The organism is Streptosporangium sp. NPDC000563 (assembly GCF_040299985.1).
Classification (GTDB): domain Bacteria; phylum Actinomycetota; class Actinomycetes; order Streptosporangiales; family Streptosporangiaceae; genus Streptosporangium.
Genome location: NZ_JBEPDA010000028.1, coordinates 1 through 56,681, shown reverse-complemented (window position 1 = coordinate 56,681; position 56,681 = coordinate 1). Strand labels below are relative to the sequence as shown.

Below are 56,681 nucleotides of genomic sequence, written 5' to 3'. Positions count from 1 at the left end.
CTCCTGGGCGCAGCCCCAGGAAAAACTGAATCCGGCCCCGCCGTGCGCGAAGTTGTAGACGACCTTTTCCTCGTCGTCCCACTCAAGGCAGACGTTCTCGGCCCGGAACGGCCGCAGTCCCGCCCGTACCGGCTCGTCGGGATCCAGCCTGGCGTGTCGCAGCGCGGGCATGAAGGCGAGGCATCGCTCGTACATCTCCCGTACCGGAGCGTGGTTCTCCAGATTGATTCCGGTGTCCCACTCGTCCTTTTCCGCCAGCCCGCCGAGAACGAGGAGTCTCGGATTGCGCGGCACGATGAAGACGATGTCCTGCTCGTCCTTGTTCTCCTCGTCGTGGGAGACGCAGTGGGCCTCGCGGACCCGGCGTCCGCGAAGCCCGTCGTTGCGTACCCGCACCAGCGCGCCGCGCAGCGGATACATGCCGATGCCGCGGAGTGCGGCGGTGCCCAGGCCCGCGCAGCAGACGATCACCTCGGCGTCGAAGCGGTCGAGGAGTTCCTCCCTCCGCTCGGCCAGCAGGCCCTCGACCCGGTACCGTTCGACCCGCACACCGTGGATCTTGACCTGCCGCATCAGCCACGCCATGTACTGATCGGTGTCGATCATGGGCGCCAGGTGCGAGTACGCGTCGACCACGCCGTAGTCGGGGCTGACGCCGTTGCGTTCGGCGAGGGTCCGGTCGCGGACGAAGCCGCGCACCTTCCCCGCGAGTTCCCGCATCTTGTGGAGGTCGTGCGGGTTCTCCTCGACGGGGTGCTTGAAATAGAAGTTGGACCTTCGCATCGCCACCCCGGGAACCTTCGCCCTGGCCAGCCTCTCGAACATCTCGTACGAGGTGACGCACCAGTCCTTGGAGCGGGCGAGCGAGATCTGGTCGTGGTGGTAGCCGCACACCGCGGGTGGCCACTCCCACAGCGCGCCCGCGACGACCGAGACGATGTCGGGGGCGAATCGCTCCGCGACGACGGTGACGCGGAACCCCTCCCTGGCCAGGCACAGCGCGCTGGTCAACCCGCTTACCCCGGCCCCGACGACAAGTATTCTCTCTGAATTCGCGCGCACCTGGGAACGCCTTCTTTCCTGATCCATCCAGCTCGATCACTTTTCGGCGCGACCGACGTGGGGGGCCGTCACGACGAACGCCGAAACCCCTCCACAGTAATTCGAGCACCGGCGAATCCCCGAATGGCGGCGAACCCGGCATCGGAGAACACCGGTCTCGGGCGATGGGAAAGCATGACCGCTTGAAGAAAGAATCTGGATCGAGCGGCGAAAAGCCACACTCGGCCCGAATGATCCGATGACAAACCTTTGGCCGCGTGCCGGATTTTCATCACCGATCCACCGGTCGACCCGGGCGAATATTGACACTTCTTGATCCGGTCCCGGCTGTCGCGAAGGGTCGATCGAAGCGATCGCAGGGCGAATTGCCGACTTTACTCGTGGACTCGCCTATATGCCCTCGGTGGGATTGTTAAGGGGCAGGTAGCGGGCCAAGTCTCACTTGTTGGAGAACATGATGACTAAACACATATACCGAGAGGCGCGCCCCCCGTCCGCTCACCTCCGACGCCGCCCGGCGGGAGCCTACGCGACCAGGAGGCCGCACAGGCCCCGCGAAGACACCGGACCCGAGAGGGTGCGGTTCAGCCCGGGGCGGAGGTCTCCGCGAGGGTCTCGGCGATCAGCCGGTCGAGGTTGGCCAGGTTCGCCGGACGGGCCACGGCGGCCTCGGCGAAACGGCCGAGCAGCCGGGCGAACGCCTCGCGGTCCGGCTCGTCCCAGTCGGCCATCAGGCCGTCCAGGTAGGTGCGCCGGTGACGGACCACCACCTCCAGCACGCGGCGGCCCCGCTCGCTCAGCACGAGCCTGGCCCGCCTGGCGTCCACGGCCGACTCCTCACGCTCCACGAACCCCGCGCCGACCGCGTCGTTGACCAACCTGCTGGCGGTCGACGGATCGACGCCCAGTTGCTCGGCGACGGCGCCCACGGTCACCTCGGGCACGTCCAGGCTCAGCTTGTGCACGGCGTGCACGACCATCACGTTCGACATGTGCACCGGCCGCTGCGGCTCCCCGGCGTTGCGCGGCCGCAACGGCCGCGACCAGATTCGACGCAGCCGGAACAGGGCCACGTCGATCACCGCTCCAGGCGTCCCCTCGTTCACGGCGCCACCCTAGCCGCTAAGGACGGATGTGCCGCGTGTTCCGGCCCTGCGGCGACGGCGCGCACGACGCCGCCTCGGGCCGGGACCGGGAAGATCGGCGCGCACGGGACGCCTGGGCGGGAGACGCTCAGCCGGACAGGCGGACCGGATTGACCAGGTCGGCGTACATCAGCAGGCCCGCCATGATGATCATCAGGAAGGCGATCGCGTAGGTGAGGGGAAGCGCCTTGGCGATGTCGACGTGGCCGGGCGCGGGGCGGCGCGTCACACGGGCGAAACCGCGCTTGAGCCCCTCCCACAGGCCGCCCGCGATGTGGCCGCCGTCCAGGGGAAGCAGCGGGATCAGGTTGAACAGGCCGATCGCCAGATTGAAGCCCGCCAGCAGGTTGATGAAGACGACGACCTTGTTCTCCAGCGGGATCGCGGCCGCGGCGATCTCACCGCCGATACGGCTCACGCCGATGACACCGATCGGGCCGTTCTTGTCGCGTTCGTCGCCGGAGAAGGCGGCGTGCCAGACGCCGACCATCTTCTCGGGGAACCTGAGCAGCGCGGCGGCGGTGGCCGAGGTGAGGTCCCCCATGTGCTCGGCGACGGCGCCGAAGCTCTGCTGCTCGATGACGATCTTCGGGCTCACCCCGAGATAGCCGACACCCTTTTCGATCTTGCCGGGCTCGTCCAGCGACTCACGGTCCTGCGCGATGAGGCCGGCGGTCACGGTCAGCTCCTGACCGGCCCGCCTGATACCGATCTCGACCGGACCCGCGCCGTGGTCGCGGATGGCCCGCGTCGCGACGTCCCAGCTCGTGGCGGGCATACCCGCCACGGACACGATGACGTCCCCCGGCCGCAACCCCGCCACGCTGGCCGGGCTGGGCATGTCGGCCGCGGTGCACTCGGGGTTCTTGGCGTAGTCGGCGGCGGTCTTCACGCACTGCGGGATCGAGGCGATCTCGGTCTTCTGCGTGGGAATGCCGAACCCCATGAGCACGACGCCGAACAGGATGAACGCCAGCACGAAGTTCATCGCCGGGCCGCCGGACATGATGATGACCTTCTGCCACCAGGGCTTGCGGTAGAACACCCGGTCCTCGTCGCCCGGTCGTACGTCCTCGAGGGCGACGTCGCGGGCGTTCTCGATCAGGCCCTGCCAGGGACCCGTGGAGACCGAGCGCACCTTGCCAGGGGCGTCGTTGGGCCGGGGCGGCAGCATGCCGATCATGCGGATGTATCCGCCGAGCGGGAGCCATTTGATGCCGTACTCGGTCTCGCCCTTGTGACGTGACCACATGGTCGGACCGAACCCGACCATGTACTGGGTGACCCTGACACCGAACAGCTTGGCCGGCACCAGGTGACCGATTTCGTGCAGCCCGATGGACACCATCAGCCCCACGAGAAAGACAATGACCCCGACCACGGAGAGCCAGCTCACAGGTTCGTACTCCCATCGCGGTTTCACCGACAATGCCCCATAAGAGGTTAGCCCAAGTATCCGTCCCCCACGCCGACGCGGAGCGCGGCGTCACCGGCTGTTCCTGGCCGGTCCGGGCCATTGCCCATCCTTCGCCGATCGGACACACTCCGTTGACATTCAGCGATCGCACGAACACTCTTTGATGAGGGTGAGGGCGGGAGAGAGGGGCGTTTTGATCGGGATCCTGGTGGCCGAGCATCTTCCCCTGGTCCGGCGCGGACTGGTGGCGACGCTGGAGAACGAGAACGACATGAAAGTGGTGGCCGACGTCTCCACCGGGGAGGACGTGCTTCCCGCCGTCCTGCGGCACACCCCGGAGACGGCGGTCATCGATCTCGAACTGCCGGACGTCTGCGGTTTCACCGTCGCGCTCCGGCTGCACGAGAGGGCTCCCGGCTGCCGGGTCCTCCTGTTGTCGCGCACTCCCCGTCCGGTCCAGGTCCGCCGGGCCTTCGCCGTCCACGCGCTCGGGTTCATGAGCCTGGAGGTCGGCCCCGAGCAGCTGGCCGACGGCGTCCGCCAGGTCGCGGCCGGCCGCCGCGCGGTCGACTCCGAGCTCGCGGTGGCCGCCCTCAGATCGGCGGAGAACCCCCTGACCCGCCGGGAGCTCGACGTGCTCAGGCTGGTCGCGCAGGGGGCCAGGTCCGGCGAGATCGCCGACCAGCTGTTCCTCTCCGTGGGAACGGTCCGCAACCACCTGTCGCGGATCATGTGCAAGACACAGGCGCGCAACCGCCTCGACGCCGTACGCATCGCCGGCGACTCGGGGTGGCTCTGACCTTCCCCCGACGGCCTTCCCCCGGCGACGCCGGATTCAGGGGCGCCAGATGAGGATGAGGGCGCAGTCGTCGTTGTGGCCCGACGACATGGAGGCGACCAGGTTGCGGGCACCGTCGCGGAACCCCGAGGGCATCAGGCGCTCGGCCTCTCCGAGCAGGCGGTCGAGACCGGCGTCGATGTCGCGCCCCGGCTGCTCGATCAGGCCGTCGGTGTAGAGCATGAGCGCGTCGCCCTTGCGCAGCATCCCCCGGTCGACCTCGCAGTGCAGGTCGGGCACGACACCGAGGACGACCCCCTTGGCCGTGGAGACCCGCCACGTCCCGGTCCCCGACTCGAACTTGACCACCGGAGGATGGCCGGCCGAGGTGATGACGTACTCGCCCGTCACGAGGTTGAGCCGGAGGTGGACCGCGGTGACGAAGCCCTCGGCCTCGCGCTGGCGGTGCAGATAGGTGTTGCAGGCGGGCAGGAAGTCGGTGGCCGAGCCGAGCAGCCCGCCGAAGGTGCCCGACAGCAGCAGTGCCCGGGTGCCCGCGTCGACGCCCTTGCCCGACACGTCGACCAGGGCGAGATCCATCATGTCGCCCTCGCGCATGGAGACCAGGAAGTCGCCTCCGAAGGAGGAGCCTCCGGCCTGCTTGAGAACGACCTTGGAACCCCACTCCTTGGGCAGCGGGGGCAGGTCGCTCTGGCTCTTGAGACGGTCGCGCAACTCCAGCAGCATCGCGTCGCCGCGCAGGCCCTGCACACCGAGCTTGCCGCGGGTGCGGGCCATCAGCGCGGCCAGCACCGCGGTGAAGCCGAAGGTGACCAGCAGGCCGGGGCCGATGTGTCCCACTCCCCGCACCACGGCCACGTAGATCAGGGAGACCGCGACCGCGCACAGCAGCTTGACGAGACTGTTCAGCCGGAGCTGGAGCCCCGCCACGAGGGTGATCGGGATCATCAACGCCGGCGAGAACCACTCCATGGAGACCCTGGCGGCCAGCCCGCCGATCAGCAGGGTGAGCAGAATCAGGGTGATGAGCAGGTTCCGGTCACGTGCCAGAGGGCCGCGCCGCAGGAATCGCACGATGGGGACGAGAAGCGGGATGCGGACCAGGAACGCGCGGAGCGCCGGAGGGAGCAGCGGCACCGGACGGGAACTCATGATGCGCTCGACTGTATCGGGCTATCCCCCCTTTGGGCAGCCCACTTGACCAACGCCTTGATCATTAAGCAGGGATATTAGATGGCCAGACCCGTTTGTCCCCTACTACCGTTTGACAGATGACTCTCAGCATGCGCCCGATCAGCAAAGCCGAATGGTCCTCCTGGAACACCCTGGACGAGGAGGCGTTCGGCATCGCCGTCCCCGAACACCGGCAGGAGCTCTTCAGGCGCATCGCCGAGTTCGACCGCTCGCTCGGCGTGTTCGACGGCGACCTGCTCGTGGGCACCGCTGCGGCGCTCAGCTTCAGCATGAACGTGCCCGGCGGCCCGATCCCCGTCGGCGGCGTCACCGCGGTCGGCGTGCTGCCCTCGCACCGGCGCCGGGGCATCCTCTCCTCGCTGATGACCCGCCAGCTGTCGGATCTCCACGAGCGAGGTGAGGCCGTCGCCGCGCTCTACGCGGCCGAGGCCGCGATCTACGGTCGTTACGGCTACGGCAGGGCCGCCGACAACCTGCTCTTCCGTATCCCCACGGCGAAAGCGGCCTTCACCCGGAACGCCCCGGTCGATCCCACCCTGCGGTTGCGCATCGTCAAACCGGCGGACGCCAGGTCCGTCTTCGAGAAGATCTACGAGTCCGCGTTCGAGGAGCGCCCCGGGCTGTACGACCGCCCGGCCGCGCGTTGGGACGCGGTGCTGAGCGACCACGAGTCCGACCAGGGCGGCGCCGGTCCGCTGCGTGCCGTGGTCGCCGAGGACGACGGCGGCCCGCGCGGCTACGCGCTCTTCCGGATCAAGGCATCCTTCGACGACCACGACCTTCCCGCGGGCGAGTTGCGGCTCAAGGAGCTGTTCGGCCTCGATCCCGCCGCCTACGCGTTGCTCTGGCGCCACGTCCTGGACCGCGACCTGGTCTCTCACGTCTTCGCCCCGAGCCGGCCCGCGGACGACCCGCTGATCCACCTGCTCGCCGAGCCGCGCGCACTTCACGCGCTCTGGCTGGACGACCTGTGGATCCGCGTCGTGGACGTCGAGCGTGCCCTTCCCGCCCGCCGATACAGCGCGCCGGTGGATGTGGTGATCGAGGTCGAGGACACGGTGTGCCCGTGGAACGCGCGCCGCTGGCGGCTCACGGCCGACACCTCCGGCGCCCGCTGCGCCCCCTCGGAGGACCCCGCCGACCTGACCCTGCCCGTCTCCGTACTGGGCGCCGCCTACCTGGGCGGGCGCCCGCTGGCGGCGCTGCTCGCGGCGGGCGTGGTGCGGGAGTCGCGTGCGGGTGCCCTGCGAGAGCTGTCCACCGCCATGTCGTGGGGCCCCGCTCCCTGGGCCGGCCTGGTCTTCTGACGGCTCTTCCGAGGACCCTTCCGGGGGCTCTTCTGAGGGTGGGCCCGAGCGGGTTATGGTGACCGGCATGGCACTGCAGAGCTTGCAGATCACCGCGATCACCGCGATGCGGGCGCGAGACGTCTCACGCCCGTCGCGCGAGCAGCAGGAGGCCGCGGATCGCCGCCCCCTGCGCGACGAGACGCCACCCCGCAAGGAGCCCGCGCGGAGCGGGCCGCGCCGGGAGGCGCCGCGCGGGGAGTCACCGCCCCGCGAGCGCCACCGGTGAGGACTACGGCAGCGGCGGGAGCTGGCCGATGGTCTCGTACGAGTCGAGCTGCGCGATCCTCCGGTTGTGCCGCTCGGCCCCTGAGTAGGCGGTGCCGAGGAAGGTCTCGACGAACCGGATCGCCTCCTCCGGCTCGTGCATCCGCGCGCCGACGCTGACGACGTTGGCGTTGTTGTGTTCGCGGGCGAGCCTCGCGGTCTCCTCGCTCCAGGCCAGGGCGGCCCGGACGCCGCGCACCTTGTTGGCCGCGATCTGCTCGCCGTTCCCCGAGCCACCGATGACGACACCCAGGCTGCCCGGGTCGCCCACGACGCCCTCGGCCGCGCGCAGCACGAACGGCGGGTAGTCGTCCTCCGCGTCGTAGACGAAGGGACCGCAGTCCTCGACCTCGTGGCCGTTCTCCTTCAGCCAGGAGACGACGTGGTTCTTGAGCTCATAGCCGGCATGGTCGGCACCGATGTAGACGCGCACCCGCACAGTTTCGCAGGTGTGCGCGGGCGACTCCACCCGGCCCCCGACTAGAGTAATGGCCGCAGCACTTCCCCGCCCCTTACAAGAGAGAGTTCCCACATGCGTGACATCCGAGTGGTCGGTGACCCTGTCCTGCGCACACCCGCCGAACCGATCACCGAATTCGACCGCGACCTGCGGCGCATGATCGACGAGATGTTCGCCGTGATGTACGCCGCTCAGGGTGTCGGCCTGGCCGGTCCGCAGATCGGCGTGTCGAAGCGGATCTTCGTCTACGACTGCAGCAACCGCAAGGGCCATGTGATCAACCCGGAACTGACCGTGGACGACGACGCCGAGGTCCTCGACGAGGAGGGCTGCCTGTCCGTTCCCGGCCGCGAGACCGGCACCCCGATCTACGCCAGGACGCCCCGGGCCGCGGGAGTCACCGTGAGCGGCCTGGACCGGCTGGGGCGGCCGATCCGGATCAGGGCCCGCGGCATGCTGGCGCGCTGCTTCCAGCACGAGACCGACCACCTCGACGGCAGGCTGTATGTGGACAGGCTCGCCAGGGACGCCGCCAGGAAGGTCCTGCTCCAGGCCCCCTGACCTCCGTGGTCGCCGGGCGGCCGTCACGTGAGGGCGACCTCGGGCCGATCCCCGGTGGTCGCCGGGCGGCCGTCAGAGCTGGACGGCCTTGATCTCCAGATACTCCTCGAGCCCGAACTCGCCCAGCTCGCGGCCGATACCCGACTGCTTGTAGCCGCCGAAGGGCGCCCGCGGGTTGAACCGGCCGCCGTTGACCGCCACCTGGCCGGTGCGCAGCCGCCTGGCGACCTCGACCGCACGCTGCTCACTGCCCGCCCACACCGCGCCCGCCAGGCCGTACGGCGTGCCGTTCGCGATCGCGACCGCCTCGTCCTCCCCCCGGGTGTAGGGGATGATCGTGAGGACCGGGCCGAAGATCTCCTCCTGCTCGATCACCATCCCCGGCTCCACCCCGGCGAACACCGTCGGCTCGACGTAGAAGCCGCGCTCCAGGGGCCGGTCGGTGCCTCCCGCGACCAGCCGGGCACCTTCCTCCTCGCCCCTGTTGATGTAACGGACGACCCGGTCACGCTGGGCCGCCGACACCAGGGGGCCGAGCCTGGTCGCCTCGTCGAAGGGGTCGCCGACGGTGTATCTCCCCGCGGCCTCGACGGCGAGACCGACGGCCTCGTCGTACCGGTCGCGATGGACGATCATGCGGGTCCATGCCGAACAGGTCTGGCCGGAGTTGACGAAGGCGTTGGCCACCGTCGCCTTCGCCGCCGCCGCCAGGTCGGCGTCCGGCAGGATCAGGCTGGCGGACTTGCCGCCGAGTTCCAGGGCCACCCGCTTGATCGTCTCGGCCGCGAGCGCGGCGACCCGGCGTCCGGCCCGGGTGGAGCCGGTGAACGACACCATGTCCACCTCGGGATGCGCGGCCAGCGCCTCACCCACCACCGGGCCGTGACCGCTGACCATGTTGAAGACCCCGGCGGGCAGTCCGACCTCGTCGAGGATCCCGGCGAGCGCGAAGGCCGCCAGCGGTGCCACCTCGCTGGGCTTCAGCACGATCGTGCAGCCCGCGGCGAGCGCGGCGCCCACCTTGCAGACGACCTGGTGGAGCGGGTAGTTCCAGGGGGTGATCGCGGCGACCACCCCGACCGGCTCCCTGAAGACGCGGGAGTTGCCGACCTGCCCGCCCTCGAAGTCGTAGGTCTCGGCCAGCTGGGCGTACGAGGCCAGCACACCGGCCGGCATCAGCGTGTGCACCCTCATCGCCACGCCGTACGGCGCGCCCATGTCCGTGGCGATGATCCTGGCTATCTGGTCGGAGCGTTCGCGTATCAGGTCGGCGGCCGAGGCGAGGATCCTGCCCCGCTCGGCGGGAGGCGTCGCGGACCAGGAGGGGAAGGCGGCGCGGGCGGCGGCCACCGCGGCCTCGACGTCGGCGGGCGCCCCTGCGGGAACCCTGTCGATCCGCTCCTCGGTGGCGGGGTTGATCACGTCGATGCTCTCGCCCGACGCGGACGCCTGCCAGGCTCCATTCAGATAAAGGTGACGCATGCCCTCATCCTGGCGTGCGTCCCGTTGTTACGCGAGGGCACCCGAAACGCGCCCTCACACAAAGACGACCTTGGTATGGGAGCAGGGCGTCCCACGCGGGCGAGTCCGCCCGCCGCGGTCGCGCACGGCGGGCGGAAACATCGGAGAGGCGGATCAGTCGAAGATCGGTTCCCGGGTCCTGGAGCGCTTGAGCTCGAAGAAGCCGTCGGTGCCCGCCACCAGGCGCACGCCGTCCCAGAGCCTGCCCGCCTCCTCGCCCTTGGGAGCGGGCGAGATGACCGGGCCGAAGAAGGCGACGCCCTCGACGGAGATCACCGGAGTGCCGACCTCCTGGCCGACCCGGTCGATGCCGTCGTTGTGCGAGGCGCGCAGTGCCTCGTCGAACTCCGTCGAGTCCATCGCGTCGGCGAAGGCGCGGTCGAGCCCCGCGGCCTCCAGCGCCTCCTCGACCGTCTCACGGAGCGTGTCGAGCTCCCTGGCCCTGCCCTGGTTGTGCAGACGGGTGCCGAGCTCGGTGTAGAGGCGGCCGACCGTCTCGGAGTCGTACTTCTCCTGCACGGCGGTGACCACCCGGACCGGGCCGATGGCCTTGGCGATCAACTCACGGTAGCTGTCCGGGACGTCCTTGTCCTCGTTCAGCACGTTGAGGCTCATGATGTGCCAGCGCGGCTCGATCGGCCGTACCTTCTCAACCTCCAGCAACCAGCGGGAGGTCATCCACGCGAACGGGCAGAAGGGATCGAACCAGAGATCGACAGGGGTTCGCTCAGTCATCTTTTCCGGCTTCCTGGTCGTGAGGCTTCTTCGGTAGCGACAACCCGGAGAGCGGAGTCCCCTATTCCACAGGTGGATTAATACCTTGACATGCCTCTTTATTCTCGGATCTGGGGTACCAGTCCGCAGTCCGAGGTGAAGCGGCGGCCCGCGGCCTTACGTGGCAGGATTCAGTCACCCCTTAGCAATGGAGCGGGGGAAGTTGTGAAGAGGGAGCGGTAGTGGCAGGCAATCTGACCCGTGACGAGGCGCGCGAGCGCGCACGGCTGCTCAGTGTGCAGTCCTATGCGGTGGAGCTCGACCTGACCGAGGGTGAGGAGCGCTTCGAGAGCGTCACCACGGTTCGCTTCACCAGCACCCGGCCGGGTGCGGAGACGTTCGTCGACCTGGCCGGCGCCAAGGTGCGCACGGCGGTGTTGAACGGCGTCGAGCTGGACGTGAGCGGCTACGACCTGGAGACCGGACGGCTGCCGCTGCCTGGCCTGGCCGAGACCAACGAGCTGCGGGTGGACGCCGACTGTTCCTACAGCCGCACCGGCGAGGGCCTGCACCGCTTCGTCGACCCGGTGGACAAGAGCGTCTATCTGTACAGCCAGTTCGAGACGGCCGACGCGCACCGGATGTACGCATGCTTCGACCAGCCCGACCTCAAGGCCTCCTTCGAGCTGACCGTGCTCGCGCCCTCCCACTGGGAGGTCATCTCCAACACGGCGCCCGACGCGGCCGACGAGCTGCCGGAGCACCACGGCAGGCACGGCGCGCTCCAGGCCGCCAAGCGCTGGCACTTCCCGCCCTCACCGGTGATGTCGACCTACATCACCGCGCTGTGCGCCGGGCCCTACCACAAGGTGACCTCCGAGCACGACGGCATCCCGCTGGGCCTGTACTGCCGGGCCTCGCTCGCCGAGCACCTCGACCCGGAGAACATCTTCGAGGTCACCAGGCAGGGCTTCGACTTCTTCCACCGGATCTTCGGCGTCCGCTACCCGTTCGGGAAGTACGACCAGCTCTTCGTCCCCGAGTTCAACGCCGGGGCGATGGAGAACGCGGGCTGCGTGACCTTCCTGGAGGACTACGTCTTCCGCTCGCGCGTCACGGACGCGGTGATCGAGCGCCGCGCGGAGACGATCCTGCACGAGATGGCGCACATGTGGTTCGGTGACCTGGTCACCATGCGCTGGTGGGACGACCTGTGGCTGAACGAGTCGTTCGCCACCTACGCCTCGGTGCTCTGCCAGGCCGAGGCCACCCGCTGGGGCCAGGGTGCCTGGACGACCTTCGCCAACGTCGAGAAGGCCTGGGCCTACCGTCAGGACCAGCTGCCCTCGACCCACCCGATCGCCGCCGACATCGTCGACATGCACGCGGTCGAGGTCAACTTCGACGGGATCACGTACGCCAAGGGCGCCTCGGTCCTCAAGCAGCTCGTCGCCTACGTGGGCCTGGACAACTTCCTCGCCGGGGTCCGCGACTACTTCAACGAGCACGCCTGGGAGAACACCACGCTCGCGGACCTGCTCGGCGCGCTGGAGCGCACCTCGGGACGCGACCTGTCCTCCTGGTCGAAGGAGTGGCTGGAGACCTCCTGGGTCAACACGCTGCGCCCCTCGTTCACCGTCGACCCCGAGGGCCGTTTCCTGGAGTTCGACGTCCTCCAGGAGGCCCCGGCCGACTACCCGACGCTGCGCTCGCACCGCGTCGCCATCGGCCTGTACTCCCTGCGAGACGGCGAGCTGGTCCGTGTCAGGCGGGTCGAGCTGGACGTCGTCGGCGCGCGCACGGCCGTGGCCGAACTGGTCGGCGAGGTCCAGCCGGACCTGATCCTGATCAACGACGACGACCTGACGTACGCCAAGGTCAGGCTCGACGAGCGGTCGCTGCGGACCCTGACGGAGGGCGGCATCGCCAGGTTCACCGAGTCGCTGCCCCGCGCGCTGTGCTGGTCGGCCGCCTGGGACATGACCCGCGACGCCGAGATGGCCACCCGCGACTACCTCACCCTGGTCGTCTCCAACATCGAGTCGGTCACCGACATCACCGTCGCCCAGACCCTGCTCCGCCAGGCCCGCCTCGCCGTCCAGCAGTACGGCGACCCCGCCTGGCGCCCCGAGGGCCTGGCCAGGCTCGCCTCCGCGCTGCGCCGCCTGGTCGGCGAGGCCGCGCCCGGCTCCGACCACCAGCTCGCCTACCTGAACGCGCTGTCGGCCGTGGCCACCTCCACCGAGGACCTGGCGTTCCTGAAGGGGCTGCTGGACGGGGAGACGGTGCTCGACGGCCTCACCGTCGACGCCGACCTGCGCTGGACGCTGACCGGCGCCCTGGTCTCCGGCGGCCTGCTCGGCGAGGAGGACATCGCCCAGGAGCTGCTGCGCGACGCCACCGCGACGGGCGAGCGTTCCGCCGCGCTCTGCGGCGCCGCGATCCCGACCGCCGAGGGCAAGGCGAACGCCTGGACCGCGATCACCGAGGGCAAGCTGAGCGGGGCGCTGCTCCGTTCGACGATCGCCGGTTTCATGGACCCGCGCCACCCGGAGCTGCTGGAGCCGTACGGGGCGAAGTACTTCGAGGAGATCGGCGGGATCTGGGCGTCCTGGAGTTCCGACAGCGCCCAGAACTTCGCGAACGGCTGCTACCCGGCGCTGAGCATCTCTCCCGAGACGGTCGCCAGGACCCAGGACCTCATCTCGTCCACCCAGCCGCCGCACGCCCTCAAGCGCCTGCTGCTCGAGGGCGCCGACGGCATCGGCCGCGCCCTGCGCGCCCAGGCCAAGGACGCCTCGGCAGCCTGACCCGGCCGCGAGACCCGGGCGGAGCCATCACACACCGCCCGGGACAACCCGCGCCAAGGACGCCTCGGCAGCCTGACCCGGCCGCGAGACCCGGGCGGAGCCGTCCCGCACCGCCCGGGTCGACCCCCGGTGAAGTTTTAAGTGGTTCCTGACGGACACTGGAAGGAATGCCGGTAAGCGCGGGAGGTACCCCGCATCTCGCCGTGTGTGGACACCTGTCCCGTCGTCCCTGGGGCATGAGAGGGTAAATCACGTGGAATCAGCGCGTGACCTGCTCATCTCCCTGGCCCGGAGATACGCCTTCGGTGACATCGGAGCCCTCGCCTCGGGTGTCGTACGCGACGCGGACGAGATCGAGGCGGTCTGCGAGTTCGGCCAGCGGCTGCTCTCCCTCGACGCGGAGGACTTCGCCGTCGAGGCACGGTCCGTGCCGAACGACCTTCGGCGGCGAGCGCGGGCCTGCACGATGCCGCAGACGCCCCGCGAGCAGCCGCGCGGCGCGCTGGAGTCGCTGCGGCCCGCGTACGGGCTGCTGCTGGAGGTCATCGCGGTCAGGTGGCACCGCCGCGAGCTGAGCCCCATGGTCGCCGCCCTCCACATCGCCAGCGAGTATCTCCCGCTGCTCGCCTTCGAACCGGTGCTCGGCAACGCCGGAGACCCGGCGCGCTGGCCGGAGGGGCTCACCGCGCCGGACAGCAGGTTCGGGGTGATCGGCGACCGCGACTGCGACCACACCAGGGCCGAGCAGTCGGCCGCGAACCGGACCCTGCGCGTGGCCGGGGAGCCGCCCGAGGGATGGCGCGCCTACTTCGACCGCCAGCACAGCCAGGTGGCCGGGGCTCTGGCCACCTGCGTGGCCGACTGCCGCAACCCCTGCACCGCGATGGACTGGGTCGATCCGGACCTCCGTGAGGACCTCGCGCTGCGCTCCCAGGTGGCTCTCGCCTTCGCCGAGACCCCGCTGGTGCGGTTGCGCCACGCCGCCCCGGTGGGCCACGGATTCGGCGTGCCCTCCCCCGAGGAGGTCATCGAGGCATGGGAGCGCAGCAGGACCACCCTGGCCAAGAACGGTGTGGGCGGGGAGGCCTCCAGCGACGACGGCTTCCCGCTGCCGGGGTTGCCCTCCCTGTTCTCCGCCGTCGCGGGCGCGGCGCTTAAGCCCTCGACACTGCTGGAGGACACCAGCGCGCACCTGGTGAGGCTTCTGCGGCACTGATCGTGCGGCCCGAGGAGCTCAGAGCCCGCCGTCGACGAACACCGCCAGCGCGCAGCAGGCGATGGAGACCATCATGAGCAGGACGCCGCGGCGGATGAAGCGCCGCTTGGCGTCCCCGACGGCGTTGAGTCTCCTGATCTCCAGGACGAGCAGGTCGACCCTGACCTCGGCGCCACGGCCCTGCCGCCCCACCCCGTACCCCAGCCGGGGGTCCGGCTCCGGCGGCGCGTCCCGGGCGAAGGTGCCGGGGTAGAAACGGCGCCGCTCCAGGACCCTGCCCGCGAGCCCGGAGGTACGGCCGCAGAGGGCTCCGGTGAGCACGAGGATCCCCAACAGCCAGAAGAACACGCTCGTCCACCAGAGCCACTCGACCTTGCCGGACAGCTCGCCGGGCCTCCAGTGGCCGTTCAGCAGCCCGACGACGACGGCACCGGCGGCGGCGCCCGTCGTGAGCAGCAGGGTGGCCGCCGTCTCGTCCTCCCCCCTGACCTTCCTGCGGGCGTCCGCGAGCGTCGCCTGGACGTAGTCGAGGATCCCGTCCGGCTCCCGTTCCGCCGTGGGGCGCCTGCGAAAGTGACCCGGCGACGCGTCCCGCGTGATCCTCAGCACGAAGTGACCCGGCGGCGCGTCCCTCGTGATCCTCAGCACGAGCCGATTATCCGGGAAAACCGACCTCGTTCCGCCCGGACGGACCTTCGGGAAGATCACTTCCACCCCGGTGTGACCGGCCGGCGGGATCACCTGCGCCGCGACGCCTGGTCCGCGAGCAGCAGGACCCCGGTGACCAGCCCGCCCACCAGGTCGCCCAGGCCGAGCACCGCGGCCATCGACGTCGCGACCGCGCGGCATTCCGCGTCGGGCAGCCGCTCCCTGGCCAGGGAGCCCGTGACGATCTCCAGAGCCCTGCCCCGCTGGTCCACGAAGACGAGCACGGCCCTGTCGGCGTCGGCTCCCAGCGCGGCGTGCAGCCGCTCGGAGAAGTGGCGGCGCGGTCCGATCGCCGGACCGAGGTAGGCGGCGAAACGCAGCCCGGTGCGCCGTTCCGCGGTGCGCAGTGCCCCGCGGACGTCGTCGCCCTGTGTCGAGGTCAGGGTGAGCATCCTTCGTCACCTCGCCTTTGTCGGTTTGGCGGTGGTCCGGCGATCCGCCGGACCACCGGGTTCACCAGGCCGCCGACGCCCCGCCGGTGTGCCGTCCCGGCTCGGAGGTCACCGCGAGCGATACCCAGTCGATCTCTGGCGCCGGAGCCCTCGCCGGACGCCGTTCGGTGAGCACGAGGACCGAGTCGGTGATCCCCCGTTCACTGCCGTGCGGGCCTCCCAGCCAGACCGCGCCCGCCGAGGTGCTCCTCGCGGCCCTGTCGCGCATCCTGCCCGGCATCGTCACGAGCAGGGCGATGAGCAGGAACAGACCGCCGGAGACTGCGACGAGAAAGCCGAAGACCTCGATCGCACTGTCCACACCTCAAAAGTAACCCGGCGCGGAATCACCCGTCGAGGGCCACCGGGTGGCGGGGCGCGCCGGCCGGGGAGACCCCCGTGGCGGCCTCGATCCGCGACCGCCGGCCGCCCGGGACGTTAAGATCGTGAACGTGATCCACACCCCGCGCGGCACCCGGTGATCCAGAGCGAAAAGTCCCTAAGGTACCCGGTTCATAGCAGTGCCAAGCGGGTGACGGCGGTCACAAAAGTATGAGATACGCAATACTAGGCACCCCCGAGGACGTCAGCTACCGTGAGTTACGTGGATTCCGGTCAGGTACCAGAAGACGGTAACACTACGTCACCGATTTGGGTCAGTGACCGACAGGCCGAAGATCGGCCGACGTCTCGACCCGCCGCGCCAGCGTCTACGTACGCACCTGTTGAGCGCGCCTCGCTACGCGACCTGCTCGACGACCCCAAATACCGCCACCTGCGCCGCCGCGCCATCATCGCGGTCGGCGTCGGCGTGCTCGCGGGCGTCCTGCTGGCCAGCTGGCCGCTGGGCTTCACCGCCGCCGTGGTGGCCGCGATCGTCGACACGGTGCTCCGCGCCCGCTCCAACTCCTCCGTGCCCGCCTGGCGGCGCGCCTCGGTCGCGGAGCGGCGCACGGAGATGCAGCTCAAACGGCTGGAGCGCGGGGGTTACCGCACCCTGCACGCCCGCGCGATCCCCGGCAGCGAGGCGCAGATCGACCACCTGGTCGTGGGCCCCACCGGCGTCTACGCGGTCGACTCCGAGAAGTGGGACAAGCGCCTGCCGGTCCGCGTCCAGTCGCACCGCAAGCTGTTCCACGGCCCGTTCAACCAGAAACCCCGCCTCGACGAGGCCCGCTGGGAGGCATCCCAGGCCGGCGAGCTGATCGGTGCCGAGCTGGGCCACGAGGTCGCGATCGTGCCGTCCCTCGCGATCTACGGCCCCGCCATCCCCTGGAAGGTCCTCAACGTCCGCGAGGTGGACGTATTCGACGGCAGTCGTGTCCGTAAATGGATCACCAAGCGGGAACGCTCACTCACCGACGCCGAGATCGACAGGATCTTCGAGGCCGCCGAGCGGGTCCTGCCCGCACGCTACCCGGAGAACTGATTTCGGGTTGTCCCGCGAGCCCTTTCCGGCACGCCCGTACCTCCGCCGTATCTCTCCCTTCGGGGACCGACGGGAGCCCGCCCCGCCACGACGCCCCGGCCAGGCGGCTCCCGTCCTCCTCCCCTCCCGGTTCCCGCGAGTGCGGGCCCGGTCGCGCTCCAGCGCGCGTTCCCTTTCGTGTGGACGTCTTCGTGTGGACGTCGCGGCAGGTGATCGAGGGCTCTCCGCGGCTGCCGTTCGCCCCGGGTTCGCCGGGCGCGGAGACCTTCGGTAGTGTCGAAGAACACCCTGGGCCCGTATCGGGCCCGCCGGCCGTCGCCCCGGTGCCCACCCCGTACCCCGTCGTCGTCCCGGAACCCTCCCGGCGACCGGCGCGCCCGCCTCGCCGCCCCGGCCCCGTACGTCGATCACGCTCGTACGGTGTTCGCGGAACATGTGGCGAGAAGCCGGATGTCTCGTGGCCTGGACAGGCGTCTCACGCACCGGGCGGTAGCCGTACCATTTGTAGACACGGTTTCGATGATGGGAGAAGCCTCATGCCCGCCCTCAGGTCTCGTACGGTCACGCACGGCAGGAACATGGCCGGGGCCCGGGCCCTTCTCCGGGCGACGGGCGTAGCCGGCGAGGACTTCGGGAAACCGATCATCGCCGTGGCCAACAGCTTCACCCAGTTCGTCCCCGGGCACGTCCACCTCCGCGAGGTCGGCGACGTCGTCGCCGGCGCGATCCGCGAGGCGGGCGCGATCCCGCGCGAGTTCAACACGATCGCGGTCGACGACGGCATCGCGATGGGCCACGGCGGCATGCTCTACTCGCTGCCCAGCCGGGAGCTGATCGCGGACGCGGTCGAGTACATGGTCAACGCGCACTGCGCCGACGCGCTGATCTGCGTCTCCAACTGCGACAAGATCACCCCGGGCATGCTGCTCGCCGCCTTCAGGCTCAACATCCCCACCGTCTTCGTCTCGGGCGGGCCGATGGAGGCGGGCAAGACCCCCAACGGCAAGCTCGACCTGATCGACCCGATGATCGCCGCCGCCGACGACTCCGTCTCCGACGCCGAGCTGCTGGAGATGGAGGAGAACGCCTGCCCCACCTGCGGTTCGTGCAGCGGGATGTTCACCGCCAACTCGATGAACTGCCTCGCCGAGGCCATCGGACTCGCGCTCCCCGGCAACGGCACGATCCTCGCCACCCACAAGGCGCGCAGGAAGCTGTTCGAGGACGCCGGGCGCCGGCTGGTGGAGATCACCCGCCGCTACTACGAGCAGGACGACGAGACGGTCCTGCCGCGCGCCGTCGCGACCAAGAACGCGTTCGAGAACGCCATGGCGCTGGACGTGGCGATGGGCGGCTCGACCAACACGATCCTGCACATCCTCGCCGCGGCCCGCGAGGCCCAGGTCGACTTCGGGCTGAAGGAGATCAACGAGATCTCGCTGCGGGTGCCCTGCCTGTGCAAGGTCGCGCCCGCCACGGCGAAGTACCACGTCGAGGACGTCCACCGCGCGGGGGGCATCCCGGCGATCCTGGGCGAGCTCGACCGGGCCGGACTGCTCCACCGCGACGCCTACACCGTCAACGGCGGCACCCTGGGCGACTACCTCGACCGCTGGGACCCGAAGTCACCGCAGGTGCTGCCCGAGGCGCTGGAGCTGTGGCACGCGGCCCCCGGCAACGCCCGCACCGTCAAGCCCTTCTCCCAGGGCGCCCGCTGGGAGGAGCTGGACCTCGACCGCTCCGAGGGCTGCGTCCGCGACGCCGAGCACGCCTACACCCGCGACGGCGGCCTCGCCGTCCTGTACGGCAACATCGCCACCGAGGGCTGCATCGTCAAGACCGCCGGGGTCGACGAGTCGATCTGGCGGTTCGAGGGTCCGGCCGTCGTCTTCGAGTCGCAGGACGACGCGGTCGAGGGCATCCTCAACAACAAGGTCAAGGCCGGCGACGTCGTGGTGATCCGCTACGAGGGCCCCAAGGGCGGGCCCGGCATGCAGGAGATGCTCTACCCCACCTCGTTCCTCAAGGGCAAGGGGCTGGGCAAGGACTGCGCGCTGGTCACCGACGGCCGCTTCTCCGGCGGCACGAGCGGGCTGTCCATCGGCCACGCCTCCCCCGAGGCCGCCGAGGGCGGCACCATCGCCCTCGTCGAGGACGGCGATCTCGTCGCGATCGACATCCCCGCCCGTTCGATCGACCTGAAGGTCCCGGAGGAGGAGCTGGCCGCCCGCCGCGAGAAGCTCCTCGCCGACCTGGGCGGTTACCGGCCGCGCGACCGCCGGCGCCAGGTGAGCGCCGCCCTGCAGGCGTACGCCGCGCTCACCACCTCGGCCTCCACCGGTGCCTCGCGCGACCTGTCACAGCTGTCCCGCTGACCTGGGCTTCCTGTCGGGTAGAGATGCCTTACCCGACAGGAAGTTCGAAAAAATGTCAGTGCTCGGACGTATTATCTGGGTATGACTAACGTCATGAAGCTCACCGCCCCGCTCACGACTGCCGAGATCGCCGCCCTCGCCCTGTCGATGGCGCATCTGGGGTCGGGTCCGCAGGCCAACGCCGCCCGCAGCGGCCTGCGTCACGCCTTCGAGCAGATGGAGCTCGACGACGACATCGTCGCCACCACCCTGGCGACCCTCACCGAGCCGATGCCCGCCGAGACCGCCGACCGCGCCCGGACGATCGCCAACGCCATCACCTCAAACCTCGTCATCCGTCTCCACTACCAGGACGTCTCCGGGCGGGTCACCGTCCGCGACGTCGACCCGGTGACCTGCATGGTTCACCGCGAACACTGGTATCTCGTCGGGATGTGCCGCCTGCGCGGCGCGATCCGGGCGTTCAGGTTCGACCGGATCATCGCCACCGAGCCCACCTTCGTGCCGGCCCGCCCGCACCGGGCCGAGGCGTTCCTGCCCTTCCAGGGCAAGCGCGCCGCCGCATAGCCCACGGTCGCACGCTGTCGGCTGCGGACCGGCCGTTTCGATTCGAGCTGTCACCCGGAGGCGCGAGCCGATCCGGGTGACAGTCCGCGACGGGAGCCCTGCCGCCGTGACGGCTCCGGCTCCCCACCGCGCGGACCTCGGCTCCTAACCGCAGCAGCCGCCTCCGCAACACCCGCCGCCGCCTCCGGAAGGGCGGGGCGCGGCGGCGGAACCCGCGGAGCTCGCGGAGCCCCCGGTCACGGCGACCGTGGAGAGCAGCTTGACGGTGTCGTCATGTCCCTCGGGGCAGGGCGCCGGATCGTCGGAGCGGGCCATCGGGCGGGAGATCTCGAAGGTGGACCCGCAGGCGCGGCAGCGGAAGTCGTATCTGGGCATGGCACCCAGGTTACCCAGCTCGCCGCGCTCGCTCACGTGAAGGTGATGGAGACGTGGTCGCTCACCGGCCGATAACCGATCGCCTGATAGATCGAGTTGGACGTGGGGTTGGACAGGTCGGTGAAGAGCAACACCTCCGTGGCGCCCTCGGCCCGCACCTTGGCACTCGCCGCGTGGGAGACCGCGGTGCCGTAGCCCTTTCCGCGAGACTCGGGAGGCGTGTAGACCGGGCCGACCCGGCTCATCCCGCCGATGGGCGCGGAGACCCCGGCGAACGCGACGGGCCGCCCGCCCGCCTCCCACACGACCAGTTCCCGTCTCGCGATCCTGCTCGCCACCAGCGCGGTCAGGTCGATGTCGCCGACACCTTTCGCCTCGGCCTGAAACTCCTCGCTCCACCGGACCAGGAGGCGGAGATCGGCCGCGACGGCGACCCGGGAGGCCCCTGCCACGTGGGATTTCGGGGGGACGAGCGCGTCGAGCCGGTAGAGGCGCTCGGCACGGCGACTCGCCTCGGGCCGCCACCAGGAGGCGGCGAACGTCTCGGCCGGTGAGAGCGGACCGCTCACACCGGAGATCGCCCTCTCGGTCTCGATCAGGCGGGTGGCGAGCTCGGGCACCGTGTCGGCGGGCATCGCGGGGAGCATGAGGGCGTGGGGCGACGTCTGGATCGCCGTGGCCACGACCCGGCCGTCACGCTCCAGCCGTCCCAGCAGCGGGTCGTCACCCCACAGGCCGTTGCGTATGGCACGCAGGACCGTGAGGAGGAGGGTGTTGCGAACCGGATCCTGTAGCAGCCACGGCTCCGCCACGCCCGTATACGCCTCGACATCGGAGGTGAAGATCCACGTCATGAGGTGATTGTGCCCATCGGGGATCTTCCGTGCCAGCGGATAAGGTCCGGCTCACCGGGCATGACGGGGCCGCCGCGCTCCACCGGGTGGCGCGGCGACCTCGTCATCGGGTGCCGGACCTCAGGCCGCACTCTCCGCGAGATAGGGCGCCCACTGGGGATCGCCGACGATGTGCGCGCCGATCAACCGCCAGTGGACGCCGCGTGGCACCACCGGGGCGACGTTGAGCGTCCACCCCAGTTCCTCCAGCATGCGGTCGGCCTTGCGGTGGTTGCACGTCGTGCACGAGGCGACACAGTTCTCCCAGGTGTGGGGGCCGCCTCGCGAGCGCGGGATGACATGGTCGATGGTCTCGGCCCGCTGGCCGCAGTAGGCGCACCGGTAGTCGTCCCGGCGCATCAGCGCGGTCCGGGTCAGCGGGATCCGTGACCGATATGGGATCCGGACATATCTCCGAAGCCTGATCACCGAGGGGACGTCGAGCGTACGGCTCGCCGAGCGGAACACGGCGCCCCGCCCGTCACGGTGCACGACATCGGCCTTCTCCCTGAGCACGAGCACGACGGCCCGGTGCAGGGAGAGGGTGGTCAGGGGTTCGTAGGTGGCGTTCAAGAGCAGGACCTGGCGCATCAGCGGGCCTCTCCCGCCGCACGACGTGTCACATGAGGGGGCACGCCACTGCGTGCCCCGGCTGGCGGCCCCTCCTGGGGCCCGGGCGCTTCCGTCACGAGGACCTCCGCCGGACGGCCCAGCGGATGCTCACCACGGCACCGTCCTTCACCAAGTTTGGCTGCTGCTACCTGGTTCTCGCCACCCATAAATGACTGGAGAGACACCTGATACGTTTTATGCCCGCATTACCAGTTCTTAACTCCTCCTGCCGCAGATCGGATACGCCGCCCGCGCAATGGCCGCGTCTCGCGGCCTTTAGGTCGTAGGGTTCCAGCCATGACGAGACAGCCGTATCCTCCAGCCAGCCGTCTTGAGCTCGTCGACGAGCTCCACGGTGTTCCTGTTCCCGACCCCTACCGGTGGCTTGAGGACCCGGACGATCCGGCGACGAAGGACTGGCTGGTGGGGCAGGAGAGACTGCTGGAGACCGAGCTGGACGCCCTTCCCGGACGTGAGGGCTTCAAGACCCGGATCGCCGAGTTGCTCGGCTCCGGGTCGATCGGCGCACCGACGTGGCGCGGGGAGCGGCGGTTCTTCATGCGGCGCGCTCCCGGGCAGGAGCACGCCGTCCTCTACACCGTGGACCCCGATGGCTCCGAGCGGGCGCTGCTCGATCCGATGGCGCTCGACCCGACCGGGCTGACGACCCTCGACTCCTGGCAGCCCGACAAGGAGGGCCGCCTGCTCGCCTACCAGGTCTCGGTGGGCGGTGACGAGGAATCGAGCCTCTACCTGATGGACATCGCGTACGGCGACCGGATCGAGGGGCCGATCGACCGGTGCCGCTACTCCCCCGTGGCGTGGCTGCCGGGCGGCGAGGCCTTCTACTACGTGCGCAGACTGCCCTCCACCGAGGTACCCGAGGGCGAGGAGCAGTTCCACCGCCGGGTCTACCTGCACAGGGTCGGCACCTCCACCGAGAAGGACGTCCTGATCTTCGGTGAGGGCCTGGAGAAGACCAACTACTACGGGGTGGCGGTCTCCCGCGACGGCCGCTGGCTGCAGATCTCCGCCTCCAGGGGCACGGCGCCGCGCAACGACCTGTGGGTGGCCGACCTCCAGGCGTCCTCGCCCTCCTCACCCGAGCTGGTCGTCGTCCAGGAGGGGGTCGACGCCCAGAGCGCCCTGCACTTCGGCCGCGACGGCCGCCTGTACGTCTTCACCGACCGGGAGGCCCCGCGCGCCCGCGTCTGCGTGACCGATCCGTCCGATCCCCGGTTCGAGAACTGGCGTGACCTGATCCCGCAGGATCCCGAGGCCGTGCTCACCGACTTCGCGATCCTCGACGATCTCGACCGGCCGGTGATGCTCGTGGGCTGGACCCGTCACGCGATCAGCGAGATCTCGGTCCACGACCTGGTCACCGGCGAGCGCGTCGGCGAGGTGCCGACCCCGGGTCTCGGCACCATCGGCGGCATCAGCGAGCGCCCCGAGGGTGGCCACGAGGCCTGGTTCGGCTACACCGACAACACCACGCCGCCGAGCATCCAGCGTTACGACGCCCGCACCGGTGAGACGACGCTCTGGGCGTCCTCCCCCGGCGCGATCGAGGTGCCCGCCATCACCACCGAGCAGGTGACCTACCTCTCGGCGGACGGCAGCGAGGTCCACATGCTGGTGATCTCCCCTCCCGGTGTCGAGGGGCCGCGCCCCACCGTCCTGTACGGCTACGGCGGCTTCGGCATCTCGATGACCCCCGGCTACTCGGCGTCCGTCCTGAGCTGGGTCGAGGCGGGGGGTACGTACGCCATCGCCCAGTTGCGCGGCGGCGGCGAGCAGGGCGAGGAGTGGCACAGGGCCGGGATGCTCGCCAACAAGCAGAACGTGTTCGACGACCTGCACGCGGCGGCCGAGCACCTCATCGACACCGGAGTGACCACGTCCTCGCAGCTGGCCATCTCCGGTGGTTCGAACGGCGGCCTGCTGGTCGGCGCGGCCCTGACCCAGCGCCCGGAGCTTTACGCCGCGGTGGTCTGCTCGGCGCCGCTGCTCGACATGATCCGCTACGAGCTGTTCGGCCTGGGCGCGACGTGGAACGTCGAGTACGGCTCCGCCGAGAAGCCCGACGAGTTCGCCTGGCTGCACTCCTACTCCCCCTATCACCACGTTCGGGAGGGCGTGTCCTACCCTGCGACGCTGTTCACCGTCTTCCAGTCCGACACCCGGGTCCATCCGCTGCACGCCTGGAAGATGTGCGCCGCCCTGCAGCACGCACAGGCCTCGGAGCGGCCGATCCTGCTCCGCAACGAGGCGGAGGCCGGTCACGGGGCCCGCGCGGTGAGCAAGACCGTCGAGCTCGCCTCCGACCAGCTCAGCTTCCTCGCCTACCACACCGGCCTGACCTCCTCAAGGGTGCGGGCCTGAGAGCCATCGGCGGAAAAGGGCGCGTCCGGGGTCCGGGCGCGCCCTCTCCACGTCCGCGGGGGCCGGACCGTCGAGGGCTGTGGCCGTGGTCGGGGCACGGTCAGGGCCGCACGGCCGAGGACCGCGCAGTCAGGGCCGTGCGGTCAGGGTCGCGCGGATGGGGCCGTATGGACGGCTCGGCTGGACCGCCGGGGCGGCGGCCATGATCGGGGCTGCCGGACTGTCGGGGGCGGCGGCTATGGTCGGGGCGTGAACGACGCGGCGGTGACCGAGGGCCTGACCTTCACCGAGAGTGAGCCGGGAGCCTTCCTGCGGCCCTACGTCACGCACCTGTCGGCCTACACCGAGCGTTACGCCGATCCCATGCCCCGGCGGCAGCCGCCGTTCGCCGGGGTCGTCATGATCTTCGGGTTCGGTGCGCCGCTGACGCTGGACGGCCCGGAGGGCGCCCAGCGGCTGGCCTCGTTCGCCGGTGGCCTGCATGACACCTACGTCGACACCACCACGACCGGGATCTCCGAGGGGGTGCAGGTCAACCTCACACCGCTCGGGGCCAGGCGGCTGCTCGGGATGCCCCTGCGGGAGCTGGCCAACCGGGTGGTTCCGCTGGAGGAGGTTCTCGGGGGGTGGGCCACGGCCACGGTCGCGCGACTGGCGGAGGCTCCCGACGGGGCCGTCAGGATCGCTCTGCTGGACGAGGCGCTCAGCACGCGCATCGGCGACGCACCGCTGCCCGACCGCCGCGTCGGCTGGGCGTGGCAGCGGCTGGTCGCCACCCGGGGCACCATGTCCGTGGCCTCGATAGCCGCCGAGCTGGGATGGAGCCACCGCCACCTCGTCTCCCGCTTCCACGACCAGATCGGGCTGGCGCCGAAGGCCGCGGCCAGGGTGCTGCGCTTCGAGCACGCCTCCGGCCGCCTGAGGTCCGGCATGTCGCCGGCCGACACCGCCGCCGTCTGCGGCTACTACGACCAGGCTCACATGAACCGCGAGTTCAGGGCCATGGCGGGCGTCACTCCCCGCGGTCTGGCGTCTCCCCCTCGCACCATCGGGTGATCAAGAACCTTGGGCGCGACCTCCCTCGGGGAGGAGGTCCACAGGTCAGATTTTTCCAAGCCCTGACGCTCCCGCCGGTGACATCGTGGTGATCACTACATGAGAGGAGAGAACATGCGAACGGTGTATCCACTGGTCCGTTACCGCGACGCGGGCAAGGCCGTCGAGTGGCTGGTCCAGGCGTTCGGTTTCGAGGTCCACGAGCTCCACACGACCGCCGACGGGGGCGTCGGTCACGGGGAGCTGATCGCCGGCACCGGAATGATCATGACGAGTCCGGGCGAGCCGGGAGGGCCGGGAGTCTACGTCGCCGTGGACGACCCCGACGCCCACCACGCCAGGGCCGTCGCGGCCGGGGCGGAGGTCACCATGGAGCCGGCCGACAAGGACTACGGCTCCCGCGATTACGCCTGCAAGGATCTGGAGGGCAACATCTGGTACTTCGGCACGTACCGGCCCTGATACGACGATCCCGGCGCGGCGGTCCAGGCCCCACAACCGCGCGCCCGGCGGTCCGGGCCCGGTAGCGGCGTGCCCCGGCTGTCCAGGCCCGGTAACGGCGTACCGGGCTGTCCAGGCCCGGTGACGGCGCGCCCGGTGGTCCGGGCCTGGTGGCGGCGTGCCCGCTCAAAAAAGGCCGAGGGTGTCGCGGGCCGCGGCCACGGCGGCCTGGCCGAAGCTGATGCCGCCGTCGTTCGGAGGGACGGTTCGGTGGGTCAGGACCCGCAGCCCGCGTAGCCGGAGGGCGATGACGAGACCGTCCAGCAGCAGCCGGTTCTGGAAGACCCCACCCGACAGGGCGACCGTACCGATGCCCGTGTCCTCGCGCAGCCGCGCGCACACCCGTGCGGCAGCGGCGGCGAGGCCGTTGTGGAAACGGGCCGCGACGAGCGCCGGAACCGCCCCGGCGCGCGTGTCCTCCACGACCGCGCGGACGAGGTCCGCGGCCAGGATCGTCAGAAGCGGCCCGTCGTCGACGATCCTGGCCCGGTAGGCGCCCTTCTCCACGGGGTCGGCACCCTGCTCCAGGGCGATCGCGGCCTGCCCCTCGTATCCGGCGGTGTCGCGGAGCCCGAGGATCGCCGCCACCGCGTCGAACAGGCGTCCGGCGCTGGAGGTGAGGGGGGAGTTCGTCCCGGACTCGGCCACCGCGACCACCTCGTCCCAGCGCGGGCCGTGGCGGACCCTGACCGGCAGGTCCTCGGGGAGCGCGTCACCGTAGGCCGCGCGCAGGTGCGCGGCCGCCATCCGCCAGGGCTGCCTGATCGCCGCGGTGCCACCGGGCATCGGCACCGGCGCCAGGCGCCCGGCACGGGTGAAGCCCGTCAGGTCGGCCACCAGGAACTCACCGCCCCAGATGGTGCCGTCGGTGCCGTAGCCGAGACCGTCGAAGGCCACCCCGATGACCGGGCCGCGCTCCCCGTTGTCGGCCAGGCAGGAGGCGATGTGCGCGTGGTGGTGCTGCACGCCGGTCAGGTCCACCGACCCGGGCACCTCCAGGTCGAGGGCGTACTTCGTGGACAGGTACTCGGGATGCAGGTCGTGGGCGACGAGCGCCGGGGTGATGCCGAGCAGGCGCCGGAGGTGCTCGATCCCCTCGGTGAAGGAGCACAGCGTCTCGTAGTTCTCCAGGTCGCCGATGTGGTGGGAGACGAAGGCGTGCTCCTGCCGCGCGAGGCAGAACGTGCTTTTCAGCTCGGCGCCACAGGCGAGTACCGCCCGGTGGGCGGGCGGTGAGAGCCGCAGGGGCTCCGGGGCGTACCCCCGGGACCTGCGCAGCGGCACCGCGCCCCCTCCTACGGCGAGCAGCACCGAGTCGTCGGCGCGGGCGTGGATCGGCCGGTCGTGGGTGAGGAAGGCGTCCGCGACCCCGGCGAGCCGGGTGAGCGCGTCGCCGTCGCGGTAGGCGATGGGCTCGTCGGAGAGGTTTCCGCTGGTGAGAACGTACGGGCGGGCGAGTTCGGCGGCGAGCAGGTGGTGTACCGGCGTGTACGGCAGCATGAGGCCGAGGCGGCGGTCGCCCGGCGCGATCGCTTCGGCCACCGCGCCTCCTGGGCGGCGGGGCAGCAGCACGATCGGACGCCGGGAGCCGGTGAGCAGCCGCTCGCCCTCGGCGTCCAGCTCGCACAGCGCCCGCGCGGTGCGCAGGTCGGGGACCATGACCGCGAACGGCCTCTCCTCGCGGCGCTTACGGGAGCGCAGGGTCCGGGTGGCCTCCTCGTCGGTGGCGTCGACCGCCAGGTGATACCCGCCGAGTCCTTTGACGGCCAGGACGCCTCCCGCTCGCAGCACCCGCACCGCCGCCACGATCGGATCGACGCCGTCGTCCGGCCTCTTACCGGGATGCCCGGTACCCGGTCCGTGGACGTGCGAGCCGCCGTTCGGACCAGGGGGATCCGGGCCGTCACCGAAATCACCGCCGCCCGGATCACGAGCGTGCGAGGCGCCGCGAAGACCGCCGTCCAGGAGGCGGAGGACCGGGCCGCAGGCCGGGCAGCAGATCGGCTGGGCGTGGAACCGGCGGTCCGACGGGTCGAGGTACTCCCTCTCGCACTCCCCGCACATGGCGAACCCGGCCATCGTGGTGGCGGCTCGGTCGTAAGGGACGTCCCGGATGATGGTGAACCTCGGCCCGCAGTTGGTGCAGTTGACGAAGGGGTGGCGGTGACGCCGGTCGGCGGGGTCGAACAGTTCGGACAGGCAGTCATCACATGTCGCGACATCAGGTGAGACAAGAGTGAACCGGTGGTTCCCCTCTCGGCTGGCCACGATGCGAAACCCCCGGTCCCCGCGTACCGGTATCTCGGTGGCCGTCAGACGGTCGATCGCCGCCAGCGGCGGGGCCTGGTCCCGCAGGCCCTTCCGGAAGCGCTCGAGGTCACCGGGCTCCCCCTCGACCTCGACGAACACACCCCGGTCGTCGTTGCCCACCCACCCGGACAGGTTCAGGCGCCGGGCGAGGAGGTGGACGTGGGGGCGAAATCCCACCCCCTGCACGATTCCCTCGATCCTGATCCTGACCCTGACCCGTGTTCCCCGCCCCACGCCCATCCCGCCATCCTTCCCGTCCCCACGGGAATGCCTCCGGGGCCCGCATGATCTGGACGGGAAGGTTACGTGGATGATCAGAGCTTTGCCGTTGGTTGTCGAGCCGGGGGTGTCGGGGCTGAAACGGCCAATCGTAATGTGGCGACTACCGTGAGAAATACGGAGCGTCGACATGCCTGGCACACCGAGTACGCGAACAACGCCTCTCTCACCACCGGTGGTCATACCGGTTACGGAGTCGACGGTGATCGCCGCCTTCGCGCGACGGGGTCACGCCGGGCGCGCTCTGACGGGTGAGGTGGAACGTGTCGCGTGCGCCGCTCGCGCCATGGCCTCGAGGTTTCGTCTCGGCGGCAAGCTGATCGTGTTCGGCGACGCGAGCGCGGACGCCGCGCACATCGCGGTCGAGTTCATGCACCCGGTCATCGTGGGCAAGAGGGCACTCCCCGCCGTGGCGCTGAGCGGCGACATCGCGACGGCCGACCCGATGAACGACGCGGGCCGCGAGAGCGACGGAGATCGCGGGAACGGCGTGGCCGGAGGCGGGGAGGACGGAGACCACCGGCAGAGCGGGGACGGCCGGAAAGGCGGGGGCGGCGACGAGGTCTTCGCCCACCAGGTGCGCCACTGGGCGGACCCCGCCGACACAGCCCTGGGGATCTTCCGCGACGGCCGGTGTCCGAGCGTTCTGCGAGGTCTGGAGGCCGCCGGGGAGCTCGGCCTGCTGACCATCGCCCTGGCCGGAGCCCTGGCCGGCGGCGGTGAGGGCGACACTCCGGGGCGCGGGGCGACGGGCCACTTCCCGACCGGGCCCATCACAGGCGAGCACACCCCGGGCGTGCGCGCCACGACCGGTCGCCTTCCGGCCGACCACATCCTGGTCGCCGCGTCCGACGAGCCGGCCGTGGTCAAGGAGGTCCACGTCACCACCTATCACCTGCTGTGGGAGCTGGTTCATGTGTTCCTCGACCGGCTCGGTCCGCCCGCGCGAGGGGCGGACCGGTGAACGGGCCCGAGGACTGCACCGACGGTGTCTGCGTCACCTGTTCCGACCAGGCACTGCCGATGAGCGTGGTCAGGCTGCTTGAGGGGGACCTGGCGATCGTCGACGCGGGCGGGGTCCTCGAAGAGGTGAGCGTGGCACTGGTCGACCCCGCGGTGGGCGACACCGTTCTCGTCCACGCCAGGGAGGCCATCGCCGTCGTCGCGCGCGGAAGCGCCAGGAAGAGCGACGAGGAGAGCCCCGAGGAAAGCGACGACGGCGTCGAGCAGGAGGACGGCGATGAGCGCGCTTGACGAAACGCCCGCGGAGGGCGTGCGCGACCTGTACCCCTTCCTTTACGACCACCCCGAGCACGACGAGCACCTCGGCCGGGCCGATCTCGGCACGACGGAGGTGCAGGCGGAGGCGATGCGATCGGCCGTGGAGAAGACCGGCGAGATCGTACGGCTGCGCGAGCGGATGGGCGCGGAGTCGGCGGCGGAGCTCGCGGCGTGCGCCGAGGAGATGGCCGCGCGGTTCGTCGCGGGCGGGCGGCTGTTCAGCTTCGGCAACGGCGGGAGCAGCACCGACGCCCAGGAGGTCGCCACCGCCTTCCTGCGGCCCTGCCGCGGCCCGGCCCTGCCCGCCCTCTGCCTGACCGCCGACGTCGCCGTGGTCACCGCGCTCTCCAACGACGTCGGCTTCGAGATGGTCTTCGCCAGGCAGCTCGCGGCGCTGGGCCGTCCGGGGGACATCGTCGTCGGACTGTCCACGAGCGGCGGGTCGGCCAACGTCGTCCGGGCGTTCGAGGAGGCGGCCCACCGGGGCATGCTCACCGTCGGGCTGGCCGGAGGCGGGGGCGGCAGGCTGGCCGAACTGTCCGAGCGGGGCGTCCTGGACCACCTGTTCGTCGTCCCCTCCTCCTCGGTGCACCGGATCCAGGAGGCGCAGACCACCCTCTACCACGTCCTTCGGGAACTGACCTGGCACGCGCTCGGATCGGCGCCGATACCGCGAGCGCACAGCCCGGGGTGAGCCCGGCAGCCCGGGCGCACAACCCGGGTGAGGAGAACCCGAGAACCCCGCCCCCTCCCCCTTCACGTTCCGCAGACATCACGAGGAGTGGGAGGCGTCATGGCAGCGCCGACGGACACAGCGAGCGGCAGAGCTCGGGAGCAAGAGGAGCCCGTCGTCCACATACTGTGGATCAACGCCGGGCTGAGCTGCGACGGCGACTCGGTCTCGCTCACCGCGGCGACCCAGCCGAGCATCGAGGAGATCGTGCTCGGCGCGCTTCCCGGGCTTCCCAAGGTGGCCGTGCACTGGCCGCTCATCGACTTCGAGTCCGGGCCGACGCAGGGCGCCGATGTCTTCATCGAGTGGTTCTTCAAGGCCAAGCGTGGCGAGCTGGACCCGTTCGTCCTGGTCGTCGAGGGCTCGATCCCGAACGAGACGATCAAGCAGGAGGGCTACTGGTCCGGGTTCGGCAACGACCCCGAGACCGGCCAGCCCATCACGACCAGCGAGTGGCTGGACCTGCTCGCGCCCAAGGCGACCGCGATCGTGTGCGCGGGCACCTGCTCGGCGTACGGCGGCATCCACGCCATGGCGGGGAACCCGACCGGGGCCATGGGCGTCGCCGACTACCTGGGCTGGGACTGGAGGTCCAAGGCGGGACTGCCGATCGTCAACGTGCCGGGCTGCCCGGTGCAGCCGGACAACCTCTCCGAGACGCTCCTCTACCTGCTCTACCAGGTCGCCGGGCAGGCACCGATGATCCCGCTCGACGAGGCGTTGCGCCCGACGTGGCTGTTCACCCAGACCGTCCACGAGGGGTGCGACCGGGCGGGCTACTACGAGCAGGGCCAGTTCACCACCGAGTACGGCTCCCCGAGGTGCCTGGTCAAGATCGGCTGCTGGGGGCCGGTCGTCCGGTGCAACGTCCCCAAGCGCGGCTGGATGAACGGGATCGGCGGCTGCCCGAACGTCGGGGGCATCTGTATCGCCTGCACGATGCCGGGTTTCCCCGACAAGTTCATGCCCTTCATGGACGAACCGCCCGGCGCGCACATCTCCTCGACGGTGAGCGGCGCGTACGGGACCGTCGTCCGCGCGCTGCGCGGCGTCACCCTGCGAACCGTCGACAAGGAACCCAAATGGCGCCGCAAGGGGCGCGAGTTGCTGACCGGCTACAAGGCGCCCTGGAGCTGACATGACGACCTCGGAGCAGAACCCCGACCTCGTGGAGATGGCCTGGGACCCCATCACCAGGATCGTCGGGAGTCTCGGCATCTACTGCAAGATCGACTTCAAGAACCGGCGGATCGCCGAGTGCCACAGCACTTCGTCGATCTTCCGTGGCTACAGCATCTTCATGAAGGGCAAGGATCCGCGCGACGCCCACTTCATCACCAGCCGCATCTGCGGGATCTGCGGCGACAACCACGCCACCTGCTCGGTCTACGCGCAGAACATGGCGTACGGGGTGCGGCCTCCCGCCCTGGCCGAGTGGATCGTCAACCTGGGCGAGGCCGCCGAGTACATGTTCGACCACAACCTCTACCAGGAGAACCTGGTGGGGGTCGACTACTGCGAGAAGATGGTCCGCGAGACCAATCCCGGGGTGCTGGCGATGGCCGAGCGCACCGAGGCCCCGCACGCGGGCGACCACGGCTACCGCACCATCGCCGACATCATGCGGTCGCTGAACCCGCTGGAGGGCGAGTTCTACCGCGAGGCGCTCGCGGTGAGCCGCCTCACCCGCGAGATGTTCTGCCTCATGGAGGGCAGGCACGTACACCCCTCGACGCTCTATCCGGGCGGGGTGGGCACGGTCGCGACGGTGCAGCTGTTCACCGACTACCTGTCCCGGCTGATGCGCTACGTCGAGTTCATGAAGCGGGTCGTGCCCATGCACGACGACCTGTTCGACTTCTTCTACCAGGCGCTGCCCGGCTACGAGGAGGTCGGCCGCAGGCGGGTGCTGCTCGGCTGCTGGGGAAGCTTCCAGAACCCCGAGCACTGCGACTTCACCTACCGGAACATGAGCGACTGGGGTCGCGAGATGTACGTCACGCCGGGGGTGATCGTCGACGGCAAGCTGGTCACCAACGACCTGGTCGACATCAACCTCGGCATCCGGATCCTGCTGGGCAGCTCCTACTACGACGACTGGCAGGACCAGGAGCCGTTCGTCACCCACGACCCGCTGGGCAACCCGGTCGACATCCGGCACCCGTGGAACCAGCACACCATCCCACACCCGCAGAAACGCGACTTCAGCGACAGGTACAGCTGGGTCATGTCGCCCCGCTGGTTCGACGGGGAGGACGCGCTCGCGCTCGACACCGGCGGCGGGCCCATCGCCAGGCTCTGGTCGACGGCGCTGTCCGGCAGGGTCGACATCGGCTACGTCAGGGCGACCGGCCACAGCGTGCAAATCAATCTGCCTCGGACGGCGCTGAGGCCGGAGAAGACGTTCGAGTGGAAGATCCCCGAGTTCAAGGGGCAGCCGCTGTCCAACGCCCTGGAGCGCAACCGGGCCCGCACCTACTTCCAGGCCTACGCGGCGGCGTGCGCGCTCTACTTCGTCGAGCAGGGCCTGGCCGAGGTACGGGCGGGCCGTACCCAGACCTGGGAGCCGTTCACGGTTCCCGACGAGGCGATCAGCTGCGGTTTCACCGAGGCCGTGCGGGGCGTGCTCTCCCACCACATGGTGATCAGGAACGGGAAGATCGCCAACTACCACCCGTACCCGCCGACGCCCTGGAACGCCAGCGTCCGCGACGTGCACGGCACGCCGGGGCCGTACGAGGACGCGGTGCAGAACACGCCGATCTTCGAGGAGAACCCGCCCGAGGACTTCAAGGGCATCGACATCATGCGCACCGTGCGGAGCTTCGATCCGTGCCTGCCGTGCGGGGTGCACATGTACCTCGGCGGCGGCGAGGAGCTTCGCAGGGTGCACACCCCCCACGCCTTCGACACCCAGTGAACCGACCGCTTCCCAGCGCAGGAAAGGGGGCCCTGGCAGATGCCGCGAACCCATGACGTCCAGGCGACGGGCGATCGTGTCGAGGCGCTCATCGCCGACCTCGGCGCGCTGGGCGACGCCGTGACGCGCGCCAAGGCCGAGGACCTCGTACGTGCCCTCGTCGAGTTGTACGGCGCCGGTCTGGAACGTGTCGTCGAGATCGTCACCGAGACCGGGGCCGCCGAGGTGCTGGGCCGCATGGTCGGCGACCCGCTCGTGTCCGGGCTGCTGGTGCTGCACGACCTGCACCCGCTGAGCACGGCCGAACGCGTCCGCGACGCGCTGGAGAGCGTACGGCCCCACCTGGGGTCGCACGAGGGTGGTGTGGAACTGCTCGGCGTGGGCGAGGACGGGATCGTGCGGCTCCGTCTGGAGGGCGCCTGCCACGGCTGCCCGTCCTCGCTGGTCACAGTGACCGACGCCATCGAACGAGCCATCGCCCAGGCGGCGCCCGAGGTGTCGGGGGTGGAGGTCGAGGGGGTGAGCGACGGGCGGCAGGGGCTGCTGCAGATCCGGCGCCGCGCGCCTGGCCCGTGCCCGGTTCCGGAGCGGGCTCCGGACTCCGCACCGGCCCCGGGAGCGGCGCGAGGACCAGGAGCGGCGCTAGGGCCAGGAGCAGCGCGAGGACCGGGAGCGGCGCCGAGGTCAGGGCCGGGACCGGCCGCCGATCCGGGGCGGGAGCCAGGACCAGGGTCACCGCAGACGGCGAAGCCGGAGCCGGTGTCGTGACGGCCACCGGGCTGCGCAGGTTCCGCGAGCCGCCCCGGACGGACCGGTCCGCCGGGTCGCCGACGACACCGACGACACCGACATCGACGACGCTGTGCGAGTTGTGCGCGACCCCCGCGGGCGAGGAGCACGGCCACCTCGTGAATGTCGAGAGCCGAGCGCTGCTGTGCGCCTGCCGGGCCTGCTACCTGCTGTTCACCCGCGACACGGACGGCCGGGCACGCTACCGGGCCGTCCCGCGACGCTACCTCCACGCCCCGCGTTTCCTGTTGAGCGCGGCCGACTGGGACGAGATGCAGATCCCGGTCCGCACGGCCTTCTTCTTCCACAACTCCGCGATGGACCGGACCGTGGCGTTCTATCCGAGCCCGGCCGGAGCCACCGAGTCGCTGCTGCCGTTGGAGACGTGGCGGCGCGTCCTGGCGAACAACCCGGAGATGGCCGACGTCCGGCCCGACGCGGAGGCACTCCTGGTGGACCGCCGTCCCGACGGCGGTTTCGCCTGCCATCTGGTGCCGATCGACACCTGCTACGCGTTGGTCGGCCTGGTGCGGATGCACTGGAAGGGCTTCGACGGCGGCGAGGCGGCGCGGGAGGCGATCGACGGTTTCTTCGCCGACCTGCGCGGACGCGGCCGCACCGTACCGCCCCTCCGAGGTGGTGAGGGCGGTGGATGAGCTCACGTTCGACTGCGTGGGCGTGCGGGCGGAGGCGTACGCGGCCTTCCCGACGCTCGTTTTCCGGTTGCGCGTCACCGCCCCCGCTCCCTCGGGGGTGCACACCGTCGCGCTGGGCTGCCAGATCCGGGTGGAGCCCCACCTGCGGCGCCACGGCGCCGACGAGGCGGAGTTGCTCGGCGACCTGTTCGGTGACCCGGCGCGCTGGGGCGACACGCTGAAGCCCCTGCGGTTCGCCGACGTCTCCGTCATGGTCCCGGCGTTCACCGGGAGCACCGAGATCGACGTGCCGGTGCCGTGCGGCTACGACCTGGAGGTGTCGGCGGGCCGGTATTTCGCCGCCCTGGAGGACGGCGATATCCCGATGCTCATGCTTTTCCACGGCACGGTGTTCGCCAGGGCACGAGACGGCTTCTCGGTGAGCCAGGTGCCGTGGCATCGCGAGGCCCGCTGCCGGTTGCCGGTGGCGGTGTGGCGGGAGCTGATGGACCGCTACTTCCCGGACTCGGGGTGGCTGCGGCTGCGTCGCGGCACGCTGCGGGAACTCAGCAGGTTCAAGTCCGGGCGCGCCCTGGCGACCTGGGACGAGACCCTGGAACTACTGCTCAAGGAGACGCGGCGATGAGCTTTCCGATGGACATCGCGCGGCGGGTGGCGGACGCGGTGCTGTACGAGGGCTACCTTCTCTACCCCTATCGCGCCTCGGCGCCCAAGAACCAGGTGCGCTGGCAGTTCGGGGTGCTCGTCCCCCCGGGGTTCACCGCGACCGCCGAGTATCCGTACAACGTGACCGAATGCCTCCTCGAAGGGGCCGCGTACGCCGTCGCGCACCTGAACCTGCGCTTCCTGCACCTGAGGACACGCGGCGTCGAGCGCGCCGAGGACGACGGCTACTGGCCGGTCCAGCAGTTGCGGAACGGCCACCGGACCTACCTCGCCTTCGACGAGGCGACCGAGCGGGAGACGGAGGTGACACTCCCCATCGCCGGTCTGCTCGACGCCCCGGAGCGGGTCATCGAGGTACGGATTCCCGGAGACCGCGTGGTCGAGCCGATCGTGGCGCCGTCCGGAGAGGTGATAGGGCGCCTCGTCTCCGAGCACCTGCCGCTGAACGCGGCGCTCAGGGTCTCCGCCGAGTTGGTACCGGGCCCCTACGACCTGGTCAAGCTGCGCGTCCGGGTGGAGAACACCGACCCCTGGAAACCGCTGGGCGCGCCGCGCGAGCAGGCGCTGCGGCACTCGCTGATCTCGGCGCACCTGCTCATCGCGGTGACCGCCGGAGCCTTCGTCTCCCTGCTCGACCCGCCGAACTGGGCCCGGCCCGCCGTGGAGACCTGCCGCAACGAGCACACCTGGCCGGTACTCGTGGGCGAGCCGGGCCATCGGGACGTGGTGCTGTCCTCTCCGATCATCCTCTACGACCACCCGGACATCGCGCCGGAGAGCCCCGGGCCGCTGTTCGACTCCACGGAGATCGACGAGATGCTCCACCTGCGCACCCTCACCCTCACCGACTCCGAAGCACGGGAGGCCCGGGAGACCGACCCCCGGGTGGCCGAGCTCATCGACATGGTCGGCCACATGCCACCTGAACTGCTGGAACGACTCCACGGCGCGATCCGTTCGGTGGAGGAGACCACCGACCCGCGCTCCCGGACGTCTCCGGAGATGTCCTCGTGCACGTCCTCACCGATGTCTCCGGCGAGTGAGGAGTCGTCCTGGGCCCTGGAGGAGAGGTCCGCCCCTCAGTGGGCTGAGGCTGCGGTCTCCCCGGAGGCCGACAGCGTGACGATTTCCGGGGTGGCCGTCTCCAGGGGCAGCAGGGTCAGGCTGGTTCCCGGCCGGCGACGCGCCGACGCCCACGACATGTTCCTCGCCGGCAGGACCGCGCACGTCGAGGCCGTGCTCCTCGACCTCGACGGCGCCCACCACCTGGCCGTCACCCTGGAGGAGGATCCGGGCGCCGACCTGCACCGATCGCACGGCCGCTTCCTCTACTTCGCCCCCGACGAGGTCGAGCCGCTCACGGACGGCTCGCCCACGGGCCCGGCGACGGGATCCCCGACGCGACCGGCGACCGAGAGGTCAGCGGAGAGTTCGGCCGGAGGTCCGCGGCGCGATCTCCCGCCCGGCGACGGGGAGGTGGGCGCGTGAGGATCCTGGTGGCCGGTGTGGGAAACGTCTTCCTCGGCGACGACGGCTTCGGGGTGGCGGTGGCCGGACACCTGGCCCGCACCGACCTGCCCGGCGGGGTCGAGGTCAGGGACTTCGGCATCCGGGGCGTCCACCTGGCGTACGAGCTGACCGGCGGCGGGTACGACGTCACGATCCTGGTCGACGCGGTCTCCCGCGACGGGCCGCCCGGCACCCTGTACGTCCTCGAACCGTCGGCGGGCGACGTACCGCGATCCTTCGCCGACGCGCACTCGATGACGCCGGAGACCGTGCTCTCACTGGTGGGCGTGCTCGGCGGCGAGGCCGGTCGCGTCCTGCTCGTCGGCTGCCAGCCTGCCGACATCTCGCCGGGCATGCGGCTCAGCCCTCCGGTCGCGGACGCCGTCGCCAGGGCGGCGGACCTGGTCGTCGAGCTCGCGGGACAACAGATCGCGATGGCGCTCGCCACCGCGGGCCACGAGGAGGAACGGACATGCTGAAACGCCTGCTGGCCGGGGCGGTGCTGGTGGGGGTGGCCGTACTGGTCTACCAGTCGCTCCCCGACATCAAGCGCTACCTGAGGATGCGGAACATTTGACGTCCTCCTCGGCGTGAACGCCGAAGATTCCTGCCATGTCGCTCACGCGACATCTTGGTGGGTTCCTGTTTCACAGCCAGGAGCCTGGACGAGTCCAGGTCTTACCTCAGCTCCGCAGGCGTTTAACGTCTCCGCCCGTCCAGCGGCGACTCGAACACACTACCGGAGCTTGTCCCGACCTGACGGCAAAACCAGGAGGGTCAGGGCACGCTCGCGTCAGAATGAGAGGAAACGATCATGCACGAGTTCGGGATCGCCGAGGCGATCCTCACGGCGGTGGAGAACCGGGCGGACGGCAGGCGGGTGCGACGGGCGCGAGTCCGCGCGGGCGCCCTGCTCCGCCTCACGGAACCGGCCGTCAACCTGGCGTTCTCCTCGATCTCCGAGGGTTCCGTGGCCGAGGGCGCCCACGTGGAACTGGTCATCGTCCCGGTGAGGATGACCTGCCGTTCCTGCGGGAGCACGTCCACCTCCGTCGAGCCCTTCGCCCTCTGCGCGGGGTGCGGCGACACCGATATCGACACCGAGGGCGGCGAAGACCTCGTTCTCGAGTCCATCCAGCTGGCGGAGGCCTCTCATGTGCCTGGGAATTCCCGGCGAGATCGTGGAAATCCTGTCGGATCGTCCTGATCTGGCCATGGTCGACGTCTGCGGCGTCAAGCGCGCGATCAACATCGGCCTGCTTGAGGACGAGTGCGTCGCGCCCGGCGACTGGATCCTCATCCACGTCGGGTTCGCGCTGTCGAAGATCGACGAGGTGGAGGCGAGGGCCGCGCTCGACTTCCTCGAAAGCATCGGCCAGGCGTACGAGGACGAGATCGCGGCCCTCCGAGAATCCACGATCGAAGAGGGGTGAGGGCTGATGCGTTTCGTCGACGAGTACCGCGACGCCGAGAAGGCCCGGATGCTCGCCGCGCGGATCGCCGCGCTGTGCGAGCCCGGCCGCGACTACAAGTTCATGGAGGTGTGCGGCGGGCACACCCACACGATCTACAAGCACGGCCTGGAGGACTACCTGCCCGAGGCCGTCACCCTGGTGCACGGTCCCGGCTGCCCGGTCTGTGTCATCCCGATGGGAAGGGTGGACGACGCCGTCCACATCGCCGGACAGCCGGACGTGATCATGACGTCGTTCGGCGACATGATGCGGGTGCCGGGCGGGAACGGCTCGTTCCTCGACGCCAAGGCGCGGGGGGCCGACATCCGGATGGTGTACTCCCCGCTGGACGCCCTGAAGATCGCCCGGCAGAACCCGGAACGGCGTGTGGTCTTCATGGCCATCGGGTTCGAGACCACCGCGCCCTCGACGGCGATGACGGTCCTGCGTGCCGAGGCCGAGGGGATCGAGAACTTCTCGATCTTCTGCAACCACGTGACGATCATCCCCGCCATCAAGGCGATCCTGGATTCTCCCGACCTGCGCCTCGACGGGTTCATCGGGCCGGGCCACGTCTCGACCGTGATCGGCTGCCGGCCGTACGAGTTCGTCGCGCGTGCCTACGGAAAGCCCATGGTGGTCGCCGGTTTCGAGCCGTTGGACGTACTGCACACGGTCTACCGCATCCTTCTGCAACTGTCGGAAGGCCGTTCCGAGGTGGAGAACCAGTACTCCCGGGTGGTCCCGTGGGAGGGCAACCTCAAGGCCCTGCGCGTCATCGGCCAGGTGATGGAGCTGCGGCCGTACTTCGAATGGCGCGGGCTCGGCTTCATCTCGCAGTCGGCGCTCAGGGTCACCGAGCGGTACGCCGCCTTCGACGCCGAGCGGATCTTCCGGATTCCGGGCGGGAGGGTGGCCGATCCGAAGGCGTGCCAGTGCGGCGAGGTGCTCAAGGGGGTGCTCAAGCCCTGGGAGTGCAAGGTCTTCGGCACCGCGTGCACTCCGGAGACGCCGATCGGCACGTGCATGGTGTCGTCCGAGGGCGCCTGCGCGGCGTACTACAACTTCGGCCGGTTCTCGCGCGAGCGCGTCAGGGAGGCGACCCGGACGTGAACGGCGCAGCGGGCGGCGACGGGCGGACCGAGGAGTACGCCGTACGGGAGATGGATCCCCCGGGATCACCCGACGGGTGGCAGGTGCCGGGCCTGCGGGAGGAGACACCCGGCCGCGGAGACGTACCGGACCTGAAGGACCCGAAGGAGGAGACGCGCGTGCTCGGACACGTACCGGACCGGAGTGACCCGAGGGAGGAGGCGCGCGTCCGGGAGCAGCGGGTGCTGGACCGGATCGAGCGGGTACGGCGACGCGGGGCGCGCGTCCGGGAGAACCTCGTCACCCTGGCGCACGGCGCGGGCGGCAAGGCCACCAGGACCCTGATCGAGGCGGTGTTCCTGGAGTCGTTCCGCAACCCGATGCTGGAGACCCTGGAGGACGGCGCGGTCACCGACGGGCTCGCCCTCACCACCGACGCGTTCGTGGTCACACCGCTGTTCTTCCCCGGCGGCGACATCGGCGACCTCGCGGTCAACGGCACCGTCAACGACCTGGCCATGTGCGGGGCCCGCCCCCGCTACCTGTCGGCCGGATTCATCCTGGAAGAGGGATTTCCGGTGGCCGACCTGCGGCGCGTCACCGCCTCGATGGCCGAGGCGGCGCGGGCGGCGGGCGTGTGGATCGTCACCGGTGACACCAAGGTCGTGGAGAGGGGCAAGGCGGACGGCTGCTACATCACCACCTCCGGCATCGGGACGCTTGAGCGGCCCGTCCGGCTGAGTGCCGCCTCCGCGCGGCCGGGAGACGCGGTCATCGTGTCCGGGCCGATCGGCGAGCACGGGATCACCATCATGCTCGCCCGGGGAGAACTCGACATCGAGGCCGACCTGTGTTCCGACACCGCTCCGCTCAACGCCCTCGTCGAGAAGCTGCTGGACGCCTGCGACGGCGACTGCGACGGGGGCGGCGCGGTGCGCTGCCTGCGCGACGCGACCAGGGGCGGGGTCGCGACGATCGTCAACGAGATAGCGGAGTCCTCGCGGGTCGCCGTCGTCCTCGACGAGGACGCGGTGCCGGTCCGCCCCGTCGTACGGGGGGCGTGCGAACTGCTGGGGATCGACCCGCTCTACGTCGCCTGCGAGGGCCGGATGGTCGCGGTGGTGGCCGGGGATTCCGCGGAGACGGCCCTGGCCGCCCTTCGTTCCCACCCGCTCGGCTCCGACGCGGCGATCATCGGGCGGATCGCCGACGATCCGCCGGGGCTGGTCCTGCTCAGGACCGCCTTCGGCGGCACCCGCATCGTCGACCTGCTGGTCGGCGACCCGCTACCGAGAATCTGCTGACCGGGAGCGGTCGTGGCTAGCGGGGGAAGACGATCGTCTTGTGACCGTCGAGCAGGACGCGCTGCTGGGTGTGCCAGCGGACGGCCCGCGCCAGGGCCTGGCACTCGACGTCACGGCCGATGGCGGCGAGGTCGTCCGCGGAGTGGGTGTGGTTGACCCGGGCGACCTCCTGCTCGATGATCGGGCCCTCGTCAAGGTCGGCGGTCACGTAGTGCGCGGTCGCGCCGATCAGCTTCACGCCGCGGGAGTGCGCCTGGTGGTAGGGCTTGGCGCCCTTGAACGACGGCAGGAACGAGTGGTGAATGTTGATCACATTGCCCGCGAGCTTGACGCAGAGGTCTTCCGACAGCACCTGCATGTAGCGGGCGAGCACCACCAGGTCGGCCCGGTAGTGGTCGACCAGGGTGAGGACCTCCGCCTCCTGTCTGGGCTTGGTCTCGGGGGTGACCGGCAGGTGGTGGTAGTCGATGCCGTACGACTGGGTCAGCGGCCGCAGGTCCGGGTGGTTGGAGACGACCGCGACGATCTCGATGTCGAGCAGGCCCGAGCGCGTCCGGTACAGAAGATCGTTCAGGCAGTGGCCGAACTTGCTCACCATCACCAGCACGCGCGGCTTGACGGAGACGTCGCGCAGCTTGAAATCCATGCCGAACTCGGGGGCGAGCGCGGCGAAGGCCTCGCGCAGCTCGCCGTCGGACAGCGGAGAGGCGAACTGCACCCGCATGAAGAACCGCTCGGCCACGGCGTCACCGAACTGCTGGCTCTCGATGATGTTGCATCCCCGCCCGGCGAGGAGGCCGGAGACCGCGGCCACCACTCCCGGACGGTCCGGGCAGGACAGCGTCAACACAAACTCGGCCCTGGAACTCATGCCTTCACCCTTGAGCTTGAGAGGTCGGATCGTACGGTGCTTCCATCTGACCTGGGCAGGGTACAGCGAATCCTGCCACCGCATCCGGCCGTCCGGCACGTGGCGGGCCACGAGATCCCAAGGCCACCACAGACCCCCGGAACCACCACAACCACGCGATCTCGTTCTGGCCGTCGGAGGACCCGGGATCGGCCGACATCGCCCGGAGTCAGGAAAGCCATCCGGAACCGTCCGAGGCGCTGATCCGCTGGGCGAACGGGGTGCTATCGTCCCCACCCTATGGACCCCCACCCTATGGAGACCCCAGACCCCGCGGACACCCCGGATACCACGGATACCACGGACATCGCGGACATCCCTCAGCCGAACGACAGGCCCGCGACCCGGGTGATCTGTGTGGACGGGGCAGGCCGGGTGCTTCTCATGCACTGGCGCGACCCCGTCGGCGGCCAGACCCTCTGGGAACCGCCGGGCGGCGGGATCGACCCGGGCGAGACCCCCCTGCAGGCCGCGCGGCGCGAACTCACCGAGGAGACGGGGCTGCCGGGCGAGGCGGTGCTGAACCTGTGGGTGCCGGTACGCAGGGAGTTCCGCTGGATCGGGGTCGACTACGCCAAGACGGAGCGGTTCTATCTGGCGAGGTTCGAGGGCACCCCCGAGGTGAGCGCCGGGGCGTTCACTGCCGAGGAGCACATCACCTACCTCGGCTGCGACTGGTTCTCACCGGCGGAGATGGTCGATCTCCCCGGCTCCCTGGAACCCCCCGACCTGCCGGAGGTCGTCTCCCGCCTCACGCTGCTGGGGTGAACCGGTCATCAGCCGGAAAAGGGAACGAACAGCCGGACAAGAAAAGCCCGCGCGGCCCTCGATCTCTCGAATCGGGGGCCGCGACCGTTGGAGGATGATTCTCTCGGTGGGGAAGAATCTCATCCCTTGTGGATGGTGCCGGCAGCGCCACCCAGTCGCGACACGCCGGCTTTGTGGACAATGATCTTTTTCATCGCACTCACCAGGGAATGGCGGTAGGTACAAAAATAATTATTCGGATATTTCCGAAATAGGCAATACCAAACCGAAAGATATCCCTAAATATAGATCACTTAGTTAAAGAGGACATAGCGGCTATTAGGTCTTTTTCTCCGTAAATCACCACACACCCCCCTCGCTCTTCCCGGCGGACCTCGCGCCAGCCGAACTTGCGATAGAGCTCCATCGCCGCGAGTTGATTCATGGTGGTGTCACCGCGAAGACGTACATAACCGAGTTCGGTGGCCCGCGTCTCCAGCGCGAGCACCATCTGGGCACCGAATCCACGACGCTGGAACTCCGGATGGACCCGCATGCGGCACATCTCGGCGGTCTGGTCGTCGACACGACGCAGACCGCCCATCGTGATGACGCGCCCCTCGGGCGTCTCGCCCACGAGGAACTCACCCCGGTCGGCGAGATAGATCTCGTGGATCCTCGGGAAGTCGTCCTCGTAGTAGACGCCGTCTCCCGGCGCGAGACCGACCTGCGCGAGGCAGATCTGGTGAAGCGCCCATACGGACTCCAGGTCGGACCAGCGATAACGCCGAAGCCTCGGCTTCAAGTGCCACTCCTGTCGGTCACCGGATCCTCCGTCGACGTGCCGCGGCTGCGCAGCGACTCCATGTAGGTCTTGAGCTTGGGATGGCCGGGGACCTTCACCTCGACCTGCTTGCCCACCTCGTGGGCGCGTTGCATGAGGATGTCGGGCCGGCAACTCTCGTCGAGGCCCAGGACCGTACGGTGGGCGATCTCCAGCGCCTCGTCCACGTCACCCTCAAGGATCTTGCACTGGGCCCGGTCGAACTTGATGAAGGTCGGGTCGAGCCAGTCGGTCGGGCCGTACTTGGTGAGCGCCTGCTCCAGGATGAGATCGGCCTCCATCGCCTGCCCGAGCTTGACGAGCGCGTCTCCCTGGTGGAAGTAGAGCTGGCGCTCGGTGTAGCCGAAGGTCGAGTCGTCCTGCTCCGTGGCGGACATCTGGGAGAAGGCGGCCCTCGCCCTCGACAGCGCCCGCTTCGCCTGGTCGACCACGTCCTTCTTGCCCGAGCCCGACATCATCGCCAGCGCGCGGGCCTCGACCACCGGGGCCATGACCTGGGCCGCACAGGGCGTCTGCCCGGCCAGGTCCCTGCTCTTCTTGGCGAGGTTGAGGGCCTCGCGCGGGTCGCCGTAGTAGAGGGGGACCAGAGCCTCCCTCGCCGTGACCCACGCCCTCAGCGCCCGGTCGCCGGTCTCGTCCGCCGCGGTCCTGCCCGTCCTGAAGAAGGACCGCGCGAGCCTGTGGTCACCGAGATTGACCATGATCATGCCACTCAGACCGGCGAGTTGCGCCGCCATGCGGCACAGTCGTTCTTGCAGGTCGACCGGCTGGCGCCGCTCCATCGCCTTGCGCACCGCGGCGAATTCGAGCATCACGTCGCACAGCAGCCTGAGCGGGGGGGTGTTCATGTACTGGCGGCCGAAGCCGATGGTGGATTCCTCCCACTGATCGAGCATCGCGGGCGAGACGGTGGCCGAAACCAGCGTGTCGTCCATCCGCCGACGCATGCTTTCCACCGATCCGAGCACCTGCCCGTCCAGCGCGATGCCGCTGCCGGCCAGAAGCTGTAAGAGCGTCCTCCGTAGCACGTTCTCGTCCTCCTCACCCCCGTCCGCGGGAGGATCGGCGCCGATCGGCTGGATCAGCAGCTCACGCGGACCAGGGGAAGTGTCGGGTCTTCCATCCTGGAGATCACCTCGCACGACACCGGGCATCTTGTGGCCGTGACCACAGATGCACGGGCCGTCGTACCCGAGGGAGGGGGGCTCGACCCGGTAGGCGGAGCACAGGTAGTGCAGGTATTCGGGACCGGGCCGCTTCAGCCCGCTCTCGTACGCGGACAGGAGCGTCTCACCGATGCCGGGAGCCGCCTTACCGTCGCGTTCGAACAGCGCCCGTATCTGTTCGATGACGTCCGCGAGAGCGACGCCGTGCGCGAGGCGGTGACCTTTTATCCGAGTGGTCCCGAATTGCGAACTACACTTTTCATATATTTCCTCGGCTATCTGCGCCGAGGACTTCCCGGCCGCCAGGCCACGGGCCCGGACCTGCCTCGCCAACTCTGTCTCCCTGTGCTGCCTGCCGGACATACCGGCCCCTCTCTCGTGACCAGCTGGGCTGGCTGGCACACTGGTCCCGACCGGATCCCCATCTCCCTTGACGCAGTGTGATCTTTTGGTCGCACTGCGCCTACCGAGAATGATGGACCACGTTTGACTCATCCGGAACGCGCTAATAAAGCCGCTGGCTAAGAATCGTCCTCCGAAGGACTGTTTCTTTCAACCCACTTGGCACATCGCCCACCCTGAACAGGGTTTTCCCTGAATTGACCCGTAGGGCCGCTGTGAGTCATCTTTGGCGGGCAGCACCGGAAGCGTGATCGAACGAACACGATTCGGTGCCGGCCATCCGAGAGCACGAGGAGGGACGAGGTGGGTGAAGACGATTTCCAGCACCTTGAGCGGCTGGTGACGGAGCTTGACTGTCGCGGGCTGCACGCCCGCCTGGTGCGGACCCACTCGGGCCGTGCGTTCGTGCGTGTGATCAATCCGAAGGCGACCAGCCTGGCGGAGAACGTCACCTGCAGGGCGCAGGCCACCCCCAGCCAGCGGGACTGGTACTACTGGTGGTCCTGGGGCGAACGAATGCACACGGTGGAGGACCCCGCCGGTGCCGCGACCAAGGTCGCACGCGTACTAGCCGCGGTAGGAGAGTGAGGTGAGCGGCACAACGGGCGTTCATCCGCCCGGTGTGCCGCGCCTACCGCGGCCCGACGGAGCCGGCGGGGTGATCCGGTGCGGAGCGTCTTCGGACGCTGGACACCCCGCCGGCTCCGAATCGTCAGGCCCGCACCCGCGGGCCGCCGTTCCACGAGAACTTCCACGAAGAACGCGGAGGCTCCCCGTGAGCCGAAGCCCACGAACCGCTGCAAAGCACAGGCTGCCGTCCGGTCTCTCGTCCGGGCGGTGAATAGGAGGGATCCCTTTCGGGAACGGCACGGGACACGCTTCCGGGTGCGTGCCCCGTGCCGGGTCACCCCGTCACCGGGGCATCCGGGTCCGCCTCCGCGGCTCCAGACCAGGATGTCCCCGTCTTCCCCGGCGTAATGTGACGGAGGCCGGTTCGATCGGCAAGATGAGTGGGTCATGACTCACTCGGTCAGCCTGTCGATCCGATCCGAAAGGGATCCACTCCGTGTTCCTGCTCTCCCCCACGCCCGTCCCTACTCCCATCCCCAGCGTCACCCCCACTCCCAGCGTCACCCCGACATCCGGGGCGGAGGCCGTCGTTGAGGACCTCCTCGACGCGAGTGCGGGCCTGACAAAAGGGTGCGGAGACGGCGGGGGAGTAATCTGCGACTTTGTGAAGATGCTCATCCCCGCGTCCGTCGACTGGGTGGCCCCCGTGATCGCGTGGCTGATCGCCATCACACTGGTCGTGGCCATCGCGCTCATCCTGCGCAACCTGTCGCACCGGCTGATCGGCCGGATCGTGCGCCGGGCGTCCGCCGAGCGCACCTCTCTGGCGGGACGGCTGCGCGGCAGGGAGACGGTCGCCCCCGAGGGCCTCGACGCGATCGTGGCCGAACGGCGCAGGCAGCGGGCCGAGACCATCGGCTCGGTGCTCAGGCACATCGCCTCGATCATCATCCTGGGCACCGCCGCGCTCACCATCCTCGAACGCCTCTCCATCCCCATCGCCCCCCTGCTGACCAGCGTCGGCATCCTGGGCGTCGCGATCGGCTTCGGCGCCCAGGAGCTCGTCAAGGACTTCATCGCCGGCATGTTCATGCTCCTGGAGGACCAGTACGGCGTGGGTGACGTGATCGACACGGGCACCGCGGTCGGCACCGTGGAGGCGGTCACCCTGCGCATCACCCGCCTGCGCGACAGCGACGGCCGCGTCTGGTACATCCGCAACGGCACGATCACCCGCGTCGGCAACGAGTCCCAGGGCTGGGCGCGCGCCACGGTCGACGTGCCGGTGGCGTACGCCTCGGAGATCCCCGTGGTCCGCGACCTCCTCAAGGAGGTCGCCGACGAGATGTGGAACGAGCCCGCCTTCCGCGACGCCGTCATCGTCGAGGAGCCCCAGGTCTGGGGCATCGAGCAGATCTCCGACACCGCGGTCATCTTCCGGGTCAGCGCCAAGACCCTCCCCTCCCGGCAGGGCGAGGTCGCCCGCGAGCTCCGCCTGCGGATCAAGTTCGCCCTCGACCGCGCCGGCATCACGATCGCCTCCTGACGTCAATTAGGCTGGATGACGTGTCCGCTACCCCCGAGGAATCCCAGTCCTTCTACGACGCCGTTGGCGGTGAGGAGGCCTTCAGGCGTCTGGTGCACCGCTTCTACCAGGGAGTGGTCACCGACCCGATCCTCCTGCCGCTGTACCCCGAGGAAGACCTCGAAGGCGCCGAGGAGCGGCTCAGGCTCTTCCTCATCCAATACTGGGGCGGTCCCAACACGTACGGCATGCAGCGGGGCCACCCCCGGCTGCGGATGCGGCACAACCCGTTCGTCATCCGCTCGGCCGAGCGCGACGCCTGGCTCCGCCACATGCACGACGCGGTGGTCTCCCTGCAGCTCCCCGACGAGCTGGAGAAACGCCTCTGGGACTATCTCGTGTACGCGGCGCACAGCATGGTAAACACCCCCGACGTATAAACCACCGTAAGGTCGGGGTCTGCCACGCATAAACCCCACCGGCCTGGGGCAACCCATGCACATGGAAACCCCCTGGTGGCGTGATGCCGTCGTCTACGAGATCTACGTTCGCAGCTTCGCCGACGCCTCCGGAGACGGCGTCGGCGATCTGCCCGGCATCCGGCAGCGCCTGCCGTATCTCGCCGAGCTCGGCGTGGACGCGATCTGGTTGACCCCCTTCTACCGCTCCCCCATGGCCGACGGCGGTTACGACGTGGCCGACTACCGCGACGTCGACCCGCTCTTCGGCACGCTCTCCGACTTCGACGAACTCGTCTCCGAGGCGCACCGGCTCGGGCTGCGGGTGATCGTCGACATCGTCCCGAACCACAGCTCCTCCGCCCACGAGTGGTTCCAGGCCGCCCTGCGAGGCGAGGGGCGCGACCGCTACATCTTCCAGGACGGCGGGGAGTCCCCTCCGAACAACTGGCAGTCGACCTTCAGCGGCCCCGCCTGGAGCAAGTCTCCCGACGGACAGTGGTATCTCCACCTCTTCGCCCCCGAACAGCCCGACTTCAACTGGCGCAATCCCGAGGTCCACTCCGAGTTCCTCGACGTGCTGCGGTTCTGGCTCGACCGCGGGGTGGACGGGTTCAGGATCGACGTCGCGATGGGCCTGTACAAGGCCGAAGGGCTGCCGGACACCCCGCCGGAGGACCAGGCGTTCAAGGCCGAGTCGCCGATCTGGGGGCGGCCCGAGGTGCACGAGGTCTACCGCGACTGGCGCAAGGTCCTCGACTCCTACGAGGGCGAGCGGATGGCGATCGGCGAGGTCTGGACCGACTCCGCCGATGATCTCGCCCTGTACGTCCGCCCCGACGAGCTGCACCAGAGCTTCAACTTCGCCTGGCTGGAAGCGCCCTGGTCAGGGCCCGCGTTCAAGAAGATCATCGATGACACGCTCGCCGCGGTGACCGCCCCCACCTGGGTCCTTTCGAACCACGACGTGATCCGCCACGTGACCCGGTACGGCGACGGCCTCGCCAACTCCACGACGGGCCTCGCCCGTGCCCGCGCGGCCCTGCTCGCGATGCTCGCCCTGCCGGGATCGGCATATCTCTACCAGGGGGAGGAACTCGGCCTCCCCGAGGTGAAGGATCTTCCCCCGGAGGCCCGCCAGGACCCGATCTTCGCCCGCTCCAAGGGCGAGCTGGCCGGCCGCGACGGCTGCCGGGTCCCCATCCCCTGGTCCGGTGCGGCCGAGCCCTACGGCTTCTCCCCCGACGGAACACGGCCCTGGCTGCCACAGCCGGTCGAGTGGGCCGCGCTCTCCGCCGAGCGCCAGTCGAACGACCCGGGCTCGACGCTCCACTTCTATCAGGAGGCCCTGCGCGCCCGCCGCGAGCTGCGCGGCACGCTGCCGGACGAGATCACCTGGCTGGACTCCCCCGAGGACGCCCTCATCTTCAGCCGGGGTCCGCTCACCTGCGTCGTCAACTGCGGTTCCGAGCCGGTGCAACTGCCTCCGCACGACCGTGTCCTGATCGGCAGCGCCCCGGTGGAAGGTCACCTTCTCCTGCCGGACACCGCGGCCTGGCTGCACACTCCCGAGGCCTGAAAGACCGCCTGCCACCGGCGGACGCCCGGTGGCAGGCGCCCTCAGCCCGTGACGAACCTGTCCAGGTAGGCGAGTTCGTCCTGGTTCAGCCGTCGGGGGGAGGCCTTCTCCACGTCGTAGGCCACGATCACCGAGCGGGCCCTGACGAAGATCTCCTCGTCGTCGCGGATCTCGTACACGAGGGTGAACCGCACCGGCCGGATCTCCGTCACCCATGACTCCACCCGGACCGGATCGGGGCGGAAGGTGAGGGGCCGCACATAGTCGACCTCGTGTCTGGCGATCACGAGCCCATTGAAGGGCTCGCGGCCCTCACGCCGGGGATCGACATGGAACAGCGCGAGCCGCGCGTCCTCCAGGTAGTCGAGAAACCGTACGTTGTTGACGTGTCCCAGCGAGTCGATGTCGGCGAACCTCACGGCCCTGGGGAACACATGCCGGTGGCCACGGCCGACGCCGTCCACGATGCTCTGTCCAAACACACCCGAAACCGTAGCGGGCCCCGACGCGCCGGCTTACGGCGGTACGTCGGAAGCCCGTCGGCACGGCGACACCGCATCCGTCGCGGGCGGGCCCGCGCCAGGTGCGACACCCCTGCCCGGAGACCGGCCGGTCTGCGGGCCGGCCTCCGGGAAAGGGGATCAGTCGCGGGTGAGCTTGCGGTAGGTGACCCGGTGCGGCCTGGCCGCGTCGGCACCCAGGCGCTCGATCTTGTTCTTCTCGTAGTCGGCGAAGTTGCCCTCGAACCAGAACCAGTTCGAGCCCTCTTCCCAGGCGAGGATGTGGGTCGCGATGCGGTCGAGGAACCACCGGTCGTGCGAGGTGATGACCGCGCAACCGGGGAATTCCAGCAACGCGTTCTCCAGGCTGGAGAGCGTCTCGGTGTCGAGGTCGTTGGTGGGCTCGTCGAGCAGCAGCACGTTGCCGCCCTGCTTGAGGGTGAGCGCCAGGTTGAGCCGGTTGCGCTCTCCGCCGGACAGGATGCCCGACTTCTTCTGCTGGTCAGGGCCCTTGAACCCGAACGCGGCGATGTAGGCGCGGGACGGCATCTCGACCTGGCCGACCTTGATGTAGTCGAGCCCGTCGGAGACGACCTCCCAGACGTTCTTGGAAGGGTCGATCCCGCCCCTGCTCTGGTCGGCGTAAGAGATCTTGACCGTGTCGCCGATCACGATCTCGCCGCTGTCGGGCGTCTCACTGCCGGTGATCATCCGGAACAGGGTGGTCTTTCCCACACCGTTCGGGCCGATCACACCGACGATGCCGTTACGCGGGAGGTCGAAGGAGAGGCTCTCCATCAGGACCCGCTCCTCGAAGCCCTTGGTGAGCTTCTCGGCCCGGATCACCGTGGTCCCCAGGCGCGGGCCCGGCGGGATCTGGATCTCCTCGAAGTCGAGCTTGCGGTGCTTGTCGGCCTCGGCGGCCATCTCCTCGTAGCGCTGCAGACGCGCCCGGCTCTTGGTCTGGCGGGCCCTGGCGTTGGAGCGGACCCACTCCAGCTCCTCCTCCAGGCGCTTCTTGCGCTTGGCGTCTTTTTGGCCCTCAAGCTTGAGCCGCGCCGCCTTCGCCTCCAGGTAGGTGGAGTAGTTGCCCTCGTAGGGGTGGCAGCGGCCCCGGTCGAGCTCCAGGATCCAGGTGGCCACGTTGTCCAGGAAGTAGCGGTCGTGGGTGACGGCCAGAACGGTGCCCGGGTATTTCTCCAGGTGGGATTCGAGCCACTGGACACTCTCGGCGTCGAGGTGGTTGGTGGGCTCGTCGAGCAGCAGCAGGTCGGGCTGCTCCAGAAGCAGCTTGCACAGGGCGACCCTGCGGCGCTCTCCACCGGAGAGCTGGGTGACCTCGGCGTCCGGCGGAGGACAGCGAAGGGCGTCCATCGCCTGCTCCAGCTGGCTGTCGAGATCCCAGCCGTTGCGGTGGTCGAGGGCGTCCTGAAGCTTGCCCATCTCGTTGAGCAGATCGTCGCTGTAGTCGGTGGCCATCAGCTCGGCGATCTCGTTGAAGCGGTCGAGCATCGCCTTGGTCTCGGCGACACCCTCTTCGACGTTGCCGAGGACGGTCTTGGATTCGTTGAGGGGGGGCTCCTGCTGAAGCATGCCGACGGTGAAGCCGGGCATGAGCCGGGCGTCGCCGTTGGACGGCTGCTCCAGGCCCGCCATCATCTTCAGCAGCGTCGACTTCCCGGTGCCGTTGGGGCCCAGGACACCGATCTTGGCGCCCGGCAGGAACGACAGCGTCACGTCGTCGAGGACGACCTTGTCACCGTGCGCCTTGCGCACGCGCTGCAGCGTGTAGATGTACTCCGGCATGCCTTTTAGTTTAGGGCCTGGGGAGTTCAGCTATGGGCGGCCCTGGACAGGGGCCGTTGGGGATTCCGCCCTGAACGAAGGCCGATTCGGCTGAGGGCGCCCCCGGAGGAAGGCCGGTTCAGCCGGGAGCGGCCCCTGATGGAGCCCGAGAAGTTCAGCCGGGATGATTTCTGCCAGGACCCCGATCCGGTCGAGGGCGGCCCCCCGGACAGGGCGTGGTTCAGCCGGGAGCGGCCTCGGATCCGGGCCTGCGGGCCGGGGGCACGATGGTGGCCGACAGGCAGATCTGGTCGCGGCCGAGCTCCTTGGCCCGGTAAAGCGCGAGGTCGGCCGCCGCGAGCAGCTCGATCAGGTCGTCCCCGTGCACACTCATGATCGCGACACCGACCGAGATGGTCACAGTGATCATGTTGTCGTCGGCCGGGACGGCCATCCGCCCCACCCGTAGGCGCAGCCGCTCCGCGACCCTGCGCGCCTCGGTCACGTCGGCCCTGGGCAGCAGGACGACGAACTCCTCACCGCCGAACCGGCCCACCACGTCGTAGTCACGCAGCTGGCTGCGGATGGTGTCGGCCACCCCGACGAGGACCTGATCGCCGATCAGGTGACCGTAGGTGTCGTTCACCTTCTTGAAGTGGTCGATGTCGACGATCAGCAACGCGAGCGTCTCCCCGGTGCGCCGAGCCCTGACGATCTCGGTGTCGGCCTCCCGCTGCCAGGCCGCGGCGTTCAGCAGGCCGGTCTTGAGGTCGGTGCGGGCCGCCGCCTGGAGCTGGGCGTGCAGCAGGCTGCGCTGGAGCAGCACGACCGGGGGCAGCGCGAGGACCAGCAGGGCCGGGTTGAGCCCGCAGGTGATGGAGACGAGGACACCGAGGCAGAGCTCGACGAAGTCAAGAAGCAGGCTCTCCCGGTTCCACAGGACCTCCCGCCAGCGGCTCTCGGGGTCGGCGGTGTGCGCGGCGACGGCGATCAGCGCGGTGTTGATCACTGTGAATAAGATCGCGCAGCCGATGGCGACGAGGATCGGCCACCCTTCACCCCTGGTCAGCGCCCCCAGGTCGCCGACCACGGCGTGAAAAACCAGCGAGGCCGCGCATCCGGCCAGTCCGATCGCCGCCGAACTGACGACCCGCCGGTAGACCACCGTCGCGCGCACCCGCTTCTGCAGCAGGAACTGGAGCGGGATGGGCGCCAGAAGCGCGTAGATCGGCGGGAGGAGCAGGGCGGCGGGTAACCACCAGGCGGACAGCAGATCACGGTAGACGCCCGCGGGCATGCCGAGTCTCCGGGTCGCCTCGATGCACACGGCCCCGCACATCATCAACGCGGTGAACGTCAGCACATCGGACCAGCGGAAAACACCGGAAATCGAGAAGAACACGATCGCGGCGAGATCCAGCGCTACTATCCCGCAGAGGTAGCCGACCAGCGGACGACGCTGCCCCAGCAGGGGCCATCGATCGACCAAAGGCGTCATGCCGTCGCGTGGTTTGACCGGTGAGTGACTGGGAGCCACCATGTCGTCCCCCTCTCCGACTAACGATGTGTAACACAATAGTTGCGGAGTGTGCGACGCGCGATGGCAACCGCTACCTTTGGCGGAGTGAGTCAGCCCACCGGCCGGCTCACGACTTGGAAACCGCTCGCTCGCGAGCGGGCCGTGGTGGGAAAGGAGCAAGCCATGCTGCGGGGCGTGACCTGGACCTAACAGGTGTCTTGAGCATCTGACACGGGCAAGACCATCGGCCGGTTATCTCGGCGTCACCGCGCAGTCACGGCGAGACCCCGACCGCGCCCGGCCGGTGCCCCCTCACCTCGCCCGCACCCAGGCTCTCTCCGTGTTCCATCCGAGCCTGCTGCCCCCCACCAGACACCCCGCTCACTCGAACCTTCTTGGATCCCCCCTCTCTCCCTTCGTTGAATCCTGCAGCGCCTCCCCTCCCTTTCATGGCTTCGTGGCCCGATCACGACCGTTCGACGTCCGGCATCGTCATCCGGTGCCCGGACACGCAGGTCGTGGGATCGAAAACGAACCGTAGAGGGGGAAGGCGCCAAGAGGGCGCTTCCCCCTCAACGTCGAAGAGCTGTCAAGAGAGTCGTCTCCGAGAGAACGTTCGGCCGGTTCCGCGGCGATGGCTCCGCCAGGGCCGCGGAGGTCGACTCAGGTGACGACGGCGACGCGTCGAGATCCGGGCACGGTCACCCGGTCAGGGGGGACAGTCTCTGGTCGAGGTCGCTCCTGCGGGTGTCGTCGGGCAGGCGATCGCGAACGGCGAGCAGCTTGCCGACGTTGCGCTTGGAGGGGGCCTGCTCGATCAGCGGAACCGCCTGGTGGAGCAGGTCAGCGGCCTGATCGGCGTTACCGAGGTCATTCTGGACGTGGGCATGCTTGGCCAGGTAACCGACGTAGTCTCTGCGCCGGGTCGGGGCGTACCCGTTTCTGGCCCTGTCCAGATGGAGCTCCGCGCGTCGCGGGTCGCCCAGGTCGAGCTGGCAGGTGGCGACATGGTTGTGGAATTCCCCCTCGTCGAACCATCGGATCCATCGGGGGTCGTTCGCGCTGGTACCGCGCCCGAACTGGGTGTCGGCGATACCCAGAAAGCGATGAGCCTCAGCCTTTTCGCCGACACTCGCGTGGGCCCACGCCAGGCGCATGGCCAGCACGCTGGCGATACGCGGTGTGACCTTTCCGGCGCCCTCGTAGGCGGCACGGGCAAGGGTCAAGGAACCGGGAAAGTCCCCTACATCCCTGCATTGCAGAGCCATCGACTTGAGGATGTCCGCCCCTACGGCGCGGTCACCGGCTGCCTGCGCGGAATGGACGGCAGCGACCCAGTATCGCTGAGCCGCGGAATGCAATCCCGTGTCGAAGGAGGCGAAACCCGCCAATTGCCCGAGCTCTGCGGCCAGTGTGTGAAGACGCCGGGCGATGGCCTCGCTGTAGGAGGACTTCTCCAGCACCCCGGTGACCATGCCGAGCTCGGCGTCGAGCAGCTTGCGGACGTACTGCCCACCGTGGCTGCCCTGCAGCGTATGCAGACGAGGCAGGCTCGCCTCGATCTGCTCAACGAACTCCTCGCCGATCTGGCCTCCGCCCAGCACAGAGGTGAGCCGGGCCGGTTCGACGTTGAGCCAGTCGGTCGCGAACGCGGTCAGGCTCATTCCGGTCAGCCGTACGAAACCTCGCCGGTCCATCATCGCCTTCTCCAATGCGTGGTTGAGAGCGAGCCGACTGCCCGTCTGGTCCCAGGAGAAGTCGACTCGGATGGGGTCGCCGACTGGCAGCCAGCCGGGCCAGGGCCGGGCGTGGACGGTCTCCGGGGAGACGCCGAGCTCGGCGGCGAGAGCGAGTTGGGTGTCACGGTCGGGCACGACCCCCCAGTGCTCCCAGCGCCATGCCTTCTCCCTCCTTCGCGCCATGTTCCCGACACGTCGGGCGATGACGGTCACCAGGTCCTGGTAGGTCCAGCCGCGCTCGGCGCGGACATAACTCAACGGATGGACGAAGACCTCTCCGGGCTGCATAGAGACTGGTCCGGACATTCGCCACTCCCCTTTCTCCGACTGTAAATCTGATTAATCCACCCGGACAGGCCACGAGAGGCTTCCCCTGATGGGGGGACAACCCCGGACGACGAGATCTGCCTGTTCGAGAGGGGTGCGAGCAGGTTTTCTTGAGCCCGTCTGGTTCGTTCCGCTCTCACAACACTACGCTCCGCAGTCATCTCATTACAACAGATAATCAGGGCAAGAATTTCATGAAAGCCCTAATGAGCAGCGCTCCATCCCGCGATAGTCGACTTTCCCAAAACCGGTTTCCAACCACCGATGAAACGTCTCCACATCCCACCCGTTAGGAGCGACGATGCTCATCGAGCACGTGCCCGTCCCGGACCCCGACGGGCACGGCAGACTCCCCAACCGCTTCCGGATGACCGCCTGGTGCCTGCCTCCCGGCAACGCGGCCCGCCGTGCCCGGGAGTTGTTCCGCGACCAGTTGACCAAACAGCTCCCGGACCCCGACGTGCTCGACGACCTGGAGATCGTCGTCTCCGAACTCGTCACCAACGCCACCCGCTACGCCCCCGCCCCCTACGAACTACGCCTCCTGCACGACCACAACCTGCCCGTCCGCGCCGAGGTCGTCGACGCCGGAGCGGGCACCACCCTCATCGACCACCTCCTGCGCCGCCCACCGGCCGTCCCCGAACACCTCGACGACCTCGAACTCGGCGGCCGGGGCCTGCGCATCGTCACCGAACTCACCCACGGCCACTGCGGCACCCAGTGGACCCGCCTGTGCGGCACCGGCCAACTCGGCACCGCCGTCTGGTTCGACCTACCGACCGAGCGATACCGGCTCGACCTCACCTCCCAGCAACACCATCCCTGACCTCCCCCACCTCCGGGCAGCCAGGATCGTCCCCCGATCCCCCTGACCCCGGAGCCGGTCCACGCCCACCACTCCCCCACACCGGACGTGGACCGCACCCAGAGGCCGGCGTCCACGGACCCGACCCCACCCCCGTCCGTGACGCCGGCCTCCCCACCCTGTACCTGCACCACGAAGAAAAAAGCAATGGCCTCCGTGGTCATCCAGCAAACGCCCCCTCTCTCATCGCGGCACGGCTCGATCCTCGCCACTGACAACTGCACCTCAGGATCCTGGCCTGGCTGGTGGTTCGAGCGGAATCGCGTGTTGGAGAAGCAGAAATTCATCGTTACGGTCATCAACACCCAGAATCAGGGAATTAACTACACTTAGCCGCCCATGGTCACCACCTGCGAACCCGACGAGTCGCTCGTGCCGGACTGGGAGGCGCCCTAGGAGCTGTTCAGAGTTCGGATCTTGGCGGGGCCCGGTGGAGGGCTGGTCGTGGCTGGTAGAACTCGGACGTGGCGCGTTTTGATGTGACAGATGCCGAGTGGGCGTTGATCGAGCCGTGTCTGCCGGTGGCGGCTTCCGGGCCGCTTCCTCGGCGGGTGCGTGATCAGTTCAACGGGATCTTGTGGCGGTTTCGCACCGGGTCGGGCTGGCGTGATGTGCCGGAGCGGTATGGGCCGTGGTCCACGATCTACTCCCGGTTCAACGGCTGGGCCAAGGCCGGGGTGTTCCAAGGGCTGATGCAAGCGCTGATCGCCGAGGCCGCCTTGCGCGGGCAGGTCGGGCTGGAGGTGGTCAGCGTGGACTCCACGATCGTGCGGGCGCATCAGGAGTCGGCCGGGCTGGCGGTGGCCGGGGAGACCCTGGATGCGCTGGAACAGGCGCTGACCGAGGAAAAGGGGGCTCCGCTGGCCCAGCAGCCGCCGGTGTTGCGGGTGATGCGCCGCAGGTCA

General features: G+C 69.4%; 55 protein-coding genes (1 of these 55 running past the window's edge). 34 read left to right on the top strand and 21 right to left on the bottom strand.

The window, feature by feature from the left end; translation table 11 throughout:
• From ABT352_RS35975 to ABT352_RS35965, 3 genes are all read right to left on the bottom strand, one after another.
• Nucleotides 1–1,089: the 5' portion of an FAD-dependent oxidoreductase gene (locus tag ABT352_RS35975; RefSeq protein WP_350949501.1), read on the bottom strand. 57 nt of this gene lie to the left of the window's left edge; only the first 1,089 of its 1,146 coding nucleotides appear in the window; it begins with the start codon at nt 1,087–1,089; its stop codon lies off the left edge, out of view.
• A gap of 557 nt (nt 1,090–1,646) precedes the next feature.
• Nucleotides 1,647–2,168 carry a MarR family winged helix-turn-helix transcriptional regulator gene (locus tag ABT352_RS35970; protein ID WP_350949500.1) on the bottom strand — a complete coding sequence of 174 codons (522 nt, stop codon included), beginning with the start codon at nt 2,166–2,168 and terminating at the stop codon, nt 1,647–1,649.
• Nucleotides 2,169–2,295: 127 nt separating this feature from the next.
• Nucleotides 2,296–3,603 (bottom strand): M50 family metallopeptidase, encoded by a 1,308-nt coding sequence (locus tag ABT352_RS35965; RefSeq protein WP_350949499.1) that lies wholly within the window; start codon nt 3,601–3,603, stop codon nt 2,296–2,298.
• A gap of 214 nt (nt 3,604–3,817) precedes the next feature.
• On the opposite strand from ABT352_RS35965, the gene ABT352_RS35960 reads away from it, so the two are divergent.
• Nucleotides 3,818–4,423 (top strand): response regulator transcription factor, encoded by a 606-nt coding sequence (locus ABT352_RS35960; RefSeq protein ID WP_350949498.1) that lies wholly within the window; start codon nt 3,818–3,820, stop codon nt 4,421–4,423.
• Between the two features lie 36 nt (nt 4,424–4,459).
• On the opposite strand, the gene ABT352_RS35955 is transcribed toward ABT352_RS35960, so the two are convergent.
• Nucleotides 4,460–5,575 carry a PP2C family protein-serine/threonine phosphatase gene (locus ABT352_RS35955; protein WP_350949497.1) on the bottom strand — a complete coding sequence of 372 codons (1,116 nt, stop codon included), beginning with the start codon at nt 5,573–5,575 and terminating at the stop codon, nt 4,460–4,462.
• Between the two features lie 119 nt (nt 5,576–5,694).
• On the opposite strand from ABT352_RS35955, the gene ABT352_RS35950 reads away from it, so the two are divergent.
• Nucleotides 5,695–6,924, top strand: coding sequence for a GNAT family N-acetyltransferase (locus tag ABT352_RS35950; protein WP_350949496.1), 1,230 nt, complete (start codon nt 5,695–5,697; stop codon nt 6,922–6,924).
• Nucleotides 6,925–6,991: 67 nt separating this feature from the next.
• Nucleotides 6,992–7,192, top strand: a complete 201-nt coding sequence (locus ABT352_RS35945) for a hypothetical protein (protein ID WP_350949495.1) — start codon at nt 6,992–6,994, stop codon at nt 7,190–7,192.
• 3 nt (nt 7,193–7,195) lie between these two features.
• On the opposite strand, the gene ABT352_RS35940 is transcribed toward ABT352_RS35945, so the two are convergent.
• The gene (locus tag ABT352_RS35940; protein WP_350949494.1) at nt 7,196–7,663 is read right to left on the bottom strand and encodes a ribose-5-phosphate isomerase; all 468 of its coding nucleotides are present in this window, start codon (nt 7,661–7,663) and stop codon (nt 7,196–7,198) included.
• A 99-nt stretch (nt 7,664–7,762) separates the two neighbouring features.
• Between ABT352_RS35940 and def the strand changes: the two genes are divergently transcribed.
• Nucleotides 7,763–8,251, top strand: coding sequence for a peptide deformylase (gene def, locus ABT352_RS35935; RefSeq protein WP_350949493.1), 489 nt, complete (start codon nt 7,763–7,765; stop codon nt 8,249–8,251).
• A gap of 72 nt (nt 8,252–8,323) precedes the next feature.
• Here the strand turns inward: def and ABT352_RS35930 are convergent, their stop codons facing one another.
• Nucleotides 8,324–9,733 (bottom strand): aldehyde dehydrogenase family protein, encoded by a 1,410-nt coding sequence (locus ABT352_RS35930; RefSeq protein ID WP_350949492.1) that lies wholly within the window; start codon nt 9,731–9,733, stop codon nt 8,324–8,326.
• A gap of 153 nt (nt 9,734–9,886) precedes the next feature.
• A complete protein-coding gene (locus ABT352_RS35925) occupies nt 9,887–10,507 on the bottom strand; it encodes a mycothiol-dependent nitroreductase Rv2466c family protein (RefSeq protein WP_350949491.1) in 621 nt (206 codons plus the stop codon).
• Between the two features lie 221 nt (nt 10,508–10,728).
• Between ABT352_RS35925 and pepN the strand changes: the two genes are divergently transcribed.
• Both pepN and ABT352_RS35915 read left to right on the top strand, forming a co-directional pair.
• A complete protein-coding gene (pepN, locus tag ABT352_RS35920; RefSeq protein WP_350949490.1) occupies nt 10,729–13,296 on the top strand; it encodes an aminopeptidase N in 2,568 nt (855 codons plus the stop codon).
• Nucleotides 13,297–13,549: 253 nt separating this feature from the next.
• Nucleotides 13,550–14,512 carry a hypothetical protein gene (locus tag ABT352_RS35915; protein WP_350949489.1) on the top strand — a complete coding sequence of 321 codons (963 nt, stop codon included), beginning with the start codon at nt 13,550–13,552 and terminating at the stop codon, nt 14,510–14,512.
• 18 nt (nt 14,513–14,530) lie between these two features.
• On the opposite strand, the gene ABT352_RS35910 is transcribed toward ABT352_RS35915, so the two are convergent.
• From ABT352_RS35910 to ABT352_RS35900, 3 genes are all read right to left on the bottom strand, one after another.
• Nucleotides 14,531–15,160: a Pycsar system effector family protein gene (locus ABT352_RS35910; RefSeq protein WP_350949488.1), complete on the bottom strand. Its 630-nt coding sequence runs from the start codon at nt 15,158–15,160 to the stop codon at nt 14,531–14,533.
• An 89-nt stretch (nt 15,161–15,249) separates the two neighbouring features.
• Nucleotides 15,250–15,612 carry a DUF5130 family protein gene (locus ABT352_RS35905; RefSeq protein WP_350949487.1) on the bottom strand — a complete coding sequence of 121 codons (363 nt, stop codon included), beginning with the start codon at nt 15,610–15,612 and terminating at the stop codon, nt 15,250–15,252.
• 61 nt (nt 15,613–15,673) lie between these two features.
• Nucleotides 15,674–15,973 carry a hypothetical protein gene (locus ABT352_RS35900; RefSeq protein ID WP_350949486.1) on the bottom strand — a complete coding sequence of 100 codons (300 nt, stop codon included), beginning with the start codon at nt 15,971–15,973 and terminating at the stop codon, nt 15,674–15,676.
• Nucleotides 15,974–16,255: 282 nt separating this feature from the next.
• Here ABT352_RS35900 and ABT352_RS35895 point away from each other — a divergent pair, with 282 nt between their 5' ends.
• The 3 genes from ABT352_RS35895 (at nt 16,256) to ABT352_RS35885 (ending at nt 20,022) form a co-directional block, all read left to right on the top strand.
• Complete coding sequence (locus ABT352_RS35895) at nt 16,256–17,080, top strand: nuclease-related domain-containing protein (protein ID WP_350949485.1); 825 nt, start codon at nt 16,256–16,258, stop codon at nt 17,078–17,080.
• Between the two features lie 536 nt (nt 17,081–17,616).
• On the top strand, nt 17,617–19,455 hold the full coding sequence (ilvD, locus tag ABT352_RS35890; protein ID WP_350949484.1) for a dihydroxy-acid dehydratase: 1,839 nt from the start codon (nt 17,617–17,619) through the stop codon (nt 19,453–19,455).
• A gap of 81 nt (nt 19,456–19,536) precedes the next feature.
• A complete protein-coding gene (locus tag ABT352_RS35885) occupies nt 19,537–20,022 on the top strand; it encodes a helix-turn-helix transcriptional regulator (protein ID WP_350949483.1) in 486 nt (161 codons plus the stop codon).
• Between the two features lie 144 nt (nt 20,023–20,166).
• On the opposite strand, the gene ABT352_RS35880 is transcribed toward ABT352_RS35885, so the two are convergent.
• The 3 genes from ABT352_RS35880 to ABT352_RS35870 form a co-directional block, all read right to left on the bottom strand.
• Entirely contained in the window at nt 20,167–20,397 is a 231-nt protein-coding gene (locus ABT352_RS35880) for an FmdB family zinc ribbon protein (protein WP_350949482.1), read from the bottom strand.
• Nucleotides 20,398–20,429: 32 nt separating this feature from the next.
• Nucleotides 20,430–21,251, bottom strand: a complete 822-nt coding sequence (locus ABT352_RS35875; protein ID WP_350949481.1) for a GNAT family N-acetyltransferase — start codon at nt 21,249–21,251, stop codon at nt 20,430–20,432.
• A gap of 120 nt (nt 21,252–21,371) precedes the next feature.
• Nucleotides 21,372–21,881, bottom strand: a complete 510-nt coding sequence (locus ABT352_RS35870; RefSeq protein WP_329084484.1) for an HNH endonuclease — start codon at nt 21,879–21,881, stop codon at nt 21,372–21,374.
• Between the two features lie 318 nt (nt 21,882–22,199).
• Here ABT352_RS35870 and ABT352_RS35865 point away from each other — a divergent pair, with 318 nt between their 5' ends.
• From ABT352_RS35865 to ABT352_RS35855, 3 genes are all read left to right on the top strand, one after another.
• Nucleotides 22,200–24,287, top strand: a complete 2,088-nt coding sequence (locus tag ABT352_RS35865) for a prolyl oligopeptidase family serine peptidase (RefSeq protein WP_350949480.1) — start codon at nt 22,200–22,202, stop codon at nt 24,285–24,287.
• A 249-nt stretch (nt 24,288–24,536) separates the two neighbouring features.
• Nucleotides 24,537–25,343: a helix-turn-helix domain-containing protein gene (locus ABT352_RS35860; protein ID WP_350949479.1), complete on the top strand. Its 807-nt coding sequence runs from the start codon at nt 24,537–24,539 to the stop codon at nt 25,341–25,343.
• Nucleotides 25,344–25,457: 114 nt separating this feature from the next.
• A complete protein-coding gene (locus ABT352_RS35855; RefSeq protein ID WP_350949478.1) occupies nt 25,458–25,805 on the top strand; it encodes a VOC family protein in 348 nt (115 codons plus the stop codon).
• A gap of 165 nt (nt 25,806–25,970) precedes the next feature.
• Here ABT352_RS35855 and hypF read toward each other — a convergent pair whose 3' ends face one another.
• Nucleotides 25,971–28,394 carry a carbamoyltransferase HypF gene (gene hypF, locus ABT352_RS35850; RefSeq protein ID WP_350949477.1) on the bottom strand — a complete coding sequence of 808 codons (2,424 nt, stop codon included), beginning with the start codon at nt 28,392–28,394 and terminating at the stop codon, nt 25,971–25,973.
• Between the two features lie 325 nt (nt 28,395–28,719).
• On the opposite strand from hypF, the gene ABT352_RS35845 reads away from it, so the two are divergent.
• From ABT352_RS35845 to hypE, 15 genes are all read left to right on the top strand, one after another.
• On the top strand, nt 28,720–29,397 hold the full coding sequence (locus tag ABT352_RS35845; RefSeq protein ID WP_350949476.1) for a phosphoheptose isomerase: 678 nt from the start codon (nt 28,720–28,722) through the stop codon (nt 29,395–29,397).
• On the top strand, nt 29,394–29,687 hold the full coding sequence (locus ABT352_RS35840; RefSeq protein ID WP_350949475.1) for a HypC/HybG/HupF family hydrogenase formation chaperone: 294 nt from the start codon (nt 29,394–29,396) through the stop codon (nt 29,685–29,687). The genes ABT352_RS35845 and ABT352_RS35840 overlap by 4 nt, the downstream gene beginning before the upstream one ends.
• The gene (locus ABT352_RS35835; RefSeq protein WP_350949474.1) at nt 29,674–30,408 is read left to right on the top strand and encodes a D-sedoheptulose-7-phosphate isomerase; all 735 of its coding nucleotides are present in this window, start codon (nt 29,674–29,676) and stop codon (nt 30,406–30,408) included. Before ABT352_RS35840 ends, ABT352_RS35835 begins: the two co-directional genes overlap by 14 nt.
• A 99-nt stretch (nt 30,409–30,507) precedes the next feature.
• Entirely contained in the window at nt 30,508–31,584 is a 1,077-nt protein-coding gene (locus ABT352_RS35830; protein WP_350949473.1) for an NADH-quinone oxidoreductase subunit B family protein, read from the top strand.
• A 1-nt stretch (nt 31,585) separates the two neighbouring features.
• Complete coding sequence (locus tag ABT352_RS35825; RefSeq protein ID WP_350949472.1) at nt 31,586–33,367, top strand: nickel-dependent hydrogenase large subunit; 1,782 nt, start codon at nt 31,586–31,588, stop codon at nt 33,365–33,367.
• A gap of 39 nt (nt 33,368–33,406) precedes the next feature.
• A complete protein-coding gene (locus tag ABT352_RS35820; protein ID WP_350949471.1) occupies nt 33,407–34,135 on the top strand; it encodes a NifU family protein in 729 nt (242 codons plus the stop codon).
• Nucleotides 34,132–34,812, top strand: a complete 681-nt coding sequence (locus ABT352_RS35815) for a DUF5947 family protein (RefSeq protein ID WP_350949470.1) — start codon at nt 34,132–34,134, stop codon at nt 34,810–34,812. Before ABT352_RS35820 ends, ABT352_RS35815 begins: the two co-directional genes overlap by 4 nt.
• Nucleotides 34,805–35,437 (top strand): DUF6084 family protein, encoded by a 633-nt coding sequence (locus tag ABT352_RS35810; RefSeq protein WP_350949469.1) that lies wholly within the window; start codon nt 34,805–34,807, stop codon nt 35,435–35,437. Before ABT352_RS35815 ends, ABT352_RS35810 begins: the two co-directional genes overlap by 8 nt.
• The gene (locus ABT352_RS35805) at nt 35,434–36,966 is read left to right on the top strand and encodes a hypothetical protein (protein ID WP_350949468.1); all 1,533 of its coding nucleotides are present in this window, start codon (nt 35,434–35,436) and stop codon (nt 36,964–36,966) included. Before ABT352_RS35810 ends, ABT352_RS35805 begins: the two co-directional genes overlap by 4 nt.
• Nucleotides 36,963–37,466 (top strand): hydrogenase maturation protease, encoded by a 504-nt coding sequence (locus tag ABT352_RS35800; RefSeq protein WP_350949467.1) that lies wholly within the window; start codon nt 36,963–36,965, stop codon nt 37,464–37,466. The genes ABT352_RS35805 and ABT352_RS35800 overlap by 4 nt, the downstream gene beginning before the upstream one ends.
• Nucleotides 37,460–37,564: a DUF6893 family small protein gene (locus ABT352_RS40805; RefSeq protein WP_502992930.1), complete on the top strand. Its 105-nt coding sequence runs from the start codon at nt 37,460–37,462 to the stop codon at nt 37,562–37,564. Before ABT352_RS35800 ends, ABT352_RS40805 begins: the two co-directional genes overlap by 7 nt.
• 237 nt (nt 37,565–37,801) lie before the next feature.
• Entirely contained in the window at nt 37,802–38,194 is a 393-nt protein-coding gene (locus ABT352_RS35795; protein ID WP_350949466.1) for a hydrogenase maturation nickel metallochaperone HypA/HybF, read from the top strand.
• A complete protein-coding gene (locus tag ABT352_RS35790) occupies nt 38,169–38,420 on the top strand; it encodes a HypC/HybG/HupF family hydrogenase formation chaperone (RefSeq protein ID WP_350949465.1) in 252 nt (83 codons plus the stop codon). The genes ABT352_RS35795 and ABT352_RS35790 overlap by 26 nt, the downstream gene beginning before the upstream one ends.
• Nucleotides 38,421–38,426: 6 nt before the next feature.
• Nucleotides 38,427–39,554, top strand: coding sequence for a hydrogenase formation protein HypD (hypD, locus tag ABT352_RS35785; protein ID WP_350949464.1), 1,128 nt, complete (start codon nt 38,427–38,429; stop codon nt 39,552–39,554).
• Complete coding sequence (gene hypE, locus ABT352_RS35780) at nt 39,551–40,837, top strand: hydrogenase expression/formation protein HypE (RefSeq protein ID WP_350949463.1); 1,287 nt, start codon at nt 39,551–39,553, stop codon at nt 40,835–40,837. Before hypD ends, hypE begins: the two co-directional genes overlap by 4 nt.
• A 16-nt stretch (nt 40,838–40,853) precedes the next feature.
• Here hypE and purU read toward each other — a convergent pair whose 3' ends face one another.
• Nucleotides 40,854–41,708: a formyltetrahydrofolate deformylase gene (gene purU, locus ABT352_RS35775; RefSeq protein ID WP_350949462.1), complete on the bottom strand. Its 855-nt coding sequence runs from the start codon at nt 41,706–41,708 to the stop codon at nt 40,854–40,856.
• Nucleotides 41,709–42,002: 294 nt separating this feature from the next.
• Here purU and ABT352_RS35770 point away from each other — a divergent pair, with 294 nt between their 5' ends.
• Entirely contained in the window at nt 42,003–42,515 is a 513-nt protein-coding gene (locus ABT352_RS35770) for an NUDIX hydrolase (protein ID WP_350949461.1), read from the top strand.
• Nucleotides 42,516–42,804: 289 nt separating this feature from the next.
• On the opposite strand, the gene ABT352_RS35765 is transcribed toward ABT352_RS35770, so the two are convergent.
• Entirely contained in the window at nt 42,805–43,299 is a 495-nt protein-coding gene (locus tag ABT352_RS35765) for a GNAT family N-acetyltransferase (protein WP_350949460.1), read from the bottom strand.
• A complete protein-coding gene (locus ABT352_RS35760) occupies nt 43,296–44,867 on the bottom strand; it encodes an NsdA family TPR-like regulatory protein (RefSeq protein ID WP_502992929.1) in 1,572 nt (523 codons plus the stop codon). Before ABT352_RS35760 ends, ABT352_RS35765 begins: the two co-directional genes overlap by 4 nt.
• Nucleotides 44,868–45,209: 342 nt before the next feature.
• Between ABT352_RS35760 and ABT352_RS35755 the strand changes: the two genes are divergently transcribed.
• From ABT352_RS35755 to ABT352_RS35740, 4 genes are all read left to right on the top strand, one after another.
• The gene (locus tag ABT352_RS35755) at nt 45,210–45,494 is read left to right on the top strand and encodes a hypothetical protein (RefSeq protein ID WP_350949458.1); all 285 of its coding nucleotides are present in this window, start codon (nt 45,210–45,212) and stop codon (nt 45,492–45,494) included.
• A gap of 652 nt (nt 45,495–46,146) precedes the next feature.
• Entirely contained in the window at nt 46,147–47,022 is an 876-nt protein-coding gene (locus ABT352_RS35750) for a mechanosensitive ion channel family protein (RefSeq protein WP_350949525.1), read from the top strand.
• 20 nt (nt 47,023–47,042) lie between these two features.
• A complete protein-coding gene (locus ABT352_RS35745; RefSeq protein ID WP_350949457.1) occupies nt 47,043–47,441 on the top strand; it encodes a globin in 399 nt (132 codons plus the stop codon).
• A gap of 55 nt (nt 47,442–47,496) precedes the next feature.
• Entirely contained in the window at nt 47,497–49,038 is a 1,542-nt protein-coding gene (locus tag ABT352_RS35740) for a glycoside hydrolase family 13 protein (protein ID WP_350949456.1), read from the top strand.
• A 41-nt stretch (nt 49,039–49,079) separates the two neighbouring features.
• Here ABT352_RS35740 and ABT352_RS35735 read toward each other — a convergent pair whose 3' ends face one another.
• From ABT352_RS35735 to ABT352_RS35720, 4 genes are all read right to left on the bottom strand, one after another.
• Nucleotides 49,080–49,520 (bottom strand): acyl-CoA thioesterase, encoded by a 441-nt coding sequence (locus ABT352_RS35735; protein WP_350949455.1) that lies wholly within the window; start codon nt 49,518–49,520, stop codon nt 49,080–49,082.
• Between the two features lie 159 nt (nt 49,521–49,679).
• Complete coding sequence (gene ettA / locus ABT352_RS35730; protein ID WP_350949454.1) at nt 49,680–51,344, bottom strand: energy-dependent translational throttle protein EttA; 1,665 nt, start codon at nt 51,342–51,344, stop codon at nt 49,680–49,682.
• A gap of 220 nt (nt 51,345–51,564) precedes the next feature.
• Complete coding sequence (locus ABT352_RS35725; protein ID WP_350949453.1) at nt 51,565–52,863, bottom strand: GGDEF domain-containing protein; 1,299 nt, start codon at nt 52,861–52,863, stop codon at nt 51,565–51,567.
• A gap of 680 nt (nt 52,864–53,543) precedes the next feature.
• Complete coding sequence (locus ABT352_RS35720) at nt 53,544–54,887, bottom strand: NsdA family TPR-like regulatory protein (protein ID WP_350949452.1); 1,344 nt, start codon at nt 54,885–54,887, stop codon at nt 53,544–53,546.
• A 322-nt stretch (nt 54,888–55,209) separates the two neighbouring features.
• Here ABT352_RS35720 and ABT352_RS35715 point away from each other — a divergent pair, with 322 nt between their 5' ends.
• Nucleotides 55,210–55,737, top strand: coding sequence for an ATP-binding protein (locus tag ABT352_RS35715; RefSeq protein ID WP_350949451.1), 528 nt, complete (start codon nt 55,210–55,212; stop codon nt 55,735–55,737).
• 503 nt (nt 55,738–56,240) lie between these two features.
• A partial coding sequence (locus tag ABT352_RS35710) for an IS5 family transposase (protein ID WP_350949450.1) occupies nt 56,241–56,681 on the top strand: 441 nt, incomplete at its 3' end.

What these genes read in the sequence shown, in the direction of transcription:
- purU (WP_350949462.1), bottom strand. Translation starts at nt 41,708, where the DNA reads ATGAGTTCCAGGGCCGAGTTTGTGTTGACGCTGTCCTGCCCGGACCGT.
- ABT352_RS35750 (WP_350949525.1), top strand. Translation starts at nt 46,147, where the DNA reads ATGCTCATCCCCGCGTCCGTCGACTGGGTGGCCCCCGTGATCGCGTGG.
- hypD (WP_350949464.1), top strand. Translation starts at nt 38,427, where the DNA reads ATGCGTTTCGTCGACGAGTACCGCGACGCCGAGAAGGCCCGGATGCTC.
- ABT352_RS35725 (WP_350949453.1), bottom strand. Translation starts at nt 52,863, where the DNA reads ATGGTGGCTCCCAGTCACTCACCGGTCAAACCACGCGACGGCATGACG.
- ABT352_RS35880 (WP_350949482.1), bottom strand. Translation starts at nt 20,397, where the DNA reads ATGCCCAGATACGACTTCCGCTGCCGCGCCTGCGGGTCCACCTTCGAG.
- ABT352_RS35955 (WP_350949497.1), bottom strand. Translation starts at nt 5,575, where the DNA reads ATGAGTTCCCGTCCGGTGCCGCTGCTCCCTCCGGCGCTCCGCGCGTTC.
- ABT352_RS35795 (WP_350949466.1), top strand. Translation starts at nt 37,802, where the DNA reads ATGCACGAGTTCGGGATCGCCGAGGCGATCCTCACGGCGGTGGAGAAC.
- ABT352_RS35740 (WP_350949456.1), top strand. Translation starts at nt 47,497, where the DNA reads ATGCACATGGAAACCCCCTGGTGGCGTGATGCCGTCGTCTACGAGATC.
- ettA (WP_350949454.1), bottom strand. Translation starts at nt 51,344, where the DNA reads ATGCCGGAGTACATCTACACGCTGCAGCGCGTGCGCAAGGCGCACGGT.
- ABT352_RS35865 (WP_350949480.1), top strand. Translation starts at nt 22,200, where the DNA reads ATGACGAGACAGCCGTATCCTCCAGCCAGCCGTCTTGAGCTCGTCGAC.
- ABT352_RS35835 (WP_350949474.1), top strand. Translation starts at nt 29,674, where the DNA reads ATGAGCGCGCTTGACGAAACGCCCGCGGAGGGCGTGCGCGACCTGTAC.
- ABT352_RS35760 (WP_502992929.1), bottom strand. Translation starts at nt 44,867, where the DNA reads ATGTCCGGCAGGCAGCACAGGGAGACAGAGTTGGCGAGGCAGGTCCGG.
- ABT352_RS35930 (WP_350949492.1), bottom strand. Translation starts at nt 9,733, where the DNA reads ATGCGTCACCTTTATCTGAATGGAGCCTGGCAGGCGTCCGCGTCGGGC.
- ABT352_RS35720 (WP_350949452.1), bottom strand. Translation starts at nt 54,887, where the DNA reads ATGTCCGGACCAGTCTCTATGCAGCCCGGAGAGGTCTTCGTCCATCCG.
- ABT352_RS35870 (WP_329084484.1), bottom strand. Translation starts at nt 21,881, where the DNA reads ATGCGCCAGGTCCTGCTCTTGAACGCCACCTACGAACCCCTGACCACC.
- ABT352_RS35715 (WP_350949451.1), top strand. Translation starts at nt 55,210, where the DNA reads ATGCTCATCGAGCACGTGCCCGTCCCGGACCCCGACGGGCACGGCAGA.
- ABT352_RS35770 (WP_350949461.1), top strand. Translation starts at nt 42,003, where the DNA reads ATGGAGACCCCAGACCCCGCGGACACCCCGGATACCACGGATACCACG.
- ABT352_RS35885 (WP_350949483.1), top strand. Translation starts at nt 19,537, where the DNA reads ATGACTAACGTCATGAAGCTCACCGCCCCGCTCACGACTGCCGAGATC.
- ABT352_RS35820 (WP_350949471.1), top strand. Translation starts at nt 33,407, where the DNA reads ATGCCGCGAACCCATGACGTCCAGGCGACGGGCGATCGTGTCGAGGCG.
- ilvD (WP_350949484.1), top strand. Translation starts at nt 17,617, where the DNA reads ATGCCCGCCCTCAGGTCTCGTACGGTCACGCACGGCAGGAACATGGCC.
- ABT352_RS35845 (WP_350949476.1), top strand. Translation starts at nt 28,720, where the DNA reads ATGGCCTCGAGGTTTCGTCTCGGCGGCAAGCTGATCGTGTTCGGCGAC.
- ABT352_RS35855 (WP_350949478.1), top strand. Translation starts at nt 25,458, where the DNA reads ATGCGAACGGTGTATCCACTGGTCCGTTACCGCGACGCGGGCAAGGCC.
- ABT352_RS35925 (WP_350949491.1), bottom strand. Translation starts at nt 10,507, where the DNA reads ATGACTGAGCGAACCCCTGTCGATCTCTGGTTCGATCCCTTCTGCCCG.
- ABT352_RS35905 (WP_350949487.1), bottom strand. Translation starts at nt 15,612, where the DNA reads ATGCTCACCCTGACCTCGACACAGGGCGACGACGTCCGCGGGGCACTG.
- hypF (WP_350949477.1), bottom strand. Translation starts at nt 28,394, where the DNA reads ATGGGCGTGGGGCGGGGAACACGGGTCAGGGTCAGGATCAGGATCGAG.
- ABT352_RS40805 (WP_502992930.1), top strand. Translation starts at nt 37,460, where the DNA reads ATGCTGAAACGCCTGCTGGCCGGGGCGGTGCTGGTGGGGGTGGCCGTA.
- ABT352_RS35805 (WP_350949468.1), top strand. Translation starts at nt 35,434, where the DNA reads ATGAGCTTTCCGATGGACATCGCGCGGCGGGTGGCGGACGCGGTGCTG.
- ABT352_RS35830 (WP_350949473.1), top strand. Translation starts at nt 30,508, where the DNA reads ATGGCAGCGCCGACGGACACAGCGAGCGGCAGAGCTCGGGAGCAAGAG.
- ABT352_RS35825 (WP_350949472.1), top strand. Translation starts at nt 31,586, where the DNA reads ATGACGACCTCGGAGCAGAACCCCGACCTCGTGGAGATGGCCTGGGAC.
- ABT352_RS35950 (WP_350949496.1), top strand. Translation starts at nt 5,695, where the DNA reads ATGACTCTCAGCATGCGCCCGATCAGCAAAGCCGAATGGTCCTCCTGG.
- ABT352_RS35875 (WP_350949481.1), bottom strand. Translation starts at nt 21,251, where the DNA reads ATGACGTGGATCTTCACCTCCGATGTCGAGGCGTATACGGGCGTGGCG.
- def (WP_350949493.1), top strand. Translation starts at nt 7,763, where the DNA reads ATGCGTGACATCCGAGTGGTCGGTGACCCTGTCCTGCGCACACCCGCC.
- ABT352_RS35945 (WP_350949495.1), top strand. Translation starts at nt 6,992, where the DNA reads ATGGCACTGCAGAGCTTGCAGATCACCGCGATCACCGCGATGCGGGCG.